General features: G+C 36.8%; 40 protein-coding genes, 1 rRNA gene, 2 pseudogenes and 4 riboswitches. Of the genes and pseudogenes, 34 read left to right on the top strand and 9 right to left on the bottom strand.

What is annotated here, in order from left to right; translation table 11 throughout:
- The first annotated feature begins 169 nt into the window (after positions 1–169).
- The 15 genes and pseudogenes from ACTQ5K_RS18810 to ACTQ5K_RS18740 all read left to right on the top strand — a co-directional run bounded on the left by ACTQ5K_RS18810 (position 170) and on the right by ACTQ5K_RS18740 (position 17,137).
- Positions 170–742 carry a hypothetical protein gene (locus ACTQ5K_RS18810; RefSeq protein ID WP_349204990.1) on the top strand — a complete coding sequence of 191 codons (573 nt, stop codon included), beginning with the start codon at positions 170–172 and terminating at the stop codon, positions 740–742.
- 49 nt (positions 743–791) lie between these two features.
- Positions 792–1,759 (top strand): annotated as a pseudogene (locus ACTQ5K_RS18805) (2-keto-3-deoxygluconate permease).
- A gap of 193 nt (positions 1,760–1,952) precedes the next feature.
- Complete coding sequence (locus ACTQ5K_RS18800) at positions 1,953–3,656, top strand: NAD-dependent malic enzyme (protein ID WP_441994199.1); 1,704 nt, start codon at positions 1,953–1,955, stop codon at positions 3,654–3,656.
- A 236-nt stretch (positions 3,657–3,892) separates the two neighbouring features.
- Positions 3,893–3,979, top strand: a riboswitch (cyclic di-GMP riboswitch).
- A gap of 114 nt (positions 3,980–4,093) precedes the next feature.
- A complete protein-coding gene (locus ACTQ5K_RS18795; RefSeq protein WP_031539000.1) occupies positions 4,094–4,462 on the top strand; it encodes a hypothetical protein in 369 nt (122 codons plus the stop codon).
- Between the two features lie 59 nt (positions 4,463–4,521).
- Complete coding sequence (locus ACTQ5K_RS18790; RefSeq protein WP_031538999.1) at positions 4,522–5,232, top strand: hypothetical protein; 711 nt, start codon at positions 4,522–4,524, stop codon at positions 5,230–5,232.
- A gap of 47 nt (positions 5,233–5,279) precedes the next feature.
- The gene (locus ACTQ5K_RS18785) at positions 5,280–6,473 is read left to right on the top strand and encodes a methyl-accepting chemotaxis protein (protein ID WP_048716385.1); all 1,194 of its coding nucleotides are present in this window, start codon (positions 5,280–5,282) and stop codon (positions 6,471–6,473) included.
- A 98-nt stretch (positions 6,474–6,571) separates the two neighbouring features.
- A riboswitch (cyclic di-GMP riboswitch) is annotated at positions 6,572–6,656 on the top strand.
- A 124-nt stretch (positions 6,657–6,780) separates the two neighbouring features.
- Positions 6,781–8,148, top strand: a pseudogene (locus tag ACTQ5K_RS18780) (sodium-dependent transporter).
- Between the two features lie 37 nt (positions 8,149–8,185).
- Complete coding sequence (locus tag ACTQ5K_RS18775; protein WP_251628878.1) at positions 8,186–9,796, top strand: pyridoxal phosphate-dependent decarboxylase family protein; 1,611 nt, start codon at positions 8,186–8,188, stop codon at positions 9,794–9,796.
- A gap of 365 nt (positions 9,797–10,161) precedes the next feature.
- Entirely contained in the window at positions 10,162–10,944 is a 783-nt protein-coding gene (locus ACTQ5K_RS18770) for a sugar phosphate isomerase/epimerase family protein (protein WP_031538995.1), read from the top strand.
- The gene (gene surE / locus ACTQ5K_RS18765) at positions 10,941–11,750 is read left to right on the top strand and encodes a 5'/3'-nucleotidase SurE (protein WP_048716398.1); all 810 of its coding nucleotides are present in this window, start codon (positions 10,941–10,943) and stop codon (positions 11,748–11,750) included. Before ACTQ5K_RS18770 ends, surE begins: the two co-directional genes overlap by 4 nt.
- Entirely contained in the window at positions 11,743–12,783 is a 1,041-nt protein-coding gene (locus ACTQ5K_RS18760) for an ABC transporter substrate-binding protein (RefSeq protein ID WP_109768982.1), read from the top strand. The genes surE and ACTQ5K_RS18760 overlap by 8 nt, the downstream gene beginning before the upstream one ends.
- Positions 12,784–12,810: 27 nt before the next feature.
- A complete protein-coding gene (locus tag ACTQ5K_RS18755) occupies positions 12,811–14,541 on the top strand; it encodes an ABC transporter permease (RefSeq protein WP_031538990.1) in 1,731 nt (576 codons plus the stop codon).
- Positions 14,528–15,604 carry an ABC transporter ATP-binding protein gene (locus tag ACTQ5K_RS18750; RefSeq protein WP_031538988.1) on the top strand — a complete coding sequence of 359 codons (1,077 nt, stop codon included), beginning with the start codon at positions 14,528–14,530 and terminating at the stop codon, positions 15,602–15,604. Before ACTQ5K_RS18755 ends, ACTQ5K_RS18750 begins: the two co-directional genes overlap by 14 nt.
- A gap of 12 nt (positions 15,605–15,616) precedes the next feature.
- Positions 15,617–16,429 carry a PHP domain-containing protein gene (locus ACTQ5K_RS18745; RefSeq protein WP_031538985.1) on the top strand — a complete coding sequence of 271 codons (813 nt, stop codon included), beginning with the start codon at positions 15,617–15,619 and terminating at the stop codon, positions 16,427–16,429.
- Between the two features lie 153 nt (positions 16,430–16,582).
- Positions 16,583–17,137, top strand: coding sequence for a DUF6155 family protein (locus ACTQ5K_RS18740; RefSeq protein WP_031538984.1), 555 nt, complete (start codon positions 16,583–16,585; stop codon positions 17,135–17,137).
- 271 nt (positions 17,138–17,408) lie between these two features.
- On the opposite strand, the gene splB is transcribed toward ACTQ5K_RS18740, so the two are convergent.
- Together splB and ACTQ5K_RS18730 are read right to left on the bottom strand one after the other, a co-directional pair.
- Complete coding sequence (gene splB, locus ACTQ5K_RS18735) at positions 17,409–18,437, bottom strand: spore photoproduct lyase (protein WP_031538983.1); 1,029 nt, start codon at positions 18,435–18,437, stop codon at positions 17,409–17,411.
- Positions 18,434–18,697 (bottom strand): transcriptional regulator SplA domain-containing protein, encoded by a 264-nt coding sequence (locus ACTQ5K_RS18730; RefSeq protein ID WP_031538982.1) that lies wholly within the window; start codon positions 18,695–18,697, stop codon positions 18,434–18,436. The genes splB and ACTQ5K_RS18730 overlap by 4 nt, the downstream gene beginning before the upstream one ends.
- A 166-nt stretch (positions 18,698–18,863) precedes the next feature.
- Between ACTQ5K_RS18730 and ACTQ5K_RS18725 the strand changes: the two genes are divergently transcribed.
- Together ACTQ5K_RS18725 and ACTQ5K_RS18720 are read left to right on the top strand one after the other, a co-directional pair.
- A complete protein-coding gene (locus ACTQ5K_RS18725) occupies positions 18,864–19,223 on the top strand; it encodes a carboxymuconolactone decarboxylase family protein (RefSeq protein ID WP_031538981.1) in 360 nt (119 codons plus the stop codon).
- Between the two features lie 41 nt (positions 19,224–19,264).
- A complete protein-coding gene (locus ACTQ5K_RS18720; RefSeq protein ID WP_031538978.1) occupies positions 19,265–19,696 on the top strand; it encodes a pyridoxamine 5'-phosphate oxidase family protein in 432 nt (143 codons plus the stop codon).
- A gap of 26 nt (positions 19,697–19,722) precedes the next feature.
- Here ACTQ5K_RS18720 and uvsE (ACTQ5K_RS18715) read toward each other — a convergent pair whose 3' ends face one another.
- From uvsE (ACTQ5K_RS18715) to ACTQ5K_RS18705, 3 genes are all read right to left on the bottom strand, one after another.
- On the bottom strand, positions 19,723–20,691 hold the full coding sequence (gene uvsE, locus ACTQ5K_RS18715; protein WP_048716405.1) for a UV DNA damage repair endonuclease UvsE: 969 nt from the start codon (positions 20,689–20,691) through the stop codon (positions 19,723–19,725).
- Positions 20,692–20,729: 38 nt separating this feature from the next.
- Complete coding sequence (uvsE, locus tag ACTQ5K_RS18710) at positions 20,730–21,683, bottom strand: UV DNA damage repair endonuclease UvsE (RefSeq protein ID WP_031538976.1); 954 nt, start codon at positions 21,681–21,683, stop codon at positions 20,730–20,732.
- A gap of 138 nt (positions 21,684–21,821) precedes the next feature.
- Entirely contained in the window at positions 21,822–23,468 is a 1,647-nt protein-coding gene (locus ACTQ5K_RS18705) for an ABC transporter substrate-binding protein (RefSeq protein WP_031538974.1), read from the bottom strand.
- A 97-nt stretch (positions 23,469–23,565) separates the two neighbouring features.
- On the opposite strand from ACTQ5K_RS18705, the gene ACTQ5K_RS18700 reads away from it, so the two are divergent.
- On the top strand, positions 23,566–24,822 hold the full coding sequence (locus ACTQ5K_RS18700) for an MDR family MFS transporter (RefSeq protein WP_235251854.1): 1,257 nt from the start codon (positions 23,566–23,568) through the stop codon (positions 24,820–24,822).
- Positions 24,823–25,223: 401 nt separating this feature from the next.
- Here ACTQ5K_RS18700 and ACTQ5K_RS18695 read toward each other — a convergent pair whose 3' ends face one another.
- Positions 25,224–26,408 (bottom strand): DUF4317 domain-containing protein, encoded by a 1,185-nt coding sequence (locus ACTQ5K_RS18695; RefSeq protein ID WP_441994198.1) that lies wholly within the window; start codon positions 26,406–26,408, stop codon positions 25,224–25,226.
- A gap of 238 nt (positions 26,409–26,646) precedes the next feature.
- Here ACTQ5K_RS18695 and ACTQ5K_RS18690 point away from each other — a divergent pair, with 238 nt between their 5' ends.
- From ACTQ5K_RS18690 to ACTQ5K_RS18665, 6 genes are all read left to right on the top strand, one after another.
- A complete protein-coding gene (locus ACTQ5K_RS18690; RefSeq protein WP_441994197.1) occupies positions 26,647–27,534 on the top strand; it encodes a LysR family transcriptional regulator in 888 nt (295 codons plus the stop codon).
- A 198-nt stretch (positions 27,535–27,732) separates the two neighbouring features.
- Positions 27,733–28,932: a M20 family metallopeptidase gene (locus tag ACTQ5K_RS18685; RefSeq protein WP_048718094.1), complete on the top strand. Its 1,200-nt coding sequence runs from the start codon at positions 27,733–27,735 to the stop codon at positions 28,930–28,932.
- Between the two features lie 31 nt (positions 28,933–28,963).
- Positions 28,964–30,397 (top strand): YfcC family protein, encoded by a 1,434-nt coding sequence (locus tag ACTQ5K_RS18680; protein WP_441994196.1) that lies wholly within the window; start codon positions 28,964–28,966, stop codon positions 30,395–30,397.
- Between the two features lie 15 nt (positions 30,398–30,412).
- On the top strand, positions 30,413–32,104 hold the full coding sequence (locus ACTQ5K_RS18675; RefSeq protein ID WP_441131526.1) for a M28 family peptidase: 1,692 nt from the start codon (positions 30,413–30,415) through the stop codon (positions 32,102–32,104).
- A gap of 127 nt (positions 32,105–32,231) precedes the next feature.
- A complete protein-coding gene (locus ACTQ5K_RS18670; RefSeq protein WP_235251858.1) occupies positions 32,232–32,882 on the top strand; it encodes an SDR family oxidoreductase in 651 nt (216 codons plus the stop codon).
- A 21-nt stretch (positions 32,883–32,903) separates the two neighbouring features.
- Positions 32,904–33,056 (top strand): hypothetical protein, encoded by a 153-nt coding sequence (locus tag ACTQ5K_RS18665; protein WP_441131528.1) that lies wholly within the window; start codon positions 32,904–32,906, stop codon positions 33,054–33,056.
- A 75-nt stretch (positions 33,057–33,131) separates the two neighbouring features.
- Here the strand turns inward: ACTQ5K_RS18665 and ACTQ5K_RS18660 are convergent, their stop codons facing one another.
- Positions 33,132–33,677 carry a DUF2812 domain-containing protein gene (locus ACTQ5K_RS18660; protein ID WP_441994195.1) on the bottom strand — a complete coding sequence of 182 codons (546 nt, stop codon included), beginning with the start codon at positions 33,675–33,677 and terminating at the stop codon, positions 33,132–33,134.
- Positions 33,678–34,013: a PadR family transcriptional regulator gene (locus tag ACTQ5K_RS18655; RefSeq protein ID WP_202908300.1), complete on the bottom strand. Its 336-nt coding sequence runs from the start codon at positions 34,011–34,013 to the stop codon at positions 33,678–33,680. It lies immediately after the preceding gene.
- Between the two features lie 407 nt (positions 34,014–34,420).
- Between ACTQ5K_RS18655 and ACTQ5K_RS18650 the strand changes: the two genes are divergently transcribed.
- Positions 34,421–34,999, top strand: coding sequence for a hypothetical protein (locus tag ACTQ5K_RS18650; protein WP_441131532.1), 579 nt, complete (start codon positions 34,421–34,423; stop codon positions 34,997–34,999).
- Positions 35,000–35,184: 185 nt separating this feature from the next.
- Here ACTQ5K_RS18650 and ACTQ5K_RS18645 read toward each other — a convergent pair whose 3' ends face one another.
- Positions 35,185–35,361, bottom strand: coding sequence for a hypothetical protein (locus ACTQ5K_RS18645; protein WP_160314258.1), 177 nt, complete (start codon positions 35,359–35,361; stop codon positions 35,185–35,187).
- Positions 35,362–35,701: 340 nt separating this feature from the next.
- Here ACTQ5K_RS18645 and ACTQ5K_RS18640 point away from each other — a divergent pair, with 340 nt between their 5' ends.
- From ACTQ5K_RS18640 to ACTQ5K_RS18600, 9 genes are all read left to right on the top strand, one after another.
- Entirely contained in the window at positions 35,702–37,096 is a 1,395-nt protein-coding gene (locus tag ACTQ5K_RS18640) for a TerD family protein (RefSeq protein ID WP_419181469.1), read from the top strand.
- A 270-nt stretch (positions 37,097–37,366) separates the two neighbouring features.
- Positions 37,367–38,320 (top strand): AAA family ATPase, encoded by a 954-nt coding sequence (locus ACTQ5K_RS18635; protein WP_235251861.1) that lies wholly within the window; start codon positions 37,367–37,369, stop codon positions 38,318–38,320.
- Positions 38,320–39,525, top strand: a complete 1,206-nt coding sequence (locus ACTQ5K_RS18630) for a DUF58 domain-containing protein (protein WP_048718086.1) — start codon at positions 38,320–38,322, stop codon at positions 39,523–39,525. Before ACTQ5K_RS18635 ends, ACTQ5K_RS18630 begins: the two co-directional genes overlap by 1 nt.
- Entirely contained in the window at positions 39,526–41,763 is a 2,238-nt protein-coding gene (locus ACTQ5K_RS18625) for a DUF4129 domain-containing transglutaminase family protein (protein WP_048718084.1), read from the top strand.
- Positions 41,764–41,792: 29 nt separating this feature from the next.
- Positions 41,793–41,894: riboswitch (purine riboswitch) on the top strand.
- Between the two features lie 181 nt (positions 41,895–42,075).
- Positions 42,076–43,626, top strand: a complete 1,551-nt coding sequence (gene guaA / locus ACTQ5K_RS18620) for a glutamine-hydrolyzing GMP synthase (protein ID WP_048718082.1) — start codon at positions 42,076–42,078, stop codon at positions 43,624–43,626.
- Positions 43,627–43,761: 135 nt separating this feature from the next.
- Positions 43,762–43,864: riboswitch (purine riboswitch) on the top strand.
- A gap of 144 nt (positions 43,865–44,008) precedes the next feature.
- On the top strand, positions 44,009–45,337 hold the full coding sequence (locus tag ACTQ5K_RS18615; protein ID WP_031539104.1) for an NCS2 family permease: 1,329 nt from the start codon (positions 44,009–44,011) through the stop codon (positions 45,335–45,337).
- Between the two features lie 204 nt (positions 45,338–45,541).
- Positions 45,542–46,384 carry a glucose PTS transporter transcription antiterminator GlcT gene (gene glcT, locus ACTQ5K_RS18610; RefSeq protein WP_031539103.1) on the top strand — a complete coding sequence of 281 codons (843 nt, stop codon included), beginning with the start codon at positions 45,542–45,544 and terminating at the stop codon, positions 46,382–46,384.
- A 187-nt stretch (positions 46,385–46,571) separates the two neighbouring features.
- Complete coding sequence (ptsG, locus tag ACTQ5K_RS18605; RefSeq protein ID WP_251628860.1) at positions 46,572–48,641, top strand: glucose-specific PTS transporter subunit IIBC; 2,070 nt, start codon at positions 46,572–46,574, stop codon at positions 48,639–48,641.
- Positions 48,642–49,226: 585 nt separating this feature from the next.
- Positions 49,227–49,301, top strand: a 16S ribosomal RNA gene (locus tag ACTQ5K_RS18600); the annotation flags it as partial.

The raw sequence follows: 49,301 nt of genomic DNA, 5'->3' as shown, positions 1-49,301 counted from the left end.
ACGATTTATAATTCAATAATTTTTACCCCCAACCCGCGTCGGCGTTGGTCGCGTTTTGAACTTGGGCGCCCACCCGTCCCCCAACTAGACAAAAAGGATATTTATTCTCCCACAAACATTTTACTCATACTTACAAGTCATTATTATTATTTTTGTATGTATTGTTGTTGTGTTATCCCTTTTAATAACCGATTTGATTATAAGTAAAGGAATAACCTCCAGTGTAGAAGGAACACAGGAAGAGAAGGCATTGGATGTTGCAAGGATGGTGGCCGTTACTCCACAGGCGAAAGAGGTTCTCGAAGGAAAAGGTAGCCAGACAGAAATTCAAGCTTTTGCAAATGAAATAAAAGAACAAACAAATGTTAACTTTGTTGTTGTGATGGATATGGACGGAAATCGTCTATCCCACCCGGAACCTAGTAAAGTGGGGAAGCACTTCAGCGGAGGAGATGAAGGTCCAGTGCTGGAGGGAAAGGAGTATGTTTCCATTTCTAAGGGAACGCTTGGCCATTCCATGCGAGCGTTTACTCCTATCAAGAACGAAGAAGGAGAACAAATCGGCGCAGTTGCTGTAGGAATTTCTTTAAAGAGTGTGACAGAGGCTGTCCATAAAGGACGGATGGGCATCTTTATGGGAACATTGATTGGGACTTTGATTGGTGTAATTGGGCGTTTAACCGGAGGGTATGATGAACATGTAAAAACAAAAGGGGATTCGTGGTCCAATCAAAATGTTTAGATCGCTTCCTCACAAGTAATAATATAAACTTTTTTTAGGAGGATAAAGTATGCATATTCCGATTAAGAAAACGCTTGATAAAATTCCAGGTGGGATGATGGTTGTTCCATTATTCTTAGGGGTATTAACGAACACATTTTTTCCGCAATTTTTAGAAATTGGTCATTTTACTACGGCATTATTTAGTAAAGAAGCATCATCGACCATTTTGGCATGTTTTATGTTTTTAATTGGCTCGCAAATTAATTTTAAATTAGCTCCAAAGGCAATTAAAAAAGGGGCAATCTTACTATCAGAAAAAATATAGTAGGGGCAGGTATAGGGATTGCAGTAGCCATAATCTTTGGGCCAGCTGGAATTCTAGGATTATCCCCTTTAGCCATTCTTGCAGCGTTATTAATTGCTAATGGTGGTTTGTACGCATCACTTGCTTCCTCCTATGGTGATGAAACGGATGTAGGAGCATATGCGTTATTTTCTTTAAAAGACGGTCCATTTTTTACATTAGTTGCATTAGGAGCTTCTGGTCTTGCTTCCATTCCATTTCATGCGCTTGTAGGAGTATTAATCCCAATATTAATAGGAATGATTTTAGGAAATATTGATCCTGATATGAGAAAGTTTCTAGGAAGCAGTAAATTATTATTAATCCCATTCTTCTCCTTCCCATTAGGAGCAGGAATGGATCTTAGGACGATAATAGAAGCGGGAGGCCCTGGCTTATTACTAGGATTGATAGCTGCATTCACTGGAATTGGGGCTTACTTCCTTTTAAAGTTATTTAAAGAAAATCCTATCGTTGGTTTAGCAACAGGATCAACTGCAGGAAATGCTGTAGCTACACCAGCAGTTGTTGCAGCTGCAGACCCAACTTTAGCTTCTATAGCACCAGCAGCTACTGCCCAAGTTGCAGCAGCATGCGTAGTATCTGCAATCATCTGTCCAATTATTGTTAGCTATGTTTATAAAAGATCGGAAAAGAAAAAAGCTAAGAATTCGATTGTACCAGCAGCATAAATAAGGATAGGGAATGAAATAAAGAGGAAAGCAATCCTGGTTACTTGCTGCATTGTTCGTTACAAAATAATGAATTTAAATTAAATATCCTAGTGGAAAATAGCAATCAGTATTAATATGAGAAGGAAGAAATTTGTTTTTGAGAATGTAAGGTTAATAGTTTAATTTCATATAGAAAGAAGGATCTACCACTATGAGTGTGTCTGAAAATGTAATTATCACAACATTAAAAGGAAAAGAAATTCTCTCCAATCCCTTTTTAAATAAAGGTGATGCTTTTACGAAAGAGGAAAGAGAAAATCTGGGACTTGATGGTCTATTGCCGCCACAAGTACTTACACTTGAAGAACAAGTAAACAGAATCTATGAGCAATATTCGATGCGGACCACCAATCTTTTTAAATACGGCTTGCTTAACGATTTATATAATCGAAATGTCGTTTTGTATTATCGATTTTTAAAAGAACACTTAGCAGAGATGCTTCCAATCGTTTATACCCCAACTGTCGGTGATGCTATCCAGTCATACTCTCATAGCTACCATCGTCCAGATGGATTGTATCTTTCCATTGATCACCCTGAAGGGGTTGAAAAAGCATTTTATAATCTAGGGAAGTCCAGAAATGACATTGACTTAATCGTTGTTACGGACTCTGAAAGTATCCTCGGTATAGGGGATCAAGGAGTAGGCGGTATTAATATTGCAATAGGTAAACTAGCAGTATATACAGCGGCAGCTGGTATTGATCCAAGCCGTGTTCTGCCGGTTGTATTGGATGTTGGTACGAACAATCAGTCTTTAATTGAAGACCCTATCTATATTGGTAATAAGTTCCCTCGTGTCCGTGGTGAGCGTTACGATGATTTCATTGATTTATTTGTTCATACTTCAAGAAAGTTTTTCCCAGAAGTACTTCTTCATTGGGAGGATCTTGGAAATGTAAATGCACGAAATATCTTGGATAAATATGGTGACAAAATCCTTACCTTTAATGATGACATCCAAGGAACAGGTGCTGTGACACTTGCTGCTGTTATGTCTGCGTTAAAAGTTACAGGAGATTCTCTGAAGGATCAACGTATTATTGTCTTTGGACCGGGTGCTGGTGGTCTCGGTAACGCAGACCAAATAGTTGATGCCATGGAAAATCAAGGATTAACAAAAAAAGAGGCTTATGATCATTTTTGGGCTATTGACTATCGAGGGCTACTGACAGATGAAACACCAGATGTACTGAATTTCCAAATGCCTTATGTAAGAAAAGCGGAGGAAGTAAAGGAGTGGGATCAAAATGAGGACGGAATCATTTCATTATTGGAAGTGGTGAAAAGGGTGAAACCAACCATCCTCATTGGTACTTCCGGCCAAGGGGGAGCTTTTTCGGAGGAAATTGTGAAAGAGATGGCAAAGCATGTGGAACGTCCAATTATCATGCCAATGTCCAACCCTACACAACTTGCGGAAGCAGTTCCAGAAAATTTGATTAAATGGACGGATGGTAAGGCGCTAATTGCCACAGGAAGCCCCTTTGCCAATGTAGAATATAACGGTGTTTGCTATGAAATCGGTCAGTCAAATAACGCATTTGTGTTCCCAGGACTAGGGCTTGGAGCCATTGTTTCAAAAGCGCAAGTTATTTCAAAAGGAATGTTTGCGGCAGCAGCAAATGCAGTTGCTGAGATGTGCGAACCCAACCAACCTGGAGCTTCCTTGCTTCCTTCGGTTGAGAAATTACATGATGTATCTATCTATGTTGCAATAGAAGTAGCAAAGGCTGCTCTAAACGAAGGGATAGCAAGAGTGGAGCTTACAGATATTCCAAAAGCCGTGGTCGATGCTGTTTGGCAGCCTGAGTATAAGGAGATAAAGAGTGTCGGTATTTGGGCAAATGTTTAATGACATAATAATAGATTAGTAATCTATATTGGCCTGTTCCTCCTAGTAATTGTCGTATTTTCGACATTTTAGGAGGAAGGGGTTTTTATTTTGTGGTTGCGAAACGGAATAGAGTAATTAGTACTATTTTTGTATATTTGATATGAATAAAAAATACTAGTATCGACAAAAAATGACAAGTTCTTTATAATGAAGTAGTGATTTGTATTCGTGAAAATAGTACTGAAGTTTTCTAAAATTGAAAAAGGCAAACTTATCGAAAGGTAAGGACGCAAAGCTACGAGTCTAAAATCCTTCTGGATAATGATAGTCGGGTTGCCAGAAATAACCACCAACGATTATTTGGCTATCCCTGTCTATTCCTGGGATAGCTTTATTTATTTTGGACTTCTTGGAAAAAAGATGAAAACATGGATATAAGGAAAAGGAGAATAGATATGATTGTAGTAGACAAAAAGAAGTATAAAATGGCGATTAATGAAGGCTCGAAAGAAATCCATGTACAGGTTCATGGATTGATGAGAGAGGAAGACGCAGAGGAATATATGGTGGATTTGCAAGAGACGATTAATAAAGTGTCAAGACGAGATTATACCTTTGTTGTGGATGCTACTCACCAAACACCAGTCCCATCAAAAGTTGTACCACAATTGGAACAAACGATGCAATTTTACTCTGGCTTAGGTTTTAAGGAAGTTCTTGTTGTAAAGCCTTCTTCTAAAATTGCCCAAGTGCAAATTAGAAATGCCTTAGAAAGAATTGAGTTCACAGGTAAAATTATTGATCAAGTATCTCACTCTATGTAAGGTTAGGTATAAATTATTTTAAGAGAGTTATATATTTTAATTGAAAAGGGAGTCATCAAGTGCAACAAGTACAAACGTTATATACATATGAAATTCTATCAAAAGGACAAACGGCTTTGATTGAAAAGGCAGCTGACTGTCTTGCAAGCTCATTTATAGGATTGAATATAGCAGGGAAGTTGGTTCAAGAGCCAATGGTAGGTCTTTTAAATATAGATTATGAAGATTTTTATCAGTTTACGAAAGAATATATAGAATCTACTGTAGAGCAAGGATATTGTGCAGTAGCTTTAGATAGTAATCAACAGGTTGTTGGTGTTCTAGCTGGAGATATAAATGCGCCAGAGATTATTGGAGAAGATGTGTTTGAAGGTTCTTTTTCTGATATGAATGTTATTCTACATGTTTTAGAAGATGTAGATAAACGTTTCCTAGCAGATTATAAAGAACGAAATGGAAGAGAGCTAAAGGATGGAGAAATATTGCATTTATTCATGTTAGGTGTAACTGCCGAACAGGAACGTCACGATGTTATTAAGCAATTAGGAAGCACACTAATAACGAAAGCCTCTTCACAAGGATTGAAGGCTGTTTTAGCAGAAGCGACAAATCCTAAATCTATACGTGTGATGGAGAAATATTACGAGATGGAAAAATATAAAGATGTAGAAGGAAATTATATTGTTCATAAATATCAAGAGAATAGTAGATTAAAAGATATTCCTACAACGATTGCTGACGGCACTTATATAATTATTAAAGAAATTTAAACTTTCAGCAGTCTAATTAAATTTTATAAATAGGAGAGTTATTTATTATGGAGGCTATATTATTAGCTATTATTGTTATCTTATTGGGAACAACAGTGTATTTTGCTTACCGATATTTTTCGCTGAAACATCATCCATCTATTAACAAAGAAATAATAAACGGGATGAAAGAAATAGCTGCAGGAAATAGAAGTGGCAAAGTAGATGGGACAAGTTCTTATCATATTACATTTAATGAACTAATTGCGTTTTTAGATCGTGTAAGGGAAAAGTTTTTTTCTTTTTCAAAAAATGTCCATACAAAAGGAGAAAATCTAGCTGGAATTGGTGAAAATGCTATGGAGAAAGCTGATATTGTCCGAGCAGCAATCGATGAGGTAGGTAGAGGATTACAAAAACAATTAGTAGCAACAGAGGAAAGCGCCCTATCAATGGAAGAAATGGCCCAGGCCATCGAAGATTTATCGATAAGGTCCAATCAAATTTCGGAACAGTCTAATACTACTTTAGAATTGACGCAAGAAGGAAATGTAAAGCTTAAGGACTCTTTAGAAAAAATGGAGCAATTTAACCAAACAATCAATACAACCTTTCATGCCATTAATAAGCTTGGAGAAAAGTCTCAAGAAATTGGTACAATTGTAAAGGTAATTACAGGAATATCTGAGCAAATTAACTTATTGGCATTGAATGCGGCAATAGAAGCAGCTCGTGCGGGGGAACATGGTAAAGGTTTTGCAGTCGTAGCAGATGAGGTGCGAAAACTGGCTGAACAGTCTCGTCAATCATCTTCTGAAGTATCAAATATTGTAAGAAATATTCAAGAGGAAACAGGGATAGTTGTGAATTCAATGCAGCAAGGTACAGAAGAGTTTAAAGACACGAACACGAATATTTTAGAAGTTGGTACGATGTTCGAACAAATTCTCTCTACTACAAAGGTCATTGCTGAAAATAATGAAAATTCTTCTGCGAGCACAGAAGAATTATCCTCGGCTTCTCAACAAATCATGACAACGATTGTTCAGATAGCGGCTATTTCGCGAGAATCTGTTGAAATGTTTGAGGAATTAATCGGGATTAGTGATGGAGAGCTACAAACGATTCAAAAACTAGTTCAGGAAGCGGAGAATCTTTTGGAATTGAAAAATGATGTAGACAAACTACTTTCTACGTGGAATCAGGGTGTTGAAACAGAAGTGGGTCAACAAATTGAAGGTAAGGGTAGTGTAGCCAGTTAAGTTGGAAACTGCTTCTCATAGGTGATTAAACTTGTGAGAAGCTTTCATTTGTAGATTAATAGAAATAATTTATTTTAATAAAGTATTTTGTAATATTCCTTCGAAAATAGCAAACTCATTGAAAGATGAGGACGCAAAGCTGCGGGCCTAAAGAAGTACTTCTATGGTAGCCGGGTTGCCGAAAAGGTTGGATAGTTACTAATCAAGCAATATATTGCTTTTTTACGTCCTCCTTGGTGTGGACTTTTTTTATTTGGATTTGTCTATCGTAGCAGAAGGATAGTATTCAAAAGGAAAGGGAGTAGAAATGGCACAACAAGAGCAATGGAGATCAAAAATAGGATTTGTTTTAGCTGCAGCTGGATCAGCGATAGGATTAGGAGCTATATGGAAATTCCCTTATGTAGCTGGAACAGGTGGCGGCGGAGCCTTTCTCTTATTATTTTTAGTTTTACATTAGTATTGGGAATGCCCTTATTATTAGGAGAATTTATGATTGGGAGAATGGGACAAAGTAATCCGGTTCAAACATATGGCAAGCTAGCATTAAATCCAAAGTGGAACTTTATCGGGAAACTCGGTGTTTTTACAAGCTTTTTACTGCTATCATTTTATAGCGTTGTTGGTGGCTGGATTATTTTATACATTGTGAAGCTTTTGAGCGGTGGATTAGCTGGATTGACTCAGGATCAATATGGAGAGCTTTTTGGCGACATTATTTCTAACCCATATCCGACTATTGCGGCACAGCTTGTATTTATGCTTGTCACAATCCTTGTCGTTGCTCAAGGGATTCAAAAAGGGATTGAGTTAGCAAGTAAAGTCATGATGCCAGCGTTATTGCTTTTGTTTTTAATATTAGTGATTCGTTCTTTAAGCTTGGATGGAGCAATGGAGGGTGTGAAATTTTTACTTGTACCAGATTTTTCAAAGCTGACATCTGAGAGTATCCTATTTGCCCTTGGGCAGGCATTTTTCACATTATCTATAGGTGTTTCGGTTATGCTTACATATGCTTCTTATTTACCTAAAACACAAAATCTACCTCAATCAGCTATTTCTATTATTATCTTAAATATTGTTATAGCTTTATTAGCGGGATTAGCTATTTTTCCAGGTGTTTTCTCCTTTGGCATGGAACCGAATGCAGGGCCGGTTTTAATATTCTTTGTTTTACCTGCAGTGTTTGCCCATATGCCTTTTGGGATGCTTTTCTTCTTGGCATTATTTACTATTATTCTTATTTGCTGCTTTCACTTCAGCATTCTCTATGATTGAAATTATTGTATCAGCAGTTACGAAAAATGATGCAAGTAAACGGAAGAAAAGCACTTGGATAATTGGGATGCTGATTTTTATCGTTGGTGTTCCATCCTGTCTATCTTATGGTGTACTTGCAGATGTCCATCTTTTTAATAAGACTATTTTTGATTTGATGGATTATGCGGTCAGTAATATTTTAATGCCACTAGGTGCCTTATTAATCGCGATTTTTGTATCGCGAAAAATTCCAAAAGAGGATTTGTTTGCGGAGTTAAAGCAAGGATCGAATGTAAGATACCTATTCTTTTCCATTTGTTATTTTCTGTTAAAATATATCGTTCCCATTGCGATTCTCGTCGTTTTCTTAGATGCGGCAGGATTATCAGATTGGATTATCGCTTTGTTTAAATAAAAACTACTTCTAGTAAGAACATCACGGAGGTCAAACAATGAAGGACATACAAAAGTTGTTCCCGAGCATGGACGGGAACAACATTCAAAGAGAGGAATTATTGTCATACTTTAAGACAATTTTAACGAAAATAGATGAATTAAAGGATCCTAACAAACTAACGCTAGGGGAAATGCCAGAATACACAGAGGACTACTATAATCGTGTTATTGAAAAGGCAGATGTTCCGAAAACGGGTGTAGCAATGGAGGAAGTGATGCATAAGCTTCTAAAATTGGTGGAAGGACATCGATATGTTCCCCTTCCGAATATTGCAAGTATCATCGGGAATTTAGTGATGGTGCTTGTAAATGGGAACAATCTTTGGGATGTGGAAGGTCCAGCGGCGGCTACAGCAGAGGTTGAAGTAACAAGCATGTTGTCCAAGCTAGTCGGCTATGATGAAAATCTAAGTGCTGGATATACAACTTGGGGAGGACAAGGAGCGGTGTTTAATTCTTTACGCCTTGCAATTGCCCGTTATGCACCTTCCTCTAATCAAAAGGGGATTCCGAAAAATCTTTATTGCTTCTGTTCAGAGTTATCCCACTACAGCTTGTATAAATCTGTAGAAGCAACGGGGATTGGGGTAGAAAACATGATTCGTGTGAAGGTGAATCAGGATCATTCTATGAATCTCCAAGATTTAAAAGAAAAAATGGAGCAGGTAATTTCAAAAGGCGGTGTTCCACTTTATATACTTGCAACAATGGGAACAACTGATACATTTGGGATTGATGATATAGAGGCCATGAAGCATCTAGCGGAAGAGCTAGAGCGCAAGCATGGTCTTAGCCCCATCTATATTCATGCCGACTCAGCAATGGGAGGATTGTACACCTTCTTTAATGCGTACGGCTTTGATAATAACCCACTGCAATTGGAAGACAATGTTAAGGTAGTATTGAAATCCTATCAACAGAAGTTTAAACAGATTAAGCTTGCAGACAGTATGGTCTTTGATTTTCATAAGCTAGGACAAACACCGTATATTACGAGTTTATTTTTAATTAAAAATAGAGAGAATCTCAAATATGTTGATTTAGACGAAGAGGAAACACCATATGTTGGGAATCGTGGGTATGGAAGCTATCATACAGGCTACACATTAGAATGTTCACGAATGGGAAGTGCTCTTTCCATCTATGCATCTTTATTAGCATTTGGGATGGAAGGGTATCAAAAGCTTCTAGCCAACTATCTTCGCGTTAATATGAAATTTAGAGAGACGTTAACAAGGGAAATTTCAAATGTGGCAATTACGAATGAAGTTTCGCCGATTACAACCTTCCGCTTTTATCCTGAAACTTCTAAATGGAAGGATGAATCAGGTGGACTTTTAACAGTGGAAGAAATAAATGAAATTAATCAATTTAATGACGAGTTTGCCGAAATAATTGGTGCTGAACGAGATACCGTCTTCTTTGGAAATACAAAAAAACAGCGTCTTGTAGAAGCAGCCGATTCCAATAAGCGAGTATCTATATATGCACATAAGTTTTTCACAATCTCTCCTTATTCAACGATGGAAGAGGTAGATCGTTATGTTGAATTTTTAAGAGAGCATATTGAATTTTTCTTGAAAATGAAAAAGGTAGTTGTTTATTAAAAGGGAATATAAGAATTGTTCTTGAATATAAAGTTAGATTTAAATCCCTCTGCCATAGCAGGAGGATTTTTTACATTGTGAAAAATTTACTTCTTTTCCGCTGTAAATATCTAGATTTAAAAAATGCTGTAAATAATCATTCTCATAATTAGTCGTGCATTTTAACGTAATGTAAAAAGTTTACTTTCACTTTACAAAAGATATCGTTTTTATTGATAAATCAAACATCTCTCAAAAAATCTCCTGCGCCTTATTAATAATAATTTTACATTACTCCCCAAAGTACCTTTATATTTATTTTCTAGAATTTAATTATAGAAGAAACAACATTGTTAATAATTCTATCAAAGGAGTGAGGGAGTTTTATGCATTTTGCTTCAACGTTAGCTTGGGCTTATCCAGTAGACGAAGTGGTACAGATTGCCAAAAAGAATGAATTATCAGGATTGGAGGTTTGGGCAGAGCAGGTATGGTTTCACGGAACAAATCCAGAAAAAATCCGTAAAGCGAATCTAGATCAGTCTATCAACCTGACTATGCATGCCGCAAGCTGGGACTTGAACATTTGCTCTATAGAAAAAGAAATAAGAGAAAGCTCTGTAAGGCAAATTCAACATTCCATTAAGCTAGCAGATGAGATAGGTGCAGACTCTATTACATTCCACCCAGGGAGGCTGACTCTTCCCCAAATGAAACAGGAAATATATGAGACTTTAATGATGGAATCTATTTTTACTTTAATAGAAACAGCGAAGCAGTATAAGAAAACCCTTAGCATAGAATTAATGGAGGTAAAAGCAAAGGAATTTGTGACAAGCCCTGATACGATGAATCGATTGATTGCAAGCTTTATACCGGAACTGAAAACAACCTTTGATGTTGCTCATATTTCGGAGGGAGCTCCCGGGCGTGCCTTTGCCGACTTAATAAATGTGGACAAAATTCATGTTAGTGATAATACCGAAAGTCAGCTACATGTTCCCCTTGGTACTGGCATACTAGATCGTAATATGCTGAGAGAGTTTTTTGCTATCACATCTCTCCCCGTAGTGGTCGAAGGTTTCGATGCATCGGAAAATCTAAATTGGTGGAAGCATAATCTTCACTATTTAAAAAGCCTGGAAATACAGAAGGAGGTGCCTCAATGAAGATTCTAGTGACAAACGATGATGGCATTTTTGCTCCTGGTCTTCAGGCGCTGGTTGAAGTGTTGCAGCATTTTGCTGATGTATATGTGGTCTGTCCAGATCAGGAAAGAAGCGCAGTCAGTCATTCGATTACGTTGAGAGTGCCTTTAAAGGCAAAGCCACTTCCCCTATTTCCTGGTGTAAAAGGTTGTTGGGCAGTTAATGGAACACCAGCAGATTGTGTGAAGCTGGGGATTGAAGTATTAATGAAACAGCAGCCTGACTTTGTTATTTCCGGAATAAATCTTGGACCAAATCTAGGTCGTGACCTTTATTACTCAGGAACAATGGCTGGGGCTATAGAAGGATTACTTTACGGCATTCCTGCTGTGGCAGTATCATTAAATGCCTTTTCTGACATGGACATTAATTATGAAAAAGTAAAAAGGCTATTTTATCCTATTATGGAGGTGCTTTTGCAGAACAAGATTCCAAAGGGGATTTTCTTGAATGTAAATTTACCTTATTTATCAAGGGAGATGTGTAAGGGAGTCCGTATTGTTCCACTTGATATGAAGGTTGCTCGCTATTCCTATGTCGGTTTAAACGACCCCCATGGACAAGTTTACTATTGGTTAAAGGATCAGCTACATAATATGAAAGATTTTGAGGAGGATAGTGACTTTCTTTTACTAAGAACAGGGTTTGTCACTGTATCACCGATTGAGTTTAGGACGTTTCATAAAAGAAAACAAGAACAAATTGAACGATGGTTTTCCCATTTAACTTTTGCTAGTACAGATGAGGAGGAAATAGATTATGCGTAAATGGATGCTTATATTAATGTTTGGAATATTGATGGCTTTTGCTGCAGGCTGCGGTAGTAAGGAAAGCAGTGAGACAAGTAATGCTTCAGAAGATACGAATAATACAGAGGCGAAGGTAGAGGGATCTCTCCATTTTTATACTTCTCAGCCGGATGCAGATGCGGCCAAATTGGTAGAAGGATTTCAAGCTAAATATCCTGATGTAAAGGTAGAAACCTTCCGCTCTGGTACAGAAGAAGTAATCTCAAAAATTAAAGCAGAAAAAATGGCTGGAAAGATTCAGGCTGATGTACTGTTGGTTGCAGATGCAGTAACATTTGAAAGCTTAAAGGAAGAAGATATGCTTCAAGCATATGAAACAGAAGAAGCTACTGAAATCCCTTCAGAGCTTATTGATCCAGACCATACTTACTTTGGAACAAAGGTTATGGCTACAGGCTTAGTAGTAAATACGGAAAATGTTAAAGAAATGCCTACGAGTTGGAATGCGCTGACTTCTAAAGAGGTAAAAGGAAAAATTATTATGCCAAGCCCGTTATACTCTGGTGCTGCTGCTTATAATTTAGGTGTGTTTACACGTCAAGATACATTTGGCTGGGATTTTTATAAAAATATTGCTGCAAACGATGTAACAGTAACAAAGGGGAATGGCGATGTACTTAAAGGTGTTGCCGGCGGAGAAAAGGACTATGGAATGATTGTTGACTATCTCGTTACACGTGCTAAAGCAGAGGGATCTCCAGTTGAGCTCATTTATCCAGAAGAGGGTGTGCCAGTTATTACGGAACCCATTGGAATCATGAAGGACGCACAAAATGTAGAAGCAGCAAAGGCTTTTGTTGATTTCGTTCTTTCAGAAGATGGACAAAAGCTTGCTGCAGAGCTTGGCTATACTCCAATTCGTAAAGGGATAGAAGCTCCTGAAGGACTAAAAACAATTGATGAAATAAAGGTCCTTTCGGAAGATGTGCAGGAATTGTATAAGACAAGAGATGCTGATAAAAAAGAATTTGAAACAGTTATCAGCGAATAGAACATTTTTTAAGAAGGAGTGGACAGAATGAACTCACATGTTCAGAGTTCAGAAAGGAAAACGGAAGCTTTATCTCCGTTCTCCTTTTCTTATTTTACCCGTAATTGGTGGGGCGTTCCCGGCTTTCTGTTGCTTATCTTTGTATTTTTGCTTCCTGTTTGTCGTCTTGTTTGGCTGAGTGTTTCCAATGGAGAAGAAGTTGGTCTCATGCTTTATCAGGAAATACTATTAGAAAAAGCAACCTGGAGGACGATTCAAAATACCATTATTATTACGATTTCCAGTACAGTACTTTCCTTAGTTATAGGAGTAGGGCTTGCCTTTACAATGGCATATGTGAATATCCGGGCAAAAAAATGGCTGCAATTGCTTATCTTTTTACCGTTTTTAATCCCCTCCTATATCTCAACACTTGCTTGGGTTCAGTTTTTTGGAGGAAATGGTCCCATCCAGTTTCTATTTAATGAATCTGTTAATTTGTACAGTATGGGAGGAATTATTTTTGTACTTGGGCTTTCTCATTATCCCCTTGTGTATTTGATGAGTGTGGAGGTATTTCGTCGTATTCCAAGAGAGCTGAAATATGCTGCCAGCACTTCCGGAGCGTCTGGTGGAGTTGTATTTCGAAAAGTTATCCTTCCAATGGCGCTGCCAGGGATTGCTAGTGGTGGTATTCTTGCTTTTCTATCTAATATTGATAACTTTGGCATTCCTGCTTTTCTTGGTATTCCAGCAAATATTCGTGTATTAAGTACTTATATTTATGAACAGATAATTGGATATGGACCATCTGCCTTTTCCAGAGCCGCTGTACTTTCCGTTATTCTTGGCGTGATCGCGTTAATTGGTACAGTGGTGCAATGGGCGATTATTAGAAAAAGTAATGTAAGTGAAACAACTGCAAGAGATACAGAGCCAAGATATTATCTCACGCGGGGGTGGAGGAACGTTGCGGAGTCAGCGCTATGGATTTTCTTGTTGCTCACAACCCTTGTGCCGTTGATTGTTATGGCTTCTACCTCCTTTATCAGGGCATATGGATTATCGCTTTCGTGGGAAAATCTTTCTTTGAAAAATTACCGATATCTGCTATTTGAAGATGCTAAAACCGGTTCAGCGATAGGGAATAGCGTAACCCTAGCACTTGCTACTATGTTAATCTGTATGGTTATTGGAACAGTGATTGCCTATATTCGCTTTAAAAAGCCATCCTTTTTTGTGAAGGCTTCGGAAATCATTGTTACTATTCCGTATGCTTTGCCAGGAACGGTATTTGCCTTGGCGATTATTTTAATGTGGCTTCAGCCATTACCAGGTGTGCAACCAGGAGTCTATGGAACGATATGGATTTTATTGATTGCTTATATAACTAGATTTACGGTTCTACAAATGAGAGGAAGCCTGACTGCCTTTTCGCAAATTGATCCTTCTATGGAGGAAGCAGCAAGAACTTCAGGAGCAAGGGCGTATGTTAAATGGAAAAGTATCCTTTTTCCACTACTTATGCCTGGAGTATTAAGCGGGGCTGCTCTTGTGTTTTTGACTGCTCTAACGGAGCTTACGGTTTCAAGTCTTTTATGGTCAAGCGGCTCTGAAACGATTGGTGTTGTCATCTTTAGTTTTGAGCAAGCTGGATACTCCACTTATTCCACAGCATTTTCAACATTGATTGTAACAGCAGTATTAACAATGGGGATTTTGTTTGTTCTTTTCGAAAAAATATGGAAGAAGAGGGTGATGAAGAGTGATTCGAATTGATGGGTTAAAAAAGAATTATGGAAATTATACGGCTCTTGAGAATATTGATTTGGAGCTATTAAACGGAGAATTTATCGCTATACTTGGTCCTTCTGGATGTGGGAAGACTACATTGCTACGGCTTTTGGCAGGATTCATGAAACCAACAGAAGGAACAATTTCCATAGACGATGAAATAGCAGCAAGCTCCAGTAAACTTGTCCCACCTGAAAAAAGGAATATTAGTATGGTATTTCAATCTTTTGCATTATGGCCGCATATGACAGTAGAAGAGCATATTCGATTTCCCCTAAAGCATCATCGATTTGGCAAAACAAATGCGAAGGAGGAGCAGGAAAAAAGGGTCTCTGAAGCATTAGAAATGGTAGGACTTTCTCATTTGAAAGATCGTTATCCTGCTGAACTTTCCGGTGGACAAAAACAACGTGTTGCACTAGCACGGGCAATCGTTCCAAAGCCGTCTCTTCTCTTGATGGATGAGCCGTTAAGTGCGCTTGATGCAGAACTTCGAATGGAAATGAGAAGAGAGATTGGCGCGATTCACCGAAAAATGGGTACAACAATTATCTATGTTACTCATGATCAAGGGGAAGCATTGGCGATGGCCGATAGAATTGTTGTAATGAACCATGGGAAGATAGAGCAGATAGGTACACCTGAAAGTATTTATAATACTCCGCAGTCCGTATTTGTGTCCACTTTTGTTGGGAAAGGCAATCTAATAAAAGGGGAGTGGGTGAATGAGGATAAATTTATTCCAGCTGATTTTCCTGCTGTTTCTTGGACAGATATTGGCATAGCAAAGGAAATAAAAGCTCAAAATCTTTATCCTGTTCGCCCGGAGCAATGGAAGCTTGGCGAGGTGGATCAGAATCAGATGACTGGAATTGTTCAATTTGCCCAATTTCAAGGGAATGAAATCCATTACAGCATTCAGTCTGGTGAAGAGATGATTAATGTTTATGCTTCTGTTTTTGAAAAAAGATTCCTACCAGGTGACTCTGTTTCATTAAAAATATATACTGGCACAGCCCAAAAAGCTGTTTTAGTAGGTAGCAGGTAGGGAGGAAATAGGATGATTGATTTGCATATTCATTCTGAATACTCAGATGGTTCCTGGAATCCTCGAGAGATAGTAGAAGATAGTATAAAAAAGGGGCTAAAAATCATTTCGATTACCGATCATGATGTATTGGCGGGTTATGAAGAGGCTCTATTCTATAGAAATAATAGCTTGAAAATTATTCCTGGGATTGAATTGAATACAGATGGTCCTTTAGGAGAACTTCATATTTTAGGCTACAACTTTGACCCAGAGCATCCAAGCTTAAAGGAACATGTCCTTTGGAGAGTGGAGGATCGGTTGCAATGGGGAAAAAGAATTGTAGCAAAATTGAAGACGCTAGGATTTAATATTTCTTTTGGAAATTGCCTTGCACGTGTGGGAAAAGGAGTTCTTGTTAGAACACATATTGCAGATGAGTTAGTTGCAGCTGGATACTTTCACAACAGTAAACAGGCGTATGAAGAACTTTTAAAAAAGGGGAAGCCAGGCTTTGAAGAAAGAGGAACTTTTTCTGCAGTGGATGCCATTAAGCTAATTCATGAGGCTGGTGGTCTTGCCTTTCTTGCTCATCCAGGAATGTATAAGCACGATTTTAATGTTCATCACTTAATCGATTCTGGTTTGGATGGAATCGAAGTGTATCACTCCAAACATACTAAGAAGGACCAAGACTATTGGAGAGGATTAGCAGTAGATAGGAATCTTCTTATTTCTGGAGGAAGTGATTTTCATGGACCGGAATCAAGGAATCCGTTTCCGATTGGGAGTGTGGAGATAGAAGATCCTCAGATTCTAGCATGGTTTGGTAATATGGTTCCTTAGCATTTAGATAAATTATAGTGTTGTTTATAGAAAAATTTAATTGCATTTTAGTGAAGCTTTGCTTTAAATAAAAGTAAAGCTTTTTTATGTAGAATACTTTTGGAAAATTCTATTAGCATTTGCAATAATTTATAGTAAAGGAATGGTGGACAAATGGCATTATTAAAACTAAATCAACTAAAAAAAGAACTAAAACAGTTGGAACAAAATGAATTAATTCAGTTAATTTCAGAGATGTATAAAATTAATAAAGATGTTCAGCAGTATTTGTCCAATAAGTTTATAGGAGAAGAAGCCATTAAAGACTTGTATGAGAGAACAAAAAAGATAGTGAGGGATGAATTCTTCCCAGAGCGCGGTTTTGCGAAAATGCGATTGGGAGTAGCAAGAGATGCGATTTCAACTTTTAAGAAACTTTCCTCTGATGAGGGTAAAACAATAGATTTGATGCTTTACTTTGTTGAAACTGGAACAAAATTTACCAATACGTATGGTGATATAGAGGAAAAATTCTATAATAGTATGGTTTCCATGTATAACAAAGTAGTGAATGAATGCAATAAGAGCGAGGGATTTTACAACATTTTTAAAGATCGTCTTTATTCGATTGTCGGTGACACAGATGGAATTGGATGGGGATATCATGATGATATTTGTGCTATTTATTATTCTTTAGATTGGCTGGAAGAGGATGAAGAAGATGAATGAGATGGAATAAGAAAAAGTAATCTATTTAAAAGGCTGTTTTCGTAAAGTTTGTTATGATGAATCCACTTTGCTTACCATAAGGAGTCAAAAGCTCAGTATTTCTAATTAATTTTGTTTTTTCTATTGAAAAAGAAACACTCTTTTAGAAAACAGCCATTTAAAAAGAATCGCTTGGTTTTGAATAAAATATTTAGAAAGCTGCCGCTATTTTTTAAAGTGAAGTGGCTATTTAAACATCTTTATATCAAGTAACCATTTCCGTATCCACTAGTTACGTGAAATATTCTAACTTAGCATCTGGAAAGAATTTTTTCATATAGGAATGAAGATGATTTTTAATATCTTCTTCTTCTTCTTTTTGATAAATATATTTCCCAATCCCATATTTTCCCCATTTATATCTTCGTTTTTCCTCATCTAGCTCTAATTTTGTCATCGGATAATTTTTTTGTATGACTCTTTTGGCTGGTTTTGTAAAACGGTGCTGGATAAATTCGAATGTTAAATCCTTTTTTGCTTCGGCCGGCAACTCAGCATCCAGTCGTTCGAACATGTGAAGATATCCTTCTTCCCATCCTTCATGGAGATAAATTGGAGCGACAATAAATCCAAGGGGATATCCAGCTCTTGCGACTTTTCCAGCAGCTTCGATTCTTTTTGCTAGAGGAGAGGTTCCAGGCTCAAAATGCTTGATGACATAATCAGCATTTACACTAAAACGAAAGCGGGTTTTTCCATTATGCTTGGCATCGAGTAAGTGATCAACATGATGAAACTTTGTTACAAACCTCAGTTTTCCGTAATCCGATTCTCCGAAATGTTCAATCGCACGTTTAAGGGTATGGGTTAAATGATCAATACCGACAATATCGGATGTACAAGATGCTTCAAATCGAGTAAATTCAGGAGCGCGCTCCTGCATGTAATGATCGGCAGCTTCTAAAATTTCATCAACATTTACATAGGTACGGATGTAAGGCTTACTTCCCATCGTTGTTTGCAAATAGCAATAGTGACAATGTCCCATACAGCCGGTTGCAAAAGGAATGGCATATTCAGCAGAAGGCTTCGAGGTATCGAATTTGAGCGTCTTCCGAATGCCGACGACAAGGGTTGATTTTGCTACCCGGTAACGCTGAAAATCATTGTCTCCAGGAAGGTTTCTAACTTGATTATGGGAAGTTGTGTGCCGGATTTCTACATCCATTTTCTCAAACTTTTCAAGTAGCTCTTTCCCTAATGGATAGTTTAGTGCATCTGGTTCAAAATAAACTAGCTTCGGTGTAAATGGTTTAATCATTCCAATCTCCCTTCCGAAACATCTCCATAATAGTAATTGTAAGCTTGCTGAGCTTCTTCTTCTGTAGTATATACAGCAACCTCGTTAGATAGAGGATAGTAATTTTCGTATAAAAATAAAGATAATTGATTGGAATCGTCAGGATTTTTAACTATAGCTGCAGCTTGAATATTAGCTACATCTTGGGTATGTGGGTTTCTGTAAAATACATAGACGATATCTCCGGCTTGAAAGGTTTGGTTTTCGTTATACAGTGTCATTCACTCACTTTCTACATTCAATCTATTAAGATTTTTTACATTGGATTCTTTAAGTATGTATTACTTTTTTTGGAAGTGGCGGGAAATGAAATCCGCTTATTAAATCGTTCTATTTTTGCTCATAATAATGCTGATATACACAATGATAAAAAGGAGCGTTTAAGAAATGGATGCTAGAAATTCAATCGAAACTACACTGTTAACGTATAAAAAAGGGCTTGGTGATTTTACTGGGAAGATGCCTGAATTTGCAAGTAGATTTAATGCTTTTACAGAAGCATGTTTTGGAGAAGGAGCTTTATCTCAAAAACAAAAGCAATTAATTGCTTTAGGAATCAGCCTTCACGCACAGGATGAGTACTGTATTATTTATCATACAAAGGGATGTTTGGATCAAGGCTGTTCCGAACAGGAAATCTTAGAAGCTGTGGGTGTAACTGCTGCATTTGGAGGCGGAGCAACTATGAGTCAAGGGGTTACATTGGTTCAAGAATGCATGCAGGAATTCAATCAATTAGAACACTAATAAAAGTAGAAAATTAACAATAAATAGGAGCAGAACAGATTATGACAAATCAAGACATTAAAAATCAGGCTATTAAAATTATCTCAGGTCATAGGACAGGAATACTTTCATCTGTTGAAAATAATAAACCCCACTCACGATATATGACATATTACAATGATGATTTAACATTATATACACCAACTCAAATGGATACAGAAAAGATAGAGGAAATCGAAAAAAATCCTTACGTTGCTGTATTGTTAGGATATGAAGAAAAGGGGCAAAGTGATACGTATATTGAAATAACAGGGAAGTCTGCTATTAACAATACAGAAACATTGAAAAAACAGTTTTGGGATGACTCTTTTCAAGAATGGTTTGAAGGGCCTGAAGATCCAAACTATGTATATCTCCAAATAACTCCTGAAGTGGTTCGGATTTTAAATATGCACGGTGAACCGCCCCAAGAGTTATCATTAGAAAATGAATGAATCACTCAACAGACTCTTCTTTCCTTTTACTTTAGACGGAAAGAAGAGCCATCAATAATCTCCACGTCCCCTCGTAATTTAACTTCTTTCATAAGTTTAAAAAGTGCCTTATCTTTCTTTTTTGCTTCAATCATACAGTCGATTTGGCTTATACTTCCGTTAATCTTTTTTAGAAAATCGAAGAACATATTTATATCGATATAATCGGCATGATGCCGAAAAAGTTTATCACTTTTTGGGCTCGAAATATGCATTTTAATGGGGAGAGAAGAATCTCTCCATGTTTGGATGACCCGGTCCCAGTTACTTTCCCAATGGGGATTATTAGAATGGTGAGCAAGATGGTGGTGATAATCAAATACAAGCGGAATTCCTAATTTTTCACATAAGTAAAGTGTATTCTCAAAAGTGAAGGAGGTATCATCATTTTCAAGCATAATCATGGTTTGAAGTGATCTTGGGACAAGCATCCAATTTTCTATAAAGCGTTCTAAAGACTCTTCTGTGTCCTTGTAATTTCCTCCAACATGCATGACACATCGATGCATTGTATCTATGCCCATCCCTTTTAATAATAAATAGTGCAATTTTAACGTTTTAATCGAGTTTTTCAAAATATGCTTCTGAGGCGAATTAAGGAGAACAAAGTGATCAGGATGAAAATCGATTCTCATTTTGTGTTTTCTTGCAAATGCCCCCAATTCTCCTAAAGGTTCCTTTAGTGGTTTCATATAATCCCAATCAAGAAGTTCCTCATGGTTTGCCAACGGAATAAGCCTTGAAGTTAAACGATAAAAATGTATATCGGAAGCTGCAGTGTGCCTTAAGAGGCGAAGGGTATTCTGGAGGTTTTGTAAGGCAATCCGTTCTAACTTACGGAGTGCTGCTTCCCGATCCTCGATTTTCTGAAATTGAGTATATGTCATTGTTTTTGATGGGGATGAATTTTTTACAATCATGCTCATCGCAACGTATCCAAGTCGGACAATGGTCAATAGATGTCACCTCTTAATATATAATTCAAAAGTCATTCCTACCATTCTATCGTTCCACCAGAAGTCTGTTTTACTCCTCTAATAGATGCGATGTCCTCAATCAGCTTCAACATGGCAAGGTTTTTTTGTTTTGCTTCTATCATAATGTCAAAATCCTGTTTAAGATTTTTTGCCATTTTTAAAAAGGGGAGTACAAAGTCAATGGAAACAAAGTCAGCATGAGAACGAAAGGCTTGGATCGATTTTGGTGAAGAAATATGTACTTTAGGGACCATTTTTTTGTTATTCCATGTGTTAAAAATTCTTTCTAAATAAAGAGATAAATCTATATCCTCGTTATTTGCCATATGATGATGATAATCAAGAATCATCGGAATGTTTTCTTGTTCACAAGTTATCAGTGTTTCTTTCACGTTATACGTTTTATCGTCATTTTCAAGCGTCATTTGATTTTTGATTTCTACAGGCAATTGTTTTATATTCTGATGAAATCGACGTAAAGAAGTATTTTTATCTCCATATGCCCCACCAATATGAATATTAATGATACTAGTATCGAGTACATCCATGGCTTTTAGCATTTTATAATGAAATTCCATATCCTTTACAGCATTTATGGTTACTTCTTCTCTAGGGCTAGTAAAAAGTGTAAATTGATTGGGATGAAAACTAACCCGAAGTTTAAATTGTCTAATTAATTGGCCAAGTTCTCTCCATTGCTCTTTAAAGGGAGTAATGAAATCCCATTCTAACTCTGGATGAGTTGCTAATGGCACTAACGAACTGGATAACCGATACAATGAAATCTCATTGGCGGCATTATAGTAGAGAATTCTTTTCGTATTTTTTAAATTTTGAGCCGTAACAGCAAGTAGCTTTTCTGTGGCTTCCTGTTTAGGAAGGGCTGAATATCGAGAGAAGGTTAAAGCCTTTGAAGGACTTGCATCCCATAATCCTAATGCATTTGCCACATAGCCAAAGCGAATCTTCATCTGTTTAGTTCCTTTCCATAGAGTCCAGCAGTGTATCTTTTTATATTGCCATATCTTCTGGAACTCTATGTGCTGTTTTACTAAGTTAATAATGCATTTCATTAAAAAAATCCTGAGATTGTGTCTTTCCTATACCACTCATTCTTTCGGCCGAACCCATACTTTTGAAAAATCTACATAGCCAAAATGGCTAATTTTAATATTGCTTATATCGGTTGAAAATGGAATATATCGCTTTTGATAATAAAGTGGAATCATAATCGATTGATTAATCAATTTTTTTTCGATTTCTAGGTTTAAAGCTGTCCATTGTTCAAATGGTGTATCCTTATATTTTCCCATTAAGTTTGTAAGTGTTCCATTGTTTGCTATCATTTGGGAAAGAGGAGAAAACCCATTCATTAAAAAATAGTAAAAGGAAAAATCTTGATTGAATTCAAAAACTTCTCCATGTACGAAAAGATCTACATCTAATGTCTTAGGATGCTTTGTTAATATATCAGCAAAGGAAAACCATTGAATATCTATAGGGATTTTTTCTTTTGCGAATATTTCTGCAAGCCATTGTGTGGTATTAGCAGTATGTCTAGCACCTCTTATCACAATGGGTTTAGAAAATGTTGGCCGTTCTACTTCAGAAATAGTCAGCTGTTGATTTTGACCGACTATTATACTCTTATCATTCGGTATTAGTCTTGAACTTAGGTCACCAATTGTGTGACGATTTTTAGCGATAATCCAATGGAGGTAATCTCTTACTCGCTTCTGTCTAATAGCAGAATTTCTACAGGAGTTCATTACGATGATACCAAACCCCGAGTCGCTTTCTACTTCGATGGAGGAAGAGGTATCCTTTTCCATAGGAGAATGATAGATTCCTTTAAAATCCTCAGGAACTTGAATGAATTCTACTACATCAATTAATGGCCTCTCTCGAAAATGATCTTGAAAAGCAGTTAAAGTTGTTTTTTTATCGATGTTTTGTTGAAGGATGAAGTAACCGGTGCCCAATATTTTTTCATTCGTCTCTCTATAGATGCTTGCACACATCATACTAAGCATAGGAAGGATATAGGTGCATCCATTGGGATGGATAATATCCAGTATAAGTGGAGACTTTACTTCGATACTTTTGACAGGTGTCCATAAATCTTTGTAATAAGCATGTGTCCGAAGTTTTTCAAGGCATTCGGCCACATCATTTGCTGTCAAAACGGAACCGTCATGAAATTTAATATCCTTTTTTAAATAGAGTCTTAGTTTAGAAGTGGTGCTATCCCAACTATGGGCAATTTCAGGTAATACTTTCCCTTCTTCTGTATGAGTGACAAGCCGATTAAACACGTTTGCCACTAAATGGGCACTGAAGACATCCCCAGCTTCAAGTGGATGGGTGGAATGGAATGGATATCTTTTTGGTACGATTAATTTATCATTCGACTCTTGGACAAAGCCAAGTTTTGTATGAAATTTATTCATTAACCTCATTTTGCTGTTTGTGGACCAATTATACATTAAGTATTTGCTTGTTTGTTCTACTGGTTCCAGATCAATTCGCTTTAAAACCTCTTTTTCGTAAGAACTTTCCACCTCTTTTTTCCATACCAATGTTGAAATGTTTCCGCGTCCTCGTCCGGGTGTAAAGGATAGCCAGCCTTCCTCCATCCATTTTTTTAAATAACGTGTTGTTTGTTTCGAGCTCAATTGCAAGGTTTCAGAAATTTCCTCCATTCGAATACTGCCTGAAGGATAATATCTCCAAAGTGTAAGTAATTTGTTATCCATCCTTTTTCCTCCTAAAAGGGGACGTTGTTTTATTAATTGTCTATTTTTAGAATTATTCGTCTAGTTTAATATACAGTAATAACAAGGGGGAGACAACATGAAATGGAAGGAATTACCGAGAAATATCAAAGTTAGGATGATTACCTCTTTCTTTAATCGGGCGGTTTCATCAGCTGTTATGCCATTTATGGCTTTATTCTTTGCACAGGAATTAAACAAAATTTGGGCGGGGTTATTTTTGATTAGTACTGTGGTTATCGGATTTATGATTAATTTAGTTGGAGGATACATTTCTGACCGCTTTCCCAGAAAAAAGGTTTTAATGATAACATCCTGGCTGAATGCACTCTTCTTTTTAATCATGACGATCAGTCTATTTCCGACCAATAAAGTAATTGTCTTGTTTGCTTTGGCGTATGTTGGATTTATTATTACAAGCAGTCTAGGGAGACCTGCAATGCATGCGATTATTATTGATTCCACAACACCAGAAAATAGAAAGGCCGTTTATACACTGGATTACTGGCTAGTGAATTTATCGATGGCTATTGGGGCAGCAATTGGAGGACTTTTATATTTGAATCATCAGAAAGAATTATTCATCATGCTGACTTGTACATCTACAATGATTCCAATTGCCTATGGGATTTGGCTGCAGGACAAGTTCACAAATCAGTTACACAAAAAGCACAAGAATGTCTTGGTTGACTTAATTAGCAATTATAAAGTGGCGTTTAAAGATGTAGCCTTTGTAAAAGTGGTTGCAGGCTCCACCTTTATTTTTGCAGCTGAATTTTCATTAAATAGTTATATTGGGATTCGCCTTGCTGAAACTTTTGAAGCAGTTCGTATTGGAAGCTTTGAAATTGTTGGGGTACGAATGCTAAGTATATTAAATATAGAAAATATGCTGCTTGTAGTTTGTTTTACTTTTATTATCAATCGGTTCACAGATAAGATGAATAAAAAGAATGCTTTAATAACAGGTCTTATTCTATATGGAATTGGATATGCGACTGTTACTTCGTCAAACACGTGGTATATGCTTGTTTTATTTAATTTGATAGCAACGATAGGCGAATTAATTTATTCACCGATTCGAAATGCAGAGCAGGCGAATATGATTCCAAGCGATAAACGTGGATCTTACTCTGCTTTTTCCAACTTGTCATTTAGTGGAGCAGATTTAATTGCAAGAGCTAGTATTATTATCGGGGCATTTTTAATTCCAACGATGATGTCTGTCTACATTGGCATTATTGTGATGGTGGGGACTGTTCTTATTTATACAGGATTATTCGCGAAAAACATAAAAGTAAATAACCTAGTCAATAAAGGTGTTAGTGGCGACTAGAGCAGTAAGTTGAAAATTGGTATGGAAGATATATTGAGGCTGGGACATAAGTAAATAACTAGTCTTTAAAGACGAACAATCTTTAATTTAGCTCTTAAATAAAGCTACTTTCTCATGATGGTTATCTATGTTTTTTAATATAGTTAAGTTTAAAAACTAAGTCGTTCCATTGCGCTACAGATGCTCGCTTTCCGCGGGGAGGAAGCTGAGCCTCCTCGCATGCGCTGCGGGGTCTCAGTCTTTCCTCTATTTCCCGCAGGAGTCGAGCGTCTTCCGCTCCATTACACTTCGTTTTTAAACCTTTTTCTAAAAAACAAACACGAACTTTTTGTAAATTAATTACATTATAGTTCGTGTTTGTTGTTGGTTGAAATGCTTTTGTCCCAACCTCTCTTTGAATCTTATTCTTCTTCTGAACTTCCGCCAAAAGCTTCGGGAATCATTGTAAATCCTTCGATTACGGTGTCTTCTTCGACTTCGATCATCAAGTACCTTTTTCCGCTAAATTCGATTTGTTTTACATATCGTAAGTCTGGTGGACTTATTGCGATATTGGCAATTTTTGTGCTGATTTTAATCGACTTTGATGTGAATTTTGGCAAGATATTAGTTGCTTTTAACTCGTACTTATCATCATCAATGATCTTTTTGAAAGCAAATTCAACTTTTTCTGGATTAATATCCTCCACGCCACTCATTTTTAAGACTTGTTCGACGTCTTTGGAATCTAATTTTGGAACTTCTTCTTCTTCATTTTCTACAATCATCCGGTAAATTTCTTCATAAACATTGGAAAGAGTAGAGGTGCTTAGCTGATCTCCGGTTACGTCCTTAATTATTTCTTCAAACACGATTTTATCATCTTGAGCAGTCATCATTTCTTCGCCGTTGAGCACTTCTTCGATAAATTGATAATCCGGTTCATGAATCTTGCCCGCAGCATAGAGAATATGATTAACATCTGCCGCATTATCTGTGAAGCTTGGGAAAAGAAATCCACCCATGGGTGCATTCAGATTAATAATGGGGTCAACAACAATATTGTATTTAAATTCTTTCTCTACATAATCAAATAGCAATTCTTTTTTTGGCTCTTGTGTGTTATTAATGCTGCATAAAATGAAAGGATGGGAGAAAACCGTATCTCTTTCACTTTCTTCGGACTCTGCATTGCGGCGTTTCTTTGGCTTTAAATATTCTCCGCGAATGAATGTAATGACAATATCCTTTTCATATTGTCTGCTATTAAGCATCTTTTCCACCATCTGCAGCATTTGGTCTTTCCAATCTTCTACTTCAGAGCTAAGTAATCCTTTATGTAAAATAAGCTGGCTATTATTCTCTGCATCCCTTTGAAACTTTAATTCAAAGAGTTTTTCATCTAAATTGCCGGCAAGTAATTTTTTAAAGTTATGCAAAAATAACTCTTGTTGGTCTTGGTCAAGCATTCCGAATGGTTGGCTTTGATAATGGAATATATCACTCGATTCTTTCATGACATAGACATTAAACATGTCTGTAATTCTAAGTAGATCGTTGTTCATTTTGAATTGTTTTCGAATGTTTGCTATATCTTTTTTGTTCATTCTAAGTACACTCCTAAGTTACTATAAGTAAAAGATGGATGTTATATTAAGCGTTAGCTAAATGTATGCACTCATTTTTAGTCATTCATCCATTTTATCATATTTAGTTTCTCTATTATAAGAAAGAAAATAGAGTTATGGGAAAACAAGTTTATTTTAATGAGGAGAAAGAGGTCTAGTCAATATTATTCCTCTATGCTTAAATAGGAGATAATCTAAGAACAGGTGGGGAAACGAAATGAATGAGAAGGATTGCTTGTTGCTCCTCTATTTACAGAAGGAGCAAAATATAACGAAAGCAGCGGAACATCTGTTTATGACACAGCCTGCCTTGACCTATCGCATACGGCAACTTGAAAAGGAATTTCAGGTTGAAATCCTCTCTAAAAATGGGAAAAATATAAGACTGACACCAGCTGGCGAACATTTAGTAGAGTATGCAAAAAGAATTCTTAGCGATTTGCGCAAGACGAAAGAATTTCTGCTAAATTTGGAAAATGAACTGATTGGAAGTTTGAAAATTGGTGTGAATAGTCACTTTGGTTTGTACAATTTGCCGTCGATTTTAAAGGATTATATAAAGATGTTTCCGAAAGTCGAATTGAATGTAGATACTGGATTTAGTACGGAAATGATGGATTTACTAGTAGATGGGCAAATTGATGTGGCGATTGTAAGAGGAGATTATAACTGGTCAGATGGGAAATACCTACTTAGCGAAGAGAATGTCTGTATTATTGCAAACGAACCGATTGATGTAAAAAAGCTTCCTCAGATGCCGATGATTAATAGAAAAGAGCCTAAAGTACTTCTGAAGTATAAGACAAGTCCATATAATCCTTTCGAGCAAAGCGTTGAATATTGGTGGAATCAAAGGTTTATTGAACCACCTATAGTAACGATGCAAGTGGATAGCTATGAAACGTGTAAGGAAATGGTGAAAAAAGGGCTTGGTTATGCGATTATCCCTAGTGTTTTTTTAAAGCAGACGGACGATTTATATAATGCTCCGCTTATTTTTAAAAATGGTCAGGAAATGAAAAGAAGAACGTGGATGTATTATAGAGAAGAATCGATGAGTCTCGCGACAGTAGCTGAGTTTGTTCGATATATGAAAAATTCGTAGAAAGAGAATGAGTATGTGATTCTCTTTTTTTTGTCATATTTGTATAATTATAAATTTTTGTTTATGCAAAAATAGCTGTTATCCATAAAAAAATTTTATGAATAACGAAAAAAAGCTTGATTTTACTTATTTATACAGGGGTATTACAATGGTGAATATAATTATCATTGTTCAGAATATTTCGGGGGTTGTATATTTATGTATTTGGAGAAGGCCGGAGAAAAACTAGCACTTATCGATAAGGTAGATGCGATGGATAACCAATTACGCGAATTAGCATTAAAGATTCATCAGAATCCAGAAGTGAGTTTTCAAGAACAACAAGCGATGAACTGGTTGACAGAACCACTTGAAGAGGCGGGGTTTGTCATAGAAAAAGGGATTGCGACATTAGAAACGTCATTTAGAGCGACTTGGGAAGGGACACCTGGTGGTCCAACGATTGCATTACTTGCAGAATATGATGCGTTGGCAGGATTAGGGCATGGCTGTGGACACAATATTATCGGAACCTCAGCTGTAGGTGCGGCAATAGCGCTAAAGGAGACAATGCCAAATTTAAAAGGAAAAATCGTTGTTCTTGGAACACCGGCAGAAGAGCTAGGTGGCGGAAAAATTATAATGGTGGAACAAGGTGTTTTTGATCAAGTGGATGCTGCCATGATGTGTCATCCCCATAAGAAATCGATGGTTTTGCGGGGAGGATTGGCTTGTGTAGATGCAACATTTAAATATTATGGCAAGGCAGCCCATGCAGCTGCTAGTCCTGAACAAGGAATCAGTGCATTGGATGCAGTCATCCATACATTTGTTGCGGTTAACTCTTTGCGTCAGTTTTTTAAGGATGATGTGAGAATTCACGGGATTATCACAAAAGGTGGAGAGGCTACAAATGTAGTGCCCGCTTACTGTGAAGCCGAATTTTTACTAAGGGCGGAAAACGTAGAGCAGCTGGAATTAGTTCGAGAAAAAGTATATGCTGCTGCTCGATATTCTGCAGAGGCAGTAGGGGCCGCTTTAGAGATTGAAGAGGGACTTATCTATGCCGAAAGAAACAATAATCATGCCCTTGCCCATTTATTCAAAGACAATTTGGAGCTTTTGGATGAAGAAGTAAGTGATCCTCCTAAAAAAGGCGGAATCGGTTCCTCTGATATTGGCAATGTTGGTCAAGTGACAGCAACCATTCATCCTTATATTAAAATCACGGATTCAGCCAATACACACACTCCAGAGTTTGTAGATGCTGCTGGTTCAGAAGAAGGGATGAAAGGACTAAATAAAGCTGCAAAAGCATTGGCGCTCACAGCGTTTGATCTATGCACAAACGAACAATCCCTAAAAGCGATTCGCAGTGAGTTCGAGGAATGGAAAAGAAGCAAACAGCAAGTGAAATAATAGATGAATAAAAAAGTAAAGGGTGAATAGGTTGAAAACGAATAAGCTAGCGTCCAATGTGGCATCTCCAGTAACAAATAAGGGAAAGAAACTTCGAATGCCACATACATTTGTCATCATTTTATGTATGGTGTTATTTGCAGCTGTACTTACTTACATACTCCCGGCAGGAGAATTTGAACGGGTAGAAGATGCAAACTCAGGAAATACAGTAGTAGTACAGGATTCTTACCAACATGTTGAACAAAATCCTATTAGTCTATTTAATCTGCCACTAGCAGTTGTACAAGGTTTGGTAAGTGCAAGCGATACAGTCTTTTTTATCTTTATCGTTGGTGGTGTTTTCCAAATTATCAATTCTACAGGAACGATTGAAGCAGTTGCTGGAAGAGTTGGAAAAACCTTTATGAACCGTGGTCTAGTTATTATTCCAATTTTCTTGACCCTGTTTTCATTCGGTGGCTTTACAATTGGGATGTCAGCAGAGGTAATGGCGTTTGTACCTATTGGAATCACGATTGCTAGAGCATTAGGATATGATGCGTTAACTGGGACAGCCATGGTTATGTTAGGTGCAGCGACAGGTTTTACAGCAGGGTTACTAAATCCTTTTAATGTTGGAATTGCCCAATCAATTGCTGAAATTCCAATGTTTTCAGGAATGTGGCTACGTGCGATTATTTTAGTTGTGCTGCTAATCGCTACTAGTTTTTATATTATACGTTATGCAAAAAAGGTGAAAAAGAATCCATCATCAAGTATTGTTGTCCAGCTTGAAAAAGAAGAAGGGCATAAAAATATCGATATGACTTCATTATCATCCATGAAGGTCAATCACTATTTAACAATCATTGCTATATTAGCAGGATTTGGTTTCCTTATCTGGGGAGTTTCAGAAAAGGGATGGTGGATGCAAGAATTAGCTGCGTTTTTTCTAGCGTTAGGTATTATAGTAGGGTTTCTATCTAAATATGGGCCTAGCAAAATTGCAAGTGAATTTGTGGCAGGGGCAAAAGATATCACTTTTGGTGCCTTTATTGTCGGATTAGCAAAAGGAATCGTTATTGTTTTAGAGCAAGGACATGTTATTGATTCGGTTGTAAATGGATTAGCGATAATGGTTGACCATCTGCCAAGTTACATTCAGGTTCTCGGCATGTACTTCTTTCAAACGATTATGAATGTCTTTATCACTTCTGGAACAGGACTTGCTGCAACAACAATGCCGATTATGGTTCCATTAGCTGATTTAATTGATGTTACTAGACAAACAGCTGTTCTAGCCTATCAGCTAGGAGATGGGTTATCTAATTGTATCCTGCCTACCTCTGCCATGTTAATGGGAAGCTTAGCGGTGTCAAAAATAAAGTATCAAGAATGGGTAAAGTTTTTCTGGCCATTATTGGTGATATGGCTTGTTATTGGCGGAGTTTTTGTCATCGTCGCAGATATTATTCACTATTGATGAAGAGGATGAGTAATGATGAACCCCCAGCTTATTGAATTAATGGATAAGGAACTTTTAAATCAACATGTTAAGGAACTTTCTGCATATGAACGGTTAACAGGAGAGGAAGAAGCTGAAAGAGCGGTAGATTATATAGTGGGAAATTTGCAACAGCATCATATTTCATATAATCGTTACCAATTCGATGGATACTTTAGTGATCCTATTCATGGGGCAGTGTTTGTAACAGCACCTATGAAACTGGCTATTCGCGCAAAAGCAAGATCATTTGGTGCCAATCTTCCGAATGGGGTAAAGGGAAATCTTCTATATGATTTCTTTAGTGAACACTCAACAGGGATAAGCGGACCAGTCGAGCGTTATGAAAAGATGAAAGACAAAATTATTATCAGCTGGAACTATTACGAGGATTATGTGAAAAAAATAGAAAGTGCAGGAGCAATAGGGCTTATTCATATATGGCCATCTAAGGAAAAGGCGCTTCATGAAGAAACGGTGGGAACAATTTGGGGTACCCCTACGATGGGAACTGTGGACCAACTGACGAAAATTCCTGTCGTTGGCATAAACCATGAAGATGGGAGCAAGTTGCTTAAGTGGATAAAAGAGGAGCATTCTGTAGAAGTCGTATTGAAAACAGAGGTGAGAAATTCTGTTAAAAAGACTAGTTTACCAGTTGCTACTATTCGCGGGGAACTAGAAGAGTATATTTTGGTATCTGGACATTATGATTCCTGGCATAAAGGGGCAACAGATAATGCAACAGCCAATTCTTTGATGCTGGAGATGGCCCGGATATTTTCTACTCAACAAAGTAAACGAAGCATTAAAATAGCTTGGTGGCCAGGACATTCAAATGGTAGATATGCAGGGTCTGCCTGGTATTGTGATCAATTTTGGGAGGAAATCAATGAGAAGTGTGTAGCACATATTAATATTGATTTTCCAGGGACAAAAGGAAATGTTCAAGTAGTTCCAAGATCAACAGCGATGGAAAAGGAAGAACTTTTAACCGATATTATTCGAGATTATACAAAGAAGGAACCATCTCGAACAGATTATTTGCCTCGGGGAGCGGATCAATCCTTTTGGGGAACGAATATTCCTATCCATCTAATGCTAAAGTATGAACCACTCGATCAAGAAAAAAGATATCAAACACCAGGAGGGAACTGGTGGTGGCATACAGAAGAGGATCTCGTTGATAAAGTGGATTGTGATTTATTGAAGAGAGATACAGGGATGCACATAGATCTAGTGAATCACTTGGTGAATGTACCGATCTTGCCAATTAACCTTCTTCGCTTTTTAGCAAAAAGTAAGGAGATTATAAAAGATCTAGACAATCATTCTGATGAAGCTTTCGATTTCACTAAAATTCATCAAATCTTTGAAAGGGTTTCGATAATGGCGGGAGAGCTTTTGGAAAAGGAAGAATCAGATAAAACTTCCTATAATAAGCTTTTAAAATCGATTGGTGGAAAACTCAATAGACTTAAGTTCTCTTATTCCAGTAGATATGATTATGATAACACGTATCCTTTTCAGCCTTATCCTGGCTTAGCCAAAGTGAAGGACGTCTATCGAAGCAATACAACACAAGAAGATTTCCTGTTTATCAGTACCTTTTTCATTAGACAACGAAATCGGATAGTAAATGAGATAAAAGAAGTAATAATGGAGATAGAAAGATACTTTGATTAAATATATAAAGGTTTTCGCTCGTTCTTATGTCGAGCGAAAGCCTTTTTTAGTTAGGCGCCTTATTTGAAATAGATATTCTTAAATGAAATAATAGTAGGAGAAGATGGAACGGAAAGGAGTTTTTACAATGAAGGTATTAGTGGTTGGAGCGAATGGGCAAATAGGCAAACAGTTAGTAATGTTATTACAAGCGAGCCATGTATACTCTGTTAGGGCATTAGTCAGAACAGAAGATCAGCTAAAAGCATTTGAACAAAGCGGAGTAGAGGCAGTGATGGGCAATTTGGAGGAGACGGTTGAGCAGCTAGAGAGTGTTGTTCGAGACTGTGAGGCAGTCATTTTTACTGCAGGTTCAGGCGGGAAAACCGGGTATGATAAAACGTTGCTAATTGATCTTGATGGTGCGGTTAAAATGATCGAAGCATCAAAAAATATGGGAATCAAGCGATTTGTAATGGTTAGCGCACTACAAGCACATAATCGAAAAAACTGGAATGAACAACTTAAGCCCTACTATGTAGCAAAGCATTATGCAGATCGAATCCTCATGGAAAGCGGATTAACGTATACGATTATTCGTCCAGGTGGCCTTTTGAATGAAGATGGAACTGGAAAGGTAACGATTGGGGAGAATCTTGAAAGAGGGATGATTCCGCGAGAGGATGTAGCAAAGACGGTAATTGCCTCACTACAGGAGTCGAACGTGTTTAATAAAGCTTTTGATATAGTTTCTGGTGAAACGACGATTGCGGAGGCAGTGGGGGATTATAAAGATTAATTAGAGAAGAAGCGTCTAGGTATGCAGGTTGGTTTGGCTGATATCCTAGTATGTTTGGCTGATAAAATAGAAGATTGGCTGGAACCCCAACAGTATTGGCTGATAAACAGAAGATTGGCTGGAACCCCAACAGTATTGGCTGATAAAGCAGAAGATTGGCTGAAACCCCAATAGCTTTGGCTGATATATCGAAAACTTAAGCTGTAACAGGATGGACGCTCTCTCTAATCCTTGCGATTTAGAAAATCATTAAAACAATTTTTTTCTCTTTTTTAATGCATAAATTTTTTTAGTAAGTGGAAATCCAAGAATAAGAAAGAAGATTCCTATTATAACTAAAACAGCATTTAGGATCACTTCAAAAGTATGGATGTCTCTAAAGAGAAAGACTTGAGAAAGCCCGGAAGAAATAAAGATAATAGCCATGATATACCAGATGAAATTAATTCTTTGGTAATGTTCAATTTGGGAATCAATATCAGAATAGATTTTAAATTCACCTAAGGAAGCATCTCTTCTAAAGTAATGCCATCTTTTAATAGATGCAACTTGATCCACGCTAAACTCCTTCATTAGTGCTAAATAGTCATCCTTTTCTTTTTGAAAAACATCTTGTTTAAGAAATTCAATACGGTATATATATTTACTTGGTGTACTTGTTTCGAAAACATAGTATCCATCAGTAATTTCTTGTAGGGCATAGCCTTGTTTACACATATTGTTTATCCAAGCCTCTTCTTTTTTAATATTGATAAAGAAATCTTTAAATACACTTCTTTTTACTTTTTTAATCATTTAGTTGTCCCCCATTCTTATTAATCCATTTTGATACAACTCCTTTAGTCTGACGATTTCAGATTGAACTACTTGATAGCCTTCGTTAGTCAGGATATATACTTTCTTCCTTTTCTCCAAGACATCATTATTCGTAAATTCAATCCATCCTTTATCTAAGAGAGCTTTAAGGGCACCATAAAGTGTGCCGGGAGCTAGTGTTAAACGGCCATTACTCATTTTTTTTACATCCTGCATAATTCCATAACCATGTTGAGGAGCAAGAAGAGAGAGTAGAATATAGTAAGTTGATTCTGATAATGCATGGTTCGTGTTATGTCCTGAAATAGAAATCACTTCCCTTTTTTATTATATCTTCTTGCGATATATCGTGAGACGATATAGTTTATATAATTATACCTCAAGTTTAGGTAAGATTCTATGTGAAAAAAGCTGAAAATTTAAAAAATGACACGAATTATTTTCAATGAAGCTGTAATGGGTAGTACAGCAGCACAGCTATCACATTCTGCAAAACAAATATTCAGTTTATAACCAGGAATAAAGCTGATTTGCAACAATTGGGTTCGTGGTTATTGGTGTAGTAGCAAAGTTAGGGGGATTTGGTAGATACTTCTAAACGCACCCATCCTAATCAACATATCTATTGGAACTAGTTATATATCATTCCCTATTGTCATATGGTATACAATGTGTAATTCCTTAGGTTAAGGAAATCAATAACTGAATAGAGGAGGCAGTATATGCTTTGGATTCTTAGTGCACTCATCCTTATTGGCTTTAGCTTCTTTATTTATTCACAGATACAAGACCTACCCGAAAATCAAATAACAGCGAAATGCTTGCCTATGCTGTATGGTATGTCTTCTAGTGTGGCCATCGGCGTTTTATTTGGTACCATTATGCACAATGAATTAGGAATGGCCACAATTCTTTCCATCATTGTAAGTTTCTCCTTCATTCTTTTTCTTTTTATTAAAAGCACAATAGTTGCAATGATAGAAGCAGGGGCAGCCAGTTTAATGGGGGCTTTAATGGGAGCAATGTTAGGAGTTATGCTGAATGAAGGAGATGCGGTCTTAATAATAATTATGGTAGATGCTATTTTTCTGCTAAGTAGTTTCGTTATCTATCATATTGTGAAGAAGTATCAGTCTAGTAAAAGAAGATTCACTTCCAATCTTTTAATCGTTTCAGCTACCTTAAGTCTTGGACTCATCCTTTTAACAGGATTTTCTTATATGCTGAAAAATGATGAGTTGCCTATAGAAACGAATGAGCATCATCATCAAGGACTAGAAATATATATGGAAATATTATGAATCACGAATTCTATTCCATACTATCTACGTTTCAGCCACTATTTCTTCGAGAACTTTTCCTCTACTATTTTTTTCAAAAGAAAAGAAGAAGCCTATCTAAACGGCCTCTTCTTTTTCCTCTAATAAGTTTTTAGACTCCTTATAATTAAAATGAAGTAGTTGGAAAACTTTTATATAATAAATGATTACTGGTTAATTGATTGATCTGTAGAATCTTTCTCCTCTACTTGTTCCGCTTCTGTATCTTCTTGTTTTCTCTCATACTCTTTTCTTACATCTCCACAAGTGATGCATATCCCACTGTAATAATAATTATATTTATGATATTTTCGTATTTTGCATATAAGTGAACCAAATAACAAAAGTAACAACTCCTTTACTTATCCATTCTACAATAGTGGTCAGTAATATTTGGTTAAATAACCGTTACGAACCTACCAAATCTATTACAAAGATGTCTTCTTTATCTTTTTTATGACAATCACCAAAAAAACATTACAGCTTGCTAGAGGAATAGGTGAATATAGAAAGGAATGGAAAGAGAAAATGGTGAAAACTAGAAACTTTTTGATGTGCTGTATCGTAATAGGTATAGTTGTAATACAAATGTAAATGAATATCCGTACAAATGCCTAGATAATGCTGTAAAATAATAGGTAATACATGGTTGGAAGAATATGAATGTAAAAGGAGAGATTCTTTGTGGGGGTCATGCTAAGCAAAGGTCAAAAGGTAGATTTAACAAAAGCTCATCCTGGATTAAGCAATGTTGTAATTGGTTTAGGCTGGGATATCAATCAACAGGGTGCCAACTATGATTTAGATGCTTCTGCTTTTTTGTTGGGAGAAAATCATAAAGTATGGAGCGATAATGATTTTATTTTTTACAATAATCCATCTGGTCCTAATGGATCTGTAATATACAGTGGAGATAACCGGACGGGTCATGGTAGATTGGACGATGAACAAATTAGAGTGAATTTATCTCAAGTACCATCCAGTATTCAACGTATTGCTTTTACCATTACCATCCATGATGCTTATGAAAAAGGACAAAATTTTGGACAAATATCTAATGCCTATGTCAGAGTATATAATGAGGAAGAGCAAGTAGAACTTCTTCGTTTTAATCTTGGAAGAGACTATACAATTGAAACGGCAATAGTCGCAGCAGAGCTATATCGCCATAATGGAGAATGGAAGTTTAATGCTGTTGGCAGTGGCTTTCAAGGTGGTTTAGCTGCATTATGCCGCAATTTTGGGGTAACTGTTGATGATGAACCAACAGCACCTGTTCCATCTATTCAACAAGGCTATCAAGAACCAAATAGACCTCCTTTCCAGTCGTTTGAAACACAAACGTATCCCACTTCTAATAGAGAGGCATACCAGCCAACCGGTCATTCGGCTTATTCAAATAATCCGCAAATGTATGGACAAGCTTCTCAGCATAATCATCATTCTAGTGACCATTTCCAGTGTATTAGGTGCCATAGCACGAATGTCCGTACAGGTGAAAAAGGATTTGGAATTGGAAAAGCGGCTATAGGCGGGTTAATTTTAGGACCAGTTGGACTACTGGGTGGCTTTATTGGAAAAGGCCAATTAAAAATTAGCTGCAATAGTTGTGGTTATAATTGGTCTCCATCTCAGACAGATTATGCTGAATGGGGGAGACAGCAGAAGCAACGGGCAAAGGACCTCTTCATGCGATATAAAAATCCGGAAGTTTTAGACGCTGTTGTGGCTGCATGTGCATTAGTAGGGATGGCAGATGGAAGATTAGATCCTTCAGAAGAACGAAAAATGATGGAGTTTATCCATCAAAGTGAAGAATTGCGTGTTTTTGATACAAATAAAGTCGTTCAGCAATTTAATCACTTTGTTCGCAAAATAGAATACGATCAAATTATTGGTCAGACAGAGTGTTTTCGAGCGTTAGGGAAAGTGCGATCAAAGCCAGAGGTTGCAAGACTAGTAGCACGGTATTGCATTGCTATTGGCTATGCAGACGGTCATTTTGATCACAGAGAAAAACAAGTAGTGACAGAAATATGCCGAGAATTAGGATTGAATCCACAGGAATTTTTATCTTAAGAATAGGACATAATAGAATAGAAGACCAGTTTTAATAGAATAGTTTGGGAGAGAATGTCTAAAAGAAATCTCTTGCAAATATGTATACAAGAAAGATAGGCGGGAGATTACTTTTTCGTAATGTCGGAATGGTTTAACATATCATCAGTGGAGGGGATGAAATTCTCTACTGATGGAAGTTTTTCTTTATTGTATTCCGTCAAATCAGTAACTCCCATTGCTCGGGTGAGTATAGGTGCATTTTAATAGAAATACAACAGGAGGAGAAGGATGGCAGGAAATCATAGTTTAGTAATTGACAGAATAATCGGTAATATCGAAAAAGTAATGATTGGGAAAAGAGACGTAGCAGAACTTAGTTTAATTGCATTACTTGCCCAAGGTCATGTTTTATTAGAAGATGTCCCTGGAGTCGGGAAAACAATGATGGTAAGAGCTTTGGCGAAATCAGTTGGTGCTAATTTCCGTAGAATTCAATTCACCCCAGACCTTTTACCATCTGATGTAACAGGAGTCTCCATTTATAATCCGAAAGAGCTGGAATTTCAATTTGTGCCAGGGCCGATCATGGGAAATATCATTCTTGCAGATGAAATTAATCGAACATCGCCCAAAACACAGTCAGCCCTTTTGGAGGCGATGGAAGAGAGTAGTGTAACAATTGATGGAATTACCCATCATTTACAAAAGCCGTTCTTTGTTATGGCAACCCAGAATCCCATTGAATATGAAGGAACATACCCTCTCCCTGAAGCTCAGCTAGATCGATTTTTATTAAAAATGCAGATGGGATATCCAACCGTGGCAGAAGAAATGGAAGTGTTAACTAGAGTCCAAGTAGCTGCTCCTATTGAAAAGTTAGAGTCAGTTGTGACCTTGGATGAACTGCTTACTCTTCAATATGAAGTTAGACAGGTGTATGTGGATGACACAATAAAGAAATATATAGTGGAGCTTGCTACTGCAACAAGAGAACATGCGGGAATTTATTTAGGAGTCAGCCCTAGAGGTTCGATTGCATTAATGAGAGCATCACAAAGCTATGCCTTTATTCAAGGAAGAAATTATGTTATTCCTGATGATGTTCAATTTTTAGTGAAAGCTGTATTTGCCCATCGAATTATTTTAAAATCAGAGACAAAATTTGATGGAATATCGCCAGAGGAAATTATCAATCGAATTGTTGGGGAAGTCTCTGTACCGGTGCAAAGGTTAGTGAAGTAATGAAAAGACTTTTGCAAAAATTAAATCGGATTTGGAAACTAATTTTATTATTTTTATTAATAGCGATGGTTTTTTCTTATGCTATGTTCCAAGGAGGATTTGTTAGCTGGTTTTTATTCTATAGTTTTTTACCTTTTGCTTTATATGGACTACTGATTGCTGGTTACCCAATTAGAGACTGGCAGGTAAAACGAAAAATTCAAAAATATGAGTACAGTGCAAAAGAAGAAATGCATGTAGAAATTGAATTAAAAAGAAAGACATTCTTCCCTATTTTCTATGTCATGGTGGAAGATTCGTTTAGCTCGACTGTAGGGGAAAAGATAATGGGAAAGAAGCTGTTAATGCCTGGGTTCAGACGTACTCTTACTTATAAATATACGGTAAAAGAGTTGTCGAGAGGAGAGCATGTATTTGATCAGATTTTCCTGCAAATAGGAGATCCTTTAGGTCTTGTTGAAAAGGAGAAAGTTTATATTCAAGTTGATCGGATACTTGTCTATCCTCCTTTTGAAGAGATGGTTTACAAGCCTTTGGAAAATCATTTTGAACAAGGGATGACTTCTTCGAAGGAACGAGTGCAAAGAGATACGACAATGGCAGTTGGAATAAGAGAGTATCAGCCTGGTGACCGCTTCTCATGGATTAACTGGAAGGCAAGTGCAAGGCGGAATAATATGATGACAAAAGAGTTTGAACAAAAGCAGACCCATGACATTATGATTGTTGTGGATTGCGAAGAGAATAAGAGATTTGAAGGAGTAGTTTCTTTTACGGCTTCAGTAATTCGTGCCATTTTAAAAAAAGGTGCTCAGGTAGGGCTTTTATCAGTTGATACAGATCGAACAATTTTTCCAATAAGAGGAGGAGAAAGTCAACAACAACTATTACTCTATCATTTAGCAAAGATTCGCACTACAAAGGAGATAACACTTGCAGAGGTTTTGGATAATGAAAGCAGTCAGTTGCAGCAACAAGCTACAGTTATGCTGATTACATCCATGTTAACGAAAGAGCTAGTAGATAAAGCAGGCTGGCTTTCTAGCAAAAGGTATAATATAGCGGTGTTTGTCATTACAGGTAAAAATGAAGGCTTATCTAGTGGGGAAAAAACATTAAGTGCTTTTGCTGTAAAAAGAGGGATTCGCGTTATCCATGTTTCTGAAGGAAGATATAAAGAGGCTTTTTTGGAGGTGATGGCTTAAATGAGTTCATCTTTTAGCAAAAAGCACATCACAATATCCAATTTTCTATTGTATATCTTAGGATTTTTATTAATTTGGGAATGGCTTAGACCGCTGGAAGCGTTGACGAATACAGAGAATGTGATTGTATTTAATCTATTTCTTGCGCTTTCTTTATTACTAGCCTTTTTTAGAGCACCAAGCTTGTTAAGCGGAACATTAAAGACTGTTTATATTATCTTTGTTCTTCAATCTTTATATTTTGAGGAGTCCTTTTTAACCTTCCAATGGATCCAGCCTTTTGTTACTGAATTTATTGATAATCTAGTATTAGTGTTTGATACAAATTGGTCGGAAATGACCAATATGTTTAAAAGCTGTCTCTGCTTTATTTTACTATGGCTAATGGCCTACCTAATCGATTACTGGCTAATTAAACGAAGAAAGATTTTTACTTTCTTTTTGTTGACGATTATCTATATTACAGTATTAGATACCTTTACAATATATAGTGCTACTAGTGCTATTATTCGGACGGTAATCATTGGTTTTACAGTAATGGGGATGTTAACATTCTTTCGATTAAATGACAAAGAAGGCTCTGAGAATAACCATCGTTCAACTATAAAATGGATGATCCCGTTGCTCGTATTTGTAATAGGGAGTGCTGGAATTGGCTACTTATTACCAAAGGCAGATCCTATTTGGCCAGATCCAGTTCCTTTTATTCAAACGATGGGGAATAAAGGTGGAGAGAACGAAGGAGGCAGCACCGGAGAAGATGGTGTTCATCGGGTTGGATATAGTGTAGATGATTCTAGATTAGGAGGGGACTTTATTGGTGATTCCTCCATGGTTTTTGTCGCAGAAGTGGAAGAGCCCCATTATTGGAAAGTAGAAACAAAAGATACGTATACAGGAAAAGGCTGGGTGCAGTCAGAGGAATCTTTGCAATTGAGCCGAGATAACTTTGAAGTATTAGATCACGGTGGAGAGATTCCGTTTATTTCTTTTGTTGATGGAGAAAATGTGAAGCGGACAGAATCGCAAAGCACGGTTCAATTTACAAATGGTTTTTCATACTTCCTATATCCGTTAGGAGTAAAAGAAATGACTGCTGCGAATTCTTATATGGAAATTGAAAGTGGGAATGAGCGCGGGGTATTTAATGGCTATGTTGAAAGTTATTCCGTAACATATGATATACCGGAATACAGCTTAGATGCATTAACAACGGCGGACATGGAAGCCTTTGTGATGGATAATCCAGCTATTGCGAATCGTTATCTTCAACTTCCAGATTCATTGCCGCAAAGAGTGAAGGATCTTGCTGTTGATATAACGAAAAATGATGAAAATGTGTTTGCGAAAGTAAGATCGATAGAAACCTATTTCTCCTCTAATGGATTTGTTTATAGTCAAAGTAATGTTGCCATTCCGAATGGGGAGGAGGATTATGTAGATCAATTCTTATTTGAAACAAAACTAGGGTATTGTGATAACTATTCTACTTCTATGGTTACCTTGCTGCGTTCTATTGGCATTCCCTCTCGATGGGTTAAGGGCTTTACAGAAGGGGATTTTGTAGAGACAGATGGTGAAATTCGTCGTTATGAAGTAACAAATAATAATGCCCATTCTTGGGTAGAGGTGTATTTTCCAGAGGTTGGTTGGGTTTCCTTTGAACCAACACAAGGATTCTCCAATGCGAATACGTATATGAATGATATAGAAAATCAATCAAATTCTAATAATACAGAATCCGAAACACCAGATGCACAAGAACAACAGCAAGAAACTCCTGAAAACAAACCGGAAGAGCAAGAACAAACGTTAGAACCAACATCCCAAACTACGGAGGGGTGGAGTAATTATCCAGCTGTAGTCAAAGGAAATTGGCAATGGGTTGCTTTTGTACTAGCTTTAATCGGGTTGTTAGGAGTTGCTATTTATAAATTTCGATATAAATGGTTGCCTTATTATTATATTTGGAAATTCAAACATGCAACTGGCGAAAATAACTTTCCAAAAGCGTATATCGTATTGTTGCATTTATTAGAAATAGCAGGCCTTAAGAAAAAGGAAGAAGTTACCTTAAGAGAGTATGCGAAGCAAATTGATCACATCTATTCAAGTGATGAAATGAGCTTGTTGACTGCTAAATATGAGGAATATCTGTATAAAGGTCAATTGCAAAAAGGCAGCTGGGAAGATTTGAGGGAATTATGGGAAAATTTAATTAAAAAAACAACAGCTTGACCATCGATTCGACATGTTGTTACAATATTCTCATCTATATATAATTCCTTCATATATCCTCGATGATATGGTTCGAGAGTCTCTACCGGGTCGCCTTAAATGATCTGACTATGAAGGCAGATAAGTCTTTCCAATTTAGCTTCTTCATGGAATCCAAAAGACTAGAATTCTGCCTTCGTTTTTATTTGAGGCCGATTCTAGTCTTTTTTTCTTAAAAAAAGATGGTGAAATGGAGATAAGAGGCATGAATGATGAAGGTGTTTGGCAATAGTAATAAGAGAAATTCAAATAGATTAATTGGGGTGAATAGGAATGGGGAAAGCGCATATAGAAGGTCAGGAAATGATTGTTGTTCTAGACTTTGGTAGTCAATACAATCAATTGATTACAAGAAGAATAAGAGAATTTGGAGTATACAGTGAGTTGCATCCACATACCATTACTGCTGAAGAGATTAAGGAATTAAACCCTTCAGGAATAATTTTCTCAGGTGGCCCTAACAGTGTTTACGATGAAAATGCATTTGGTGTTGATGAGAAAATATTTGATTTAGGGCTTCCTATCTTTGGTATTTGTTATGGTATGCAATTGATGACGCAGCATTTTGCAGGAAAAGTGGAAAAAGCAAAGCATCGTGAATATGGAAAAGCAGCGATTAATATTGAAAATAACTCGAAATTATTTGCTGACCTTCCAACAGAACAAATCGTTTGGATGAGTCATGGTGATTTAGTTGTAGAAGCTCCTGCTGGATTTACAATTGATGCAACAAGTGCTTCTTGTCCTATCGCTTCAATGAGTAATGGAGAAAAAGGATTATATGCAGTTCAATTCCATCCAGAGGTTCGTCATTCTGTATATGGAAACGAATTGTTAAAAAACTTTGTGTTTGGGGTTTGTGGATGCAAAGGTGACTGGTCTATGGAAAACTTCATTGAAATTGAAATGGAAAAAATTCGTCAGACAGTTGGCGACAAAAAAGTTTTATGTGCTCTTAGTGGCGGTGTAGATTCTTCTGTTGTTGCTGTTTTGATTCATAAAGCAATTGGTGACCAATTAACATGTATCTTTGTAGACCATGGACTTCTTCGTAAAGGGGAAGCGGAAGGGGTTATGAAGACTTTCACAGAAGGCTTCAATATGAATGTAATTAAAGTTGATGCAAAAGAGCGTTTTATGTCTAAGCTAGAAGGCGTAAGTGATCCGGAGAAAAAACGTAAGATTATCGGAAATGAGTTCATCTATGTGTTTGATGATGAAGCAGCTAAACTAGAAGGTATTGATTTCTTAGCACAAGGTACTCTTTACACTGATATTATTGAGAGTGGAACAGCTACTGCGCAAACAATTAAGTCCCATCATAATGTTGGCGGGCTTCCTGAAGATATGCAATTCCAATTAATTGAACCTTTAAATACGCTATTTAAAGATGAAGTACGTGCTCTAGGTTCTGAATTAGGAATAGCTGATGATATCGTATGGAGACAACCATTCCCAGGTCCTGGTTTAGGGATTCGGGTATTAGGTGCTATTTCAGAAGAAAAATTAGAAATTGTGCGTGAATCCGACGCAATTTTACGCGAAGAAATTAAAAAGGCGGGCTTAGAACGTGATGTATGGCAATACTTTACAGTTCTTCCTGATATCCGAAGTGTTGGGGTAATGGGGGATGCGCGTACTTATGATTATACTATCGGAATTCGCGCAGTTACTTCAATAGATGGAATGACCTCTGACTGGGCAAGACTTCCTTGGGATGTACTAGAAGTGATTTCTACAAGAATCGTTAATGAAGTAGCCCATATTAACCGCGTAGTGTATGACATTACGAGTAAGCCACCTGCTACGATTGAGTGGGAGTAAAAGGAAAAAAATAGTAGCTTTTCCTTTTATAAAGATAAGTTCTATAGAAAAAGCGAACGATCGTATATTTTTATTATCGATTGTTCGCTTTTTGTATTGACGAGCTTTCTTTAAACTGTTAAACTAGATTTACAACTGAGATAGATATTTTTTACTCGTATAATATTGGGGAATACGGCCCAAAAGTTTCTACCGAGCTACCGTAAATAGCTTGACTACGAGGTAAGTGTAAATAGGGAATAATGAGAACTCATTTATATATTTATTTTAAGAGAAAGTTTCCCTATTCGTATTCACAAACCCTAGTCAACGCTCCTTTAATCGTAGGAGTGTTTTTTTGTTTTAGTCGATTATTAAAGCATTTATGAGAGGGGAAAGATCAATGAAGAAGTTTTTCAAATTTGAAGAACTAGGCACAAATTACCGCAGAGAGTTTTTAGGTGGTTTCACTACATTCCTTGCGATGGCTTATATTTTAGCAGTAAACCCATTTACATTAACATTAGGAGATGTAGCTGATCTTCCGGATGCATTAAGAATGGATTATGGAGCGGTGTTTGTGGCGACAGCACTTGCTGCAGCAGTAGGATCTCTAATTATGGGGATATTTGCTAATTATCCAATTGCGTTAGCTCCAGGTTTAGGATTAAATGCATACTTTGCATATACCGTTGTTTTAACACAAGGACATCCGTGGCAATATGCTTTAGCAGCTGTATTTATTTCAAGTGTATTTTTCTTACTACTAACACTTTCTGGTCTTCGTGAAAAACTAATTAATGCGATACCAGTTGAATTAAAGCTTGCGGTCGGCGCAGGTATTGGATTATTTATAACATTTATTGGATTGCAGAATTCCGAAATTATTGTTGGTAACGCTGCGACACTTGTTCATATTGGTGATTTAACCAAGCCAAGTACATTACTAGCCATTTTTGGTATTTTCGTTACGATTATTTTAATGGTTAGAGGAATACACGGTGGAGTATTCTACGGAATGATCATCACAGCAGTAGTAGGAATGATTTTTGGAGTAATTGATACGCCTTCTAAAGTGGTTTCTACCGTTCCTAGTATTGAGCCAACTTTTGGATCATTGTTCTCCGCGCTTGGGGATCCTGGATTTTATACACAAAGTATGTTAGTTGTTGTTTTAACTTTCTTGTTTGTTGATTTCTTTGATAACGCTGGTACATTAGTAGCAGTTGCAAACCAAGCTGGATTAATGAAAGAAAATAAATTACCGAGAGCAGGAAAAGCGTTATTTGCCGATTCTATTGCATCCATGGTAGGTTCTATTTTCGGTACATCTACAACGACTTCTTATATTGAGTCATCAGCAGGTGTTGCTGCTGGAGCTCGTACTGGATTTGCTGCAGTTGTTACAGCAGGGTTCTTCTTGTTATCCTTATTCTTCTTCCCACTGTTGGAAGTAGTAACATCAGCTGTTACAACACCAGCTTTAGTTGTGGTTGGTATTTTGATGGTTTCATCCCTTGGGAAAATTGAGTGGGCTAAGTTTGAAGTGGCCGTTCCAGCATTCCTTACTATCGTTGCGATGCCTTTGACTTATAGTATTGCAACAGGTATAGCTGTTGGGTTTATCTTCTACCCTATTGTTATGATTGTTAAAGGTCGTATTAAAGATATTAATCCAATTATGTATATATTCTTTGTCATCTTCGCATTGTACTTTATCTTCTTACAATAGAAGGGAAGATGATTCATAACTCATTGTGATAAAGGTTAACGATATTATATTGTATTATTTTGGGGTTGCGAGAAAAAGTCTTTTTGCTAAGAAGAAAAGGGATGTCCATTTTGGATGTCCTTTTTCTCATTTTTTCGTTGACTTCCTATAAAGACTTTAATAACATTGAGGTACCGAGAAGTCTGTCGAAGTGGGGAAATAAGTATGCCTAATTTACTAATAAAGAAAGCGCTGAATAATAATGTGCTCATTGGAGACCATCCATCCTATGGGGAAGTAGTGCTTATAGGGAAAGGAATAGGCTTTAATCAGAAAAGTGGAGATTATATTGATGTTAATGTTGTAGAAAAGTTGTTTGTCCTAAAAGATGAAAAGGAACAAAGCAATTACTTGAAGCTTCTTCCACAAGTGGATAATGAGTTGTTGGATGTAATTATTTCATCAATAGAGTTAATTAAAAATAAGACAAATACAAAGCTTAACGAGCATATCCATATAGCGTTAACGGATCATATTATGTTTGCTGCCTCTCGTGTTACAAACGGGCTAGTATTGAATAATCCATTTCTGATTGAAACAAAGGCATTGTACCCGTTTGAGTATGCAATCGCTGAAGAGGTTGTGAAATTAATCGGAGAACAAACAGGGCTTCAATTACCAGTAGGTGAAATCGGTTTCATCGCATTGCATATTCATAGTGCAATGATGAACAAAAGTTTATCAGAGGTCAATCAGCATTCACAATTAGTTACACATCTTGTGAATCTCATAGAGGAACAACTAGATACAAAAATTGATAAAGATAGCATCGACTATATGCGTCTTGTTAGACATTTGCGTTTTACGATAGAACGGGTTAATTCAGGAGAAAAAGTAGAAGAACCAGAAAATATAATTTTGCTATTGAAGAGTGAGTATCCACTGTGCTATAATCTTGCATGGAAGCTCATAAAAGTGATGCAACAAGCATTGAAAAAGCCAGTCTTTGAAGCAGAAGCAGTTTATCTGACGATGCATCTACAAAGACTTCAGAAAAAAATTAAATAGTTATTATCTTATAAACGTGTTACTGATACGATCAGGCATGAGTGAAAAAGATGATTGATTTAAATGTTTTAGGGTAACCTAACCTTAGCGTTTATTTCAATCTATCTACGCTCATGCCTTTTTTGTTTTTTACTCTTGTTTGAGAACGCTTTTTTGAGCCGAAAAATTGCTTTAGGAGGTCAACAAAATGTTTAAAAAGTTGTTTGGTGTTTTACAAAAAGTTGGTAAAGCACTTATGTTACCAGTTGCTATTCTTCCAGCTGCTGGTATCTTGCTTGCATTTGGTAATGCGTTGCAAAATCCAACGCTTCTTGATATTGCTCCATTTTTGAATAATAGTGGAGTGGAAATGGTTGCGTCCGTTATGGAGGATGCAGGAAATATCATCTTTGGTAACCTTTCCTTACTATTTGCTGTTGGGGTTGCTGTTGGTTTAGCTGGCGGTGAAGGTGTAGCAGGTCTAGCTGCTATTATTGGATTCCTTATTATGAACGTTACTATGGGAACAGTTTTAGGGATTGATGCTGATGCATTAGTTGGAAGTACTGAATATGCAGCTGTTTTAGGAATTCCTACTCTTCAAACGGGTGTGTTCGGTGGTATCATTGTCGGTATTATCGCCGCCGCGATGTATAATCGCTTCTTTGAAATTGAGTTACCTTCTTATTTAGGTTTCTTTGCAGGTAAACGCTTTGTTCCGATTGTGACAGCTGCATGTGCTGTTATTTTAGGTTTAATTATGATTGTTATTTGGCCGCCGATTCAACATGGTCTAAATGTATTCTCTGAAAATATGTTGGGTGCTAATTTAACAATATCTGCGTTTATTTTCGGGTTAATTGAAAGATCGTTAATTCCATTTGGTTTACATCATATATTCTATTCTCCTTTCTGGTTCGAGTTTGGTAGTTATACAACGAATGCTGGAACAATTGTTAAAGGGGACCAAGCTATCTTTATGAACCAAATTAAAGATGGTGTTCAAAACTTAACTGCAGGTACATTTATGACTGGTAAATTCCCGTTCATGATGTTTGGATTACCTGCTGCGGCTCTTGCTATTTACCATGAGGCTCGTCCTGAGAAAAAGGCGATTGTTGGTGGGTTGATGGCTTCAGCAGCATTAACTTCTTTCTTAACAGGTATTACAGAGCCATTAGAATTCTCATTCTTATTCGTAGCTCCAATATTGTTCGGTATTCATGCTGTTTTTGCAGGTTTATCATTTTTGACAATGCATTTATTAAATGTAAAAGTAGGTATGACATTCTCTGGTGGTTTAATCGACTATGTATTATTCGGTCTTATTAACCCACAAACAAATGCATGGATTATTATCCCTGTTGGTTTAGTATTTGCTGTAATCTACTATTTCGGTTTCCGTTTTGCAATTCGAAAATTCAACCTGAAAACACCAGGTAGAGAAGATGAATCAGATGAAACAGAAAGCAGTGCTAAAGGTACAACTAGTGATCTTCCGTATGATGTATTAGAAGCGATGGGTGGACAAGAAAATATTGCGCATTTAGATGCATGTATTACGCGTCTTCGTGTATCAGTTAATGATATTAAATCTGTTGATAAAGATCGTCTGAAAAAACTAGGTGCAGCAGGAGTACTGGAAGTTGGAAATAATATTCAAGCAATATTTGGTCCTCGTTCTGAAACGATTAAAGGCCAAATGAGAGATATTATGAGTGGGAAAAGACCACGCCCAACTGCTCAACCATCTATGGATAAAGAAGTGAAAGAGCAAATTGAAGATGTAAACCCAAGTGCATTACAAGGTAATGTAACTGGTGAAGATTCTTTCTTTGCTCCTATCAAAGGGGAGCTAGTAGCTATAACAGATGTACCTGACGCAGTTTTTGCGGGGAAAATGATGGGAGACGGTTTTGCGATTATTCCTTCAGAAGGTACAGTTGTTTCACCTGTTGACGGGAAAATTGTTAACTTATTCCCAACAAAACATGCCCTTGGAATCTTGGCTGATAATGGTCGAGAAATTCTTATTCACTTTGGTATTGATACTGTTAAGTTAAAAGGGGAAGGTTTTGAAACACTTGTTTCGGAAAATGATCAAGTGAAACAAGGACAACCTCTATTGAAAGTAAACCTTGACTATATTAAAGAAAATGCAACTTCAACTATTACGCCTGTTGTATTTACAAATTTAGCTGAGGGTGAATCTGTACAAATTAATAAACTTGGTAATGTGGAACTAAAAGAAGAAGATGTAGTAAAGATTACTAAGTAATTATATATATAGAAGAAACTCGGTCTTTTGATCGGGTTTTTTCTATATATAAGGGGGGGATTGTGGGAAAAAAGCGATTGTTAAACGGAATAATGAGAAGTAAGGTTACTTGGAGTTTAAAGGATTGTAATAACTTGTTAAGTAATACTTAATTTTATCCTACTCTTAAACTTCAGTATGGGGGAAAAAGCACCAACTGATGGAAGTTTCACTTTATTGAAATAATAATTTGGATAGATGATAGATATAGAGGGAATAGCTATATTAACAATGTTAATTTAAATAGATATAATTTTATCGTTTTTTTGTTGACGAAAATGTAAACAGATGTTATTATATAAAAACAGCCTTATGAAAGCTATTGATTACTTTGATTGATAGCAAGAAAGAAAATTATTTTGAAAAAGTAATTGACTTATTCATCAAAGGTTGGTATGATATAAAAGTTGCTTCTGATAGCAACAAACAAATTGCTCTTTGAAAACTGAACAAACAAACGTCAACAATAATCGTTTTATAACAAATGTTATAGAATGACAACAAGTAACAAAAAAGCTAGAGTTTAGCAATGAGCTAATCAACTCTTTATTGGAGAGTTTGATCCTGGCTCAGGACGAACGCTGGCGGCGTGCCTAATACATGCAAGTCGAGCGGACTTTA

The sequence above is a fragment of the Niallia sp. Sow4_A1 genome, from assembly GCF_052116745.1.
In the GTDB taxonomy this organism is placed as follows: domain Bacteria; phylum Bacillota; class Bacilli; order Bacillales; family Cytobacillaceae; genus Niallia; species Niallia hominis.
The sequence above is the reverse complement of the archived record's forward strand: the minus strand, read 5'-3'. Positions and strand labels throughout refer to the sequence as shown.

Bases quoted from the DNA above. Each gene is read 5' to 3' on its own strand.
- surE (WP_048716398.1), top strand. From the start codon at position 10,941: ATGAAGATTCTAGTGACAAACGATGATGGCATTTTTGCTCCTGGTCTT.
- uvsE (WP_031538976.1), bottom strand. From the start codon at position 21,683: ATGAAGATTCGCTTTGGCTATGTGGCAAATGCATTAGGATTATGGGAT.
- ACTQ5K_RS18675 (WP_441131526.1), top strand. From the start codon at position 30,413: ATGATGAACCCCCAGCTTATTGAATTAATGGATAAGGAACTTTTAAAT.
- ACTQ5K_RS18700 (WP_235251854.1), top strand. From the start codon at position 23,566: ATGAAATGGAAGGAATTACCGAGAAATATCAAAGTTAGGATGATTACC.
- guaA (WP_048718082.1), top strand. From the start codon at position 42,076: ATGGGGAAAGCGCATATAGAAGGTCAGGAAATGATTGTTGTTCTAGAC.
- ACTQ5K_RS18745 (WP_031538985.1), top strand. From the start codon at position 15,617: ATGATTGATTTGCATATTCATTCTGAATACTCAGATGGTTCCTGGAAT.
- ACTQ5K_RS18690 (WP_441994197.1), top strand. From the start codon at position 26,647: ATGAATGAGAAGGATTGCTTGTTGCTCCTCTATTTACAGAAGGAGCAA.
- ACTQ5K_RS18705 (WP_031538974.1), bottom strand. From the start codon at position 23,468: ATGGATAACAAATTACTTACACTTTGGAGATATTATCCTTCAGGCAGT.
- ACTQ5K_RS18775 (WP_251628878.1), top strand. From the start codon at position 8,186: ATGAAGGACATACAAAAGTTGTTCCCGAGCATGGACGGGAACAACATT.
- ACTQ5K_RS18730 (WP_031538982.1), bottom strand. From the start codon at position 18,697: ATGACACTGTATAACGAAAACCAAACCTTTCAAGCCGGAGATATCGTC.
- ACTQ5K_RS18740 (WP_031538984.1), top strand. From the start codon at position 16,583: ATGGCATTATTAAAACTAAATCAACTAAAAAAAGAACTAAAACAGTTG.
- splB (WP_031538983.1), bottom strand. From the start codon at position 18,437: ATGATTAAACCATTTACACCGAAGCTAGTTTATTTTGAACCAGATGCA.
- ACTQ5K_RS18800 (WP_441994199.1), top strand. From the start codon at position 1,953: ATGAGTGTGTCTGAAAATGTAATTATCACAACATTAAAAGGAAAAGAA.
- ptsG (WP_251628860.1), top strand. From the start codon at position 46,572: ATGTTTAAAAAGTTGTTTGGTGTTTTACAAAAAGTTGGTAAAGCACTT.
- ACTQ5K_RS18665 (WP_441131528.1), top strand. From the start codon at position 32,904: ATGCAGGTTGGTTTGGCTGATATCCTAGTATGTTTGGCTGATAAAATA.
- ACTQ5K_RS18625 (WP_048718084.1), top strand. From the start codon at position 39,526: ATGAGTTCATCTTTTAGCAAAAAGCACATCACAATATCCAATTTTCTA.
- ACTQ5K_RS18695 (WP_441994198.1), bottom strand. From the start codon at position 26,408: ATGAACAAAAAAGATATAGCAAACATTCGAAAACAATTCAAAATGAAC.
- ACTQ5K_RS18725 (WP_031538981.1), top strand. From the start codon at position 18,864: ATGGATGCTAGAAATTCAATCGAAACTACACTGTTAACGTATAAAAAA.
- ACTQ5K_RS18720 (WP_031538978.1), top strand. From the start codon at position 19,265: ATGACAAATCAAGACATTAAAAATCAGGCTATTAAAATTATCTCAGGT.
- ACTQ5K_RS18650 (WP_441131532.1), top strand. From the start codon at position 34,421: ATGCTTTGGATTCTTAGTGCACTCATCCTTATTGGCTTTAGCTTCTTT.
- ACTQ5K_RS18630 (WP_048718086.1), top strand. From the start codon at position 38,320: ATGAAAAGACTTTTGCAAAAATTAAATCGGATTTGGAAACTAATTTTA.
- ACTQ5K_RS18795 (WP_031539000.1), top strand. From the start codon at position 4,094: ATGATTGTAGTAGACAAAAAGAAGTATAAAATGGCGATTAATGAAGGC.
- ACTQ5K_RS18755 (WP_031538990.1), top strand. From the start codon at position 12,811: ATGAACTCACATGTTCAGAGTTCAGAAAGGAAAACGGAAGCTTTATCT.
- glcT (WP_031539103.1), top strand. From the start codon at position 45,542: ATGCCTAATTTACTAATAAAGAAAGCGCTGAATAATAATGTGCTCATT.
- ACTQ5K_RS18770 (WP_031538995.1), top strand. From the start codon at position 10,162: ATGCATTTTGCTTCAACGTTAGCTTGGGCTTATCCAGTAGACGAAGTG.
- ACTQ5K_RS18785 (WP_048716385.1), top strand. From the start codon at position 5,280: ATGGAGGCTATATTATTAGCTATTATTGTTATCTTATTGGGAACAACA.
- ACTQ5K_RS18685 (WP_048718094.1), top strand. From the start codon at position 27,733: ATGTATTTGGAGAAGGCCGGAGAAAAACTAGCACTTATCGATAAGGTA.
- ACTQ5K_RS18635 (WP_235251861.1), top strand. From the start codon at position 37,367: ATGGCAGGAAATCATAGTTTAGTAATTGACAGAATAATCGGTAATATC.
- ACTQ5K_RS18760 (WP_109768982.1), top strand. From the start codon at position 11,743: ATGCGTAAATGGATGCTTATATTAATGTTTGGAATATTGATGGCTTTT.
- ACTQ5K_RS18670 (WP_235251858.1), top strand. From the start codon at position 32,232: ATGAAGGTATTAGTGGTTGGAGCGAATGGGCAAATAGGCAAACAGTTA.
- ACTQ5K_RS18615 (WP_031539104.1), top strand. From the start codon at position 44,009: ATGAAGAAGTTTTTCAAATTTGAAGAACTAGGCACAAATTACCGCAGA.
- ACTQ5K_RS18660 (WP_441994195.1), bottom strand. From the start codon at position 33,677: ATGATTAAAAAAGTAAAAAGAAGTGTATTTAAAGATTTCTTTATCAAT.